Below are 56,927 nucleotides of genomic sequence, written 5' to 3' on the forward strand. Positions count from 1 at the left end.
ACCGCGCGAGCCGCGCCTTCGACGCCCTCGCCGGCCGCCGGCCGGCGCTGCCCTGGACGTTGCTGATCGGCGCCGCCCTGGTCGGCGCCGCGATCGGTTGGGCGGCCGGCACCGCCGCACGGGCCGCCGGCAGCCGTGACCGGGCCCTGGACGACATCGAGTTCGTCGACGTGGACCGGCCCGACTCCCCCGCCGACCCGACCAACCCCGGCAACTGACGGACCCCGCGGTGGGCCCCGCCGGCCAGTGCGGTCGGACGGGGCCCGTCGTGCTGGCCCCGGTCATCCGATGCGGGTGACGTCGGATCACCCGGACCACCACCAGGCTCGTGCCAGCGGACCTGGTTGCCCGCCCGCGCCGCTGCGGGTGTGGGCGGCGCTCCGGTTCCCGCCATCTCTGGTGAGAAGGGAGCGACCGATGGCGAGCATCTCGACGATCAACCGCACCGACCAGGACATCCGGTCCGCGGTGCTGGACGAACTCGACTGGGAGCCCCGGGTCCGGCCGCACGAGATCGGGGTGACCGTCGCCGAGGGCGTGGTGACGCTGACCGGGCGGGTGGACAGCTACGCCAAGAAGTGGGCGGCCGAGCGTGCCGCACACCGGGTCACGCAGGTACGGGCGGTGGCCAACGATCTCGCGGTGCGGCTGGTCACCGGCGCCGAACACACCGATCCGGAGATCGCCGCAGCGGTTCAGCACGCGCTCCAGTGGCAGGCGTTCGTGCCGGTCGACGCCCTCGACGTGACGGTCTCGCAGGGCTGGGTCACCCTGCATGGCGAGGTCGAGTGGGAGTACCAGCGGCGCGCCGCCGAACAGGCGGTTGGCCAGCTGAACGGGGTTCGCGGGGTCAGCAACGGCATGACCGTCCGACCGGCGGTACGCCCGGACGGCGGCGTCCTGGCCAGGCGCATCGTCGACGCGCTGGCCCGCAACCGCGCCACCGACGCGGAACAGGTGACGGTACGCGTACACGGCGACACGGTGCTGCTCGGCGGACTGGTGCACTCGATGCCCGAACGCGCCGAGGTGGAACGGGTGGTCTGGTCCGCCCCCGGCATCCGTGAGGTGCAGAACCACATCGCGGTCGCGCCGGTGCTCCGCTGACCGGCCCGAACCACCCGGGCCGGGTGAGCCACGTTCACCCGGCCCGACCGCAGGCTGGGGGGTATGACCGATCGGCTGACCACGCCCCTACAGGTCACTGCGCGACTCCGCACACCCGTCACGGAACACGACCACGTCCGTGGTCCGCTGGGCGCACCGGTGACGATCGTGGAGTACGGCGACTTCCAGTGCCGCTTCTGTGGCCTCGCCCACGCCAACCTGAAGGAGCTGCTCCGGCAGCGTTCCGACACGGTCCGCCACGTCTACCGCCACTTCCCGATCACCAACATCCACCCGTACGCCGAACGGGCCGCCGAGGCCGCCGAGGCCGCCGGGCGGCGGGGCCGGTTCTGGGAGATGCACGACTGGCTCTACGAGCACCAGGACCAGTTGGACCCGGTGCACCTGACGCTCGGTGTCGAACAGCTCGGCCTGCCCGTCGACGAGATGGAGGCGGAGATCGGACGGCACGCCCACGGCGACCGGATCCGGCACGACTTCGTCGGTGCCATCCGCAGCGGCGTGGACGCGACTCCCACGCTCTTCGTCAACGACGTCCGGCACGACGGCGACTTCGACCTGGCCACCCTCCTCACCGCCGTGGACGCCACCACCACCCCCTGATCCCCGTTGATCATGAAGTTGTTGTCCCGACACGCCAGGTTGAGGGCGCAACAACTTCATGATCGCCGAGATGGTGGGCGTGGGCGTGGCTGGTCGGGTCAGATGAGGCGTAGTTGGCGGGCGCGGCGGACGGCGTCGCGGCGCCGGGTGGCGTCGAGCTTGCGGTAGATGTTGCGGACGTGGGTCTTGACCGTGTTGACGGAGACCGACAGCTCGGCGGCGATCTCCACGTTGGACAGGATGCTCTGCAGATAACGCAGGATCGTCAGCTCCCGCTCGGTGAGCGGTTCGTCCAGCGACGCCGCCGGATCGACGGTGGCCGGGCCACCCGCCGCCGTGGCCGGCGCGTCGACGGCGCGTACCAGGTCACTCACCAGTGACCAGTGCGCGGTGCCGGAGTCGAGGTGGGCGGCGAGCAGTTCCCGCAGCCCCGGCTCGGCCCGGATGAACGGGCGACGGTAGCCCTCCGGTGCCGCCAGGTCGAGGGCCTGCTCCAACGTCCGGCCGGCCCGCCGGTCGTCGCCGGCCTGAAGGGCCAGCACCGTGCCCAGCAGCGCGGCGTCCAGACGTACCGGAAGCGGCCACTCCGCCGCCGACGCGGCGGTCCAGTCCGGCAGCAGGTGCCCGGCGGCGCGCGGATCACCGGCCCGCAGTTCGGCCCGGGCCGCCGCGACGGCCAGGGACACCGCCGCCCCGGTCACCGGCCCGGACGGCCGGTCACCGGCCAGTTCCCTGGCGGTCTGCGCGTCGCCCCGGGCACCGTGCAGGTCCAGTTCGGCGGCACGCAGCCACGACCCCAGCTCACCGTCGCGAGCACCCCACCCGTCACGGGCCTCCACCAGCAACCGGTGGGCGACGGTCAGGTCTCCCTCGTCGTAGCGCAGCTGCGCCCGGCACCAGCCGGCCACCGTCGCGGCCACCGTTTCCCCACCCGCCGACGCGGCCAACCCCAGATGGGCCTCGGCCTCCACCGGCTGGCCCCGGTGCAACGCCACGACCGCCAGCGCCAGGTGGGCGTACCCGCAGTCGACCAGCGCCGCCCAGCCCTGGCAGGGCGGCAGGGCCAGCGCCGCGCGGGCCCTCTCCTCGGCGGCCCGCAGCTCCCCGCGCAGCGCCGCCACCAGGGACCACCGGCTGGCGCAGACCAGTTCGGTACGCGGGCGTCCTGCCTCCCGGGCGGCGCCCAACGCCGCACCGAAGCCGGCCACCGCCCCGACCAGGTCGCCCGCGTCCAGGGCGAGCAGGGCAAGCGCGGTGCCGGCCACCGCGCGCACGTCGGCGTCCTCTCCGGCATGGCCCCGCGTCCCGGCGACACCGCTGCCGGCCCTCGTCGCCGTCGCATCCACCGGAACGGCTGCCCGGCCGCCGCGCAGCGCGGCGACGTCGGCCGGCAGCCCGTCGGCGGTATCGACGTCCTCCGACCCGCCCGCTGGCTGACCGTCGGTGGCGACCCGATCGGCACCCTTCGGTTCGCCCGCCAGGTCACCACCCGTGGCGATCCGATCGGCGTCCTTCGGGTCGCCGGCCGGGTGACCGCCGGTGGCGAGCAGGCGGGTGGCGGCGGCGCGTACGGTCTGCGGATCGCCGGCGAGGCGGGCCAGGCTGAGTTCGACCGCGGCGACCAACCGCCCGAAGCGGGACCTGCGCGGTTGCGGCAGCCGCCGAGCCTGCCCGGTGGCCAGCCGCAGGTACGAAGCGGCCGCCCGGGTGTCGGCGTCGAGGGCCCGTTCGGCGGCGCAGGCGAGGGCGAGTTCGGGGTCGCGGTCGACCGCCTCCGCCGGAGGCGGCGTGGGCACCGGCCCGGCCCCCGGCCGGTCGTACGGCACCAGCTCCGGCCAGCTGCTGACGAACAGGTCGGTGGCGGCCGTCCAGTCACCGGCGGCGAGCGCGTGGCGTAGCGCGTCGCCGGGTCGACCGTTGCCCGCGTACCAGCCGGCCGCTCGCAGGTGCAGTTCGCGCAGCTCGTCGGCGGGCAGCCGGACCAGCTCGCGGTGCAGCAGGTCGGCCAGGAGCGGCTGGCACCGGTACCAGGCCGGTCGACCGCCGTCGTGGTGGAGCAGGCCGCTGTCCTCGGCGAGAACGTTCAGGCGTTCCTCGGCGTCCGGGTCACCGCTGAGCGCGGTGGCGAGACCGGCGCAGACAGCGTCGACGACCGACGCGCGGCGCAGCAGCTCCCGGTCCGCCGGCTCCAGTCCGGCCAGCGGTTCCGCGCGCAGATAGCCGGCGATTTCCGGCTGGTCCGCGCCGAGCTGGCTGATCCAGCGCTCCGGATCGGGCTGGTCGCGCAGGGCGAGGGCGGCGAATCGCAGTAGGGCCGCCCAACCGCCGGTGCGCTGCCGCAGCAGCGCCACTGCGGCGGCCGGCACCGCCACGCCGTGCGCGGTGAGCAGGTCGGCGATCTCGTCGTCGGTGAAGGCCAGGTCGTCCGGGCCGATCTCGGTCAACTCCCCGGCCAGCCGCAACCGGTGCACCGCCAGCGGAGGGGCGGTACGCCCGGCCACCACCAGACGCAGTCGCTGCTCGGTGTGGCGTAGCAGAAATTCCAGCCCGGCCAACGCCGCCGGTTCGGTGATCCGGTGCAGGTCGTCCACGACCAGCACCACCGCCTTCTCCCGGGCGGCCAGGGCGGCGGCGAGGACCTCCAGTTCGTCCGGGCGCGGTGCCCGCTCGGGCAGCGGTGCCTCCGCCGGGTCCGCGACGGTGCGCAACGCGGCGCCGAGGTACGACCAGAGGCGGTCCGGATCGTCACCCATCTCGACCGACACCCAGCCCGGTGTCGGGGCCTGCGGGTCGGCCTCCCGGAGTGCCCGGATCCAGGTGGCGAGCAGGGTGGTCTTGCCCCAGCCCGCGGGTGCCCGGAGCAGGGTGACCGGGCGGGTCACCGCCTCGTCGAGCAACCGGGCCAGCCGGGGCCGCAGGAGCACCGGTTCGGGCGGCACGGCGGGTGCCAGCCGGGACGCCAGCAGGGGCGGGCCGGCCGGCGCACGGACCGCCGCCTCGGCCCGGACGGTGCTGCGCTGATCCGGCATCCGGCCCACCCCCACGGACGCGTGCTTCCTCCCCGGTCCTGCGGCGGGCGGTTACCCGACCCGGGACAGTTCACCCCTTCCGGAGGAACCGGGTTCACCCGGCCGGCGGTGACGATGGCGGCGAGCTGGGCGGAGGCGTCGCGCGTGCTCGATTCGCGGGCGGCGGAACGGCCGGGAGCGGGAGCCGGAGGTACGAGTGGGACGGGTCGGGACAGTTGTCGCGGTGGCCGGCGCTCTGGGGGTCGCGGCGGCACGGGCCGGGCGTACCGCCGTCGCCCGGCGACGTTCCCGCGCCGAGGGACGCCCGGGGCGTTGGCAGGTGGTGACGGTCGACCGGCCGCCGGAGCAGGTGCTTCCCGCCGCCGTCTGGCCGGAGCCGCTGCGCCGGCTCGACGGTGCCGTGGAGGTCGCCGTGGCGCGCGCACCGGGCGGGCGGGGCACCGAACTGGCGGCCCGGCCCCGGCCGCACGCGGCCTGGCCCGGGCTCTTCGCGCACCTGGTGGGCGACGACCCGGACCTGCTGGTGCGACGGACGTTGTGGCAGGTCAAACAGCTCATCGAGGCCGGTGAGGTGCTGCGCGCCGACCGGGCGCCCGAAGAGCGCGGGCCGGTGCCGGTCGATTCCCGACGGCCACCGACGGACGGGCCGCCGCAGTGAGAGCGCTCTGCTGGACCGGCGGTGAGCTGGCCGTACGCCAGGTGCCCGATCCGGAGCTGCGCAACGACCAGGACGTGATCGTCCGGGTGCGGCGCAGTGCCACCTGCGGCGCCGACCTGCCGCTGCTCACCGGGCAGGCACCGGGTCTGGCCAGCGGTGACGTGCTCGGCCACGAGTTCCTCGGTGACGTGGTCGAGGTAGGCGCGGGCGTACGGCGGCACCGGGTCGGCGACCGGGTGGTGGTTTGCGCCTCGGTGGCCTGTGGTGCCTGCTGGTACTGCCGGCGTGGGCAGCCGTCGTGCTGCGACAACGGCAGCGCCGAGCCGGCCGCGAGCGAGGCGGAGTGGGGCCATCCGGTGGCCGGCTGCTTCGGCCAGCCCCGGTCCGCCGGTGGCTTCGCCGGCAGCCACGCCGAGTACGTGCGGGTGCCGTACGCCGACGTGGGGGCGTTCCCGGTGCCGGAGTCCGTCGGTGACGACCGGGCCCTGTTCGCCTCGGATGCCGCACCGGCCGGCTGGCTGGGCGCCGAGGCAGGTGCGGTGCGTCCCGGTGACGTGGTGGCGGTGTGGGGGGCGGGGGCGGTCGGCCAGCTGGCCGCCCGCGCGGCCTGGCTGCTCGGGGCCGAGCGGGTGGTCGTCGTGGACCGGCACCCCGCCCGGCTGCTGATGGCGCGGCAGCACGTCGGCGCCGAGACCATCGATCGACGGGAGACCGACGTCGCGGCGCAACTGCTGGAGTTCAGCGGCGGACGAGGACCGGACGTCTGCGTCGAGGCGGTCGGCGGCCCCGCGGGGGAACACCGCTCACTCGCCGACCGGTTCACCGGCCGCGCCCGGGCACCGGACGCGGTCCGGGAGGCGGTGCACTCCTGCCGCAAGGGTGGCACCGTGTTCGTCCTCAACGGCGGTGCCCGCCACGTCGACGCGTACCCGGTCGGCGTGGTGGTGCACAAGGGACTGACGGTGCGCGGCGGGCGGCAGCACGGCCAGCGTCACATCCCCATGCTGCTGGACCGGATGGCCCGCGACGAGCTGCGTACCGAGCACCTGGCCACCCACCATTTTCCGCTGGAGCGGGCCGTCGAGGGGTACGCGCTGTTCCGGGACCGACCCGAGGAGTGCGTACGCGCGGTCTTCACCCCGCACTGACCGGCACCGGGCGGACCGGCGCCGACGATGGCATGATCGCCGGATGGCTGCCCAACGCTCCTACGACGTGGTCCTCTTCGGGGCGACCGGTTTCACCGGTGGGCTCACCGCGCGCTACCTGGCCCGGCACGCGCCACCGGGGCTGCGCTGGGCGATCGCCGGACGCAACCCCGGCAAGCTGGCCGCTGTCCGTGACCAACTGGTCGCGATCGACCCGTCGCTGACCGGATTGCCGCTGCTCACCGCCGACGTCACCGACCCGGCCTCGCTGCGGGCGGTGGCCACCGACGCCCGGGTGGTGGCCAGCACCGTCGGTCCGTACGTCCACCACGGCGAGCCGCTGGTGGCCGCCTGCGCCGCCGCCGGCACCGACTACCTCGACATCACCGGCGAACCGGAGTTCGTCGACCGGATGTACCTGCGCCACCACGCCGAGGCGGCACGTACCGGCGCGCGGCTGGTGCACACCTGCGGCTTCGACTCGGTCCCGCACGACCTCGGCGTCTGGTTCACGGTCAAACAGCTGCCCTCCGACGTGCCGATCACGGTGGACGGGTACGTGCGGGCGGGTGGGCGCTTCTCCGCCGGCACGTACCACTCGGCGCTGACCGCCTTCTCGCGTACCGCCGAGGCGTCGCGGGCGGCCCGCGAACGCCGCGCCGCCGAGACCCGCCCGGCCGGGCGACGGGTCCGGGCCGTGCCGGGCCGGCTGGCCCGCTCCCGGGACCTGCCCGTCTGGGCGGTGCCGCTGCCGACCATCGACCCGCAGGTGGTCCGCCGCTCGGCGGCGGCCCGTCCCGAGTACGGTCCGGACTTCCGTTACCGGCACTTCGCGGCCGTGCGGCGGCTGCCGACGGTGCTGGCCGCGGGTGCGGGGCTCGGTGCCGTGGTGGGGCTGGTGAAGCTGCCACCGACCCGGCGCTGGCTGCTCGGCCGGCTCGCCTCCGGGCAGGGGCCGAGCGCCGAACAGCGGGCGAAGTCGTGGTTCTCGGTGCGGTTCGTCGGCGTCGGTGGTGGACGTCGGGTGGTGACGGAGGTGGCCGGCGGCGATCCCGGCTATGACGAGACCGCCAAGATGCTCGCCGAGTCGGCGCTCTGCCTGGCGCTGGACGACCTGCCGGCCACCTCGGGTCAGGTCACGCCGGTCACCGCGATGGGCGACACTCTGCTGCACCGTCTCACCGCCGCCGGCATCACCTTCCGGGTCCTGGATGAAGGAAGGGCCCCCTCTTGACGCCTGCGGTAGAACAGGGGGCCCGCTTAACACCGCCGTCACCGCGCCGCGCCTGCCGGGGTTGACCCTCGACCAGGGTGAGGGGGCAGGATCACCGGCGTGGAAAGTGACCTGCGCAGCATCGGCGAGCTGGCCCGCGTCAGCGGGCTGACGGTCAGCGCGCTGCGGTTCTACGACGCCGCCGGAGTGCTTGTCCCGGCCCGGGTCGATCCGGCCACCGGGTACCGCTGGTACGCCGAAAACCAGGTCGCGCCGGCCCGCCTGGTGGCCGGGCTACGCCGGATCGGCCTGCCGGTGGCCGAGATCGCCCGGGCGGTACGGGCGGAACCCGAGGTGGTGCGCCGGCTGCTCGACGCGCACCTGCGGCGGTTGACCGACGGGCTGGCCGAGACCCGCCGCGAGGTCGTCCGGATCCGCGGTCTGCTCGCGGCGGACGAGGTCCCGCCAGCCACCCGGCTCGCCCTGACCGGACACGACCTGGCCGCCGCCGTCGACGCGGTCCGGTTCGCGGTCGGCACCGACCCGGCGCTGCCGGGGCTGGCCGGCGTGCTGCTCGACGTGGCCGACGACGGCGTACGGCTGGTGGCGACCGATCGGCACCGGCTGGCGGTGGCGACGGCCGCTGCGACGGTACGCGGTCCGGCGGTGCGGGCGCTGCTGCCCGTGGCCGCGGTCGACCGGTTGCGCCGGCTGGCCGGTGCCTCGGGGGCCGACGAGGCGCGACTGACCCTGGTCGGTCGGCAGGTCGTCGCCGACGTCGCCGGACGCCGGTTGCGGGCCACGACCCTGCCGTACGACTTCCCGGACTACCGTGCCCTGCTGCCGGCGGTGACCAACGGACCGGTCCGCCGCGTACCGGTGGACGCGCCCCGGCTGGTCAGCGCGCTGCGCTCGGGTGCGCCCACGGTGACCCGGGAACACGCGGGCGTCCCGCTGCCGGTGACCGTGCTGGGGCTGGGCGGTCCGGACGCGCTGCGCCTGCTCGGCCCGGACGAGCTGGTCGGGCCGGCCGACGCAGAGCTGCGGGTCGGCGTCAACGGCGGGTACCTGCTCGACGCGCTGGACGCGGCGGGCGGCCCGCGCCTGGTGCTGGAGATGAACGACCCGGTCACGCCACTGGCCATCCGTCGGCCCGACGATCCGGCCGCGTTCTCCATCCTGATGCCGATCAGACTCTGAGAACGGGTGCGGGAGGCGGGGCGATTCGGGCGCGACGGTAGCATCTGGAGGTTCACCCGAGCCCGGACGGAGGCGTACGGAGCAGCATGCTCGACATGGAGTTGATCCGGAAGGATCGCGACGCGGTGGCGGCCGCGCTGGCGAAGCGGCTCGACGCCGCCGAGGTCGACCGGGCGCTGGAGGAGATTCAGCAGCTCGACCGGGAGCGCCGCCGGCTGATCAGTGAGATCGACGGGGAACGCCAGCGCCGCAAGGCCGAGGCCCGGGCGTACGCGCAGGCGAAGCGGGCCGGTGTCGAGCCGCAGGTCACCGACGAGGCCGGCCGTAAGCAGGTCGCGGAGCTGGAGGCGGAACTCGACGAGGTGCAGGCGCGGCTGCGTACCACCATGAGCGAGCTGCCCAACCTGCCCGCCGACGACGTGGTGCCCGGCGGCAAGGAGGCCAACCGGGTGGTGAAGACCTTCCGGGAGCCGCCGGCCATCGAGAAGGTCCGCGACCATGTCGAGTTGAGCCGGATGCTGGGCCTGGTCGACCATGAGCGCGGCGTCAAGCTCGGCGGCTCAGGTTTCTGGATGTACACCGGCCTGGGCGCCCGGCTGGAGTGGGCGCTCATCAACTGGCTGATCGAGCGGAACATCGAGGCCGGGTACGAGTTCCTCCTTCCGCCGCACCTGCTGCTGGACACCGCCGGTTTCGCCGCCGGCCAGTTCCCCAAGTTCTACGACGACGTCTATCACCTCGACAAGCAGTCCGCACCGCGCGGTCAGTTCCTGCTGCCGACGGCGGAGACGGCGATCCTCGGGGCGTACCAGGACGAGATCCTGGAGACCGCGAAGCTGCCGCTCAAGGTGTTCGCCTACACCCCGTGCTACCGCCGCGAGGCGGCCGGATCGCACTCCGACGAGCGGGGCACCGTCCGGGGACACCAGTTCAACAAGGTGGAGATCTTCCAGTTCACCCTGCCCGAGCAGGCCGACGCCGCGCTGGAGCAGATGGTCAACCACGCAGAGAGCCTGGTCGAGGGGTTGGGCCTGCACTACCAGCGCAGCCTGCTCGCGGCCGGGGACTCCAGCGCGTCGATGCGCAAGACCCTCGACATCGAGGTGTTCATGCCCAGCACCGGCAAGTACAAGGAGGTCTCGTCGGTCTCCTGGGGCGGTGACTACCAGGCCCGGCGGGCGGCGATCCGGTACCGCGAGCCGGGCGGCAAGCAGACCCGCTTCGTGCACACCCTCAACGGCTCGGCCCTGGCCACCAGCCGCCTCCTCCCGGCCATCCTGGAGCAGTTCCAACAGCCCGACGGCTCGGTCCTGGTCCCCGAGGTCCTCCGCGACCGCCTCGGCACCGACCGTCTCACCCCTCGCTGACCGGGCCGCTGGCGTTCCCGGCCGGCGCGCACACCGCCACCCCGCCGGCAGGCGCGGCTAGCCGTCGGCGCTGCGCGCCGGCTCGGTGCGCGCTCGCTCGGTGCGCGCTCGCTCGATGTGCGCCGGCTCGCTGTTAATAAGGGGCCCTTTCTCTACCGCAGGCGTTAATAGGGTGCCCTTCCTTCTCAGCAGGGCGGTGAGGAGGAGGGCGGCGAGCAGGATGGTGAGGGTGGTGGGGCCGGCGGTCGCGACGGCGTCGGCCAGCCAGCGTTGCAGGCCGGCGGCGGTGGTGACCAGCGGGTCGGTGAGGGCGTCCCGGCGGCCGGCGACCAGCCGCGCCTCGTACCAGCCGTACCAGGCGACGTAGCCGCCGGCGAGCAGCAGCACCAGACCGCTGAGCCGGGGTGCCCAGGCACCGGCGCCGCGCAGCCGGGCCACCACCTCGCCGCGCAGCAGCGCCACGCCGAGCGCGGCCACCGCCACCACCAGCCCCATCCCGAGGGCGTACGCGCCGAACAGCGCCAGCCCACGCGCCGTCGAGCCGGCCTGAAGGCTGGTCACCACGGTCGCCAGGAACGGCGCGATGGCGCAGCCCAGCGAGGCCGTCGCGTACGCCATGCCGAACAGCACCATCGACGGAACCGACCGGGTCAGCCGGGGCGCCCGGGCCAGCGGACGCGGGCTCGGCAGCCGCCGACCGGCCAGCAGCCAGCAGCCGAGCAGCACCAGCAGCAGGCCCAGCCCCACGGTGAACCAGGGCAGCCGGGGTCGCAGCCAGCCGGCGACCGGGGCCAGCGCCAGCCCGAAGGCGCCGAACACCAGGACGTACCCGAGGGTGAGCGCACCGGCGGCGGTGAGCGCCCGGCCGACGGCACCGCGGGTGTCGGTGGCCCCGGCCACCAGCAGCGACAGGTACGCCGGCAGCATCGCGAAGCCGCACGGGTTGACCGCGCCGAGCATGCCCGCGGTCAGCGCGAGCAGCAGCGGCGCCTCCATCAGGCGGCCAGGGCGGTGACCCGGCGGGTGAGGTCCTCACCGTCCAGGAAGCCCTGGTGGATCACCCGGCCGTCCCGGTCGATGATGACGAAGGTGCTCTGCTCGACGACCTCGAAGCGCCGCCAGAGCACCCCCTCACGATCCTCGATCTGTGGCACCGGGCCCAACTCGAACTCGGTGACGAAGTCGGTCATCGCCTTGCGCTCACCGAGCCCGGCGACGCCGATGATCGGCACGGTGTCCCGGAACCCGGGGGCGATCTCGGCGACCGTCCACGCCTGGCTGGCGCAGGTGGCGCACCAGGGCGCCCAGAACCAGAGCACCACCGGCCGACCGGCCAGGGTGGCGGCGTCGAAGGCCGCACCGTCCAGGGTCGTACCGGTGAACCGGAGGGTCTCCGGCACCGGGCCGGTCGGCCCGGTCGACGGTGGCGCGGCGTCACCCGTGGACGCCGCCGGTCCGGTGGCCGGCGGGGCCGCCTCGGCGCCCGGACCGGTGCCACAACCGGCGGTGGCCAGCACGGCGGCGAGCAGCGCGGCCACGGTGACCACCCCGGTGGACCGACCCGTCGTTGAAACCGACCCCATCCGCGTCTCCTTCGGTTCGCTCGGCCGCCACCCGGGCAGCCGCGCTGCCACCGGCGGCGGGCTCAGGCCTCTGTCAACCGCAGCGCCAGCGCCGGGCACACCTTGACCGCCTTCACCGCGCCCTCCCGCAACCAGGTCGGCACGGGGGTGGGCGGGAAGGCGGGGTATCCGTTCTGGTCGAGCCGGATGAAGTCCGGCACCACGTGGGCACAGAGACCGTGCCCGTCGCATCGGGACCAGTCCAGGACCAGCTTCTTCGGGTCGGGATCGGGCGCGCCGGGCAGGCCCATCAGCCCCTTGACCCGACGGCCGCAGCCCTCGCCGGTGGTGTGCTTCTTCAGGTCCTCGGCGAAGACCTCCATCGCCGAGAGCGCGAAGCGGGACGTACCGTCGGGGTGGCTGCACGCACCGCGGCCCTTGACGTCGCCGGCGGCGGCCCGGACGACCTCCACCGGCGCGCTGCCGGAGACCGCCAGATCGACGGCGCGGGCCAGGTCGGGCAGTCCCCGCTTGCACGGGCCGCACTGGCCGGCGGACTCGCCGGCCAGGTAGCGCACCACCTGCGCGGCCTCGCCGAGCGGGCAGGTGTCGTTGGCGAGCGGAACGATGATGCCGGCGCCGAGCGTGCCGCCGACCGCCGCGAGCCCCTTGCGGGAGACCTCGGCCTTCTCGGCCGCCTCCCGGGTGATCCACTTGCCGTGGTAGCCGCCCATCAGGATGCCCGGGCCGTCCGGCACCTCGCAGAGTTCGAGGATCTCGGCCAGCGGGGTGCCGGCCGCGCACTCCACCACGGCGTGCCGCTCCGCCGCACCCGTGACGCTGAGCAGCACGGTTCCCGGCTCCTCGTCGGTGCCGAGCGCCGCGTACTCGTACGGGCCGAGCCGGGCGGCGATGGCCAGTTGGGCGTACGTCTCGGCGTTGGAGAGCAGCGTCGGCAGCCCGCCGACCCCGGAGTCGCTGGAGCGCTTCTTGGTGCCGGGCGGGATGTGCGGCAGCCCGTTGATCCCGTTCACCAGCGCGCCACCCTCGCCGCTGATGAAGCGGTGCGGCACCGTCACGACACTGGTCGGTGCCGGCATCCGGCGCTCGTCCAGCGCCTCCATCAGGGAGTCCCGGCCGATCAGGTCGTCGGCCACGCAGAGCACGATCTCCTCGGCGTCCAGCGCGAAGGCGGCCAGGGCGGCGCCGTCGAGAATCAGGTGCGGGGCCCGGGTGAGCAGCACCTTGTCCTTCCAGCTGGCCGGCTCGCCCTCGGTGGCGTTGACCACCACCACTGGCGGCAGATCCTGGCGTTCACAGGACTCCAGCACCGCCCGCAGCTTCCTGGCGAACGGGAAACCAGCACCGCCCTTGCCCTTGAGCTGGACGCCGTCGGCGAGGCGCAGCAACGCGGAGGGCTCCATCGGGCTGATCGGGCCGTGCACCATCTCGTGGGCACGCAGGTCGAGACGTCCGAACTCGGCGAACCCGGCGGTGAGCCGGGGCTCACCGACGGCGGCCACCGGTGGAACGGTGGTACGCATCGTCATTTCGCCTCACCCCGCAGCCCGGCCCAGTAGGCACCGTCCACCGAGTCCGGGTCGGCCTTGCGGCGGCGCCGGCTCTCCGCCGACGAGGCCCGGCGGGCCCGCCGGGAGGCCAGGTCGACCAGGGTGGGGGTGTCGTCGTCGGCCGCGTCGTCCGGGGCGTACCGCGCCGGCGGGCGCCAGTAGTCGGTCTCCGCCTCCGGCACGTCGTCCTCGGCGCTGTGCCGCCCACCGCCGCTGCGGGGCGCGGCGGAGATCGGCGAGCCGGAGATGGGCGCACCGGAGATCGGGCCGGCCGACTCCCACCGACGCGGGCTGTCCCACGGCTCCTCCGGCTCGTCCACCGCGCGCTGCGGCGGTGCGGAGTACCGGCTGGCGGCCTCGGAGCGGCGGGAGCGGCCGTACTCCTCGTCGTCGTCGCGGCGACGGCGACGCGTCGGCTCCTCGTACTCCAGCATGTCCTCGTCGCGACGGGCCGCGCGCCGGCCCACCGGCTCACGCTCCTCGTCGCGCCGCGACCGGCGACGGGTCGGCTCCTCGTCGCGCCGCGACCGACGGGCCACCGGCTCCAGATCCTCCTCGACCCGCGCGGAACGCCGGCCGGTGGTCTCCAGCTCCTCGTCCCGCCGGGACCGCCGGCCGGTCGGCTCGGCATCGCGGCGGCGGCGCGTCACCGGCTCCAGCACCTCGGTTTCGCGGCGCACGACCCGCTCCAACTCCTCCTCGTCACGACGCGAGGCACGCCGGACGACCGGCTCGAACTCCTCGTCGAGGCGGTCCCGGCCGGGCCGCACCGGCTCGCGCAGCGTGCCCGGCTCGGGCACCACCGGCACGGTGAACCGCTCCGGGTCGTTGCGGCGGATGGTGGGGCTGGCCCAGGTGCCGGAGGTGCTGTCGGCCCAACTGGTGTCGCGGCGGACCCGCTTCTCGCGGCCGTCGTCCGCGGCACCCCGGCGGCCGGTCAGCGTGCCGAGCAGGTTCTTGCCGAGGGTCTCCTCGGTGGACTTGCTGCCGGTCATGATCTCGTTCAGGGCGGCGGCCTGCTGCTGCTCGCGACTGCGTCGTTGCAGCGTGACCGAGAGCCGGACCATCAGGGCGACCACGACCAGCAGGACGCACGCGAAGTAGCTCAGTCCCACCCAGGTGGCGGGCGGGCGGCCGGCGAGCAGACCGTGGAAGATGGCGAACGGCCAGGAGACGTACGCCATGGAGTGCAGCGCCCGCCACACCCACTTCGGCCCGACGTCGGCGAACCGGGCCCGGATGATGCCGGTCCAGAGCACGCCCACCATGAGCAGCGCGGCGATGGTGCCGAGCCCGACGTAGAGGCCCCGGCCACCGACGAACGGCACGGCGGCGTCGGTCACCCCCGCCCGGCCGCTGGCGATCTTCGTGATGACGTGGAAGCCCAGGCCGGCCACGCCGAGGACGCCGGTGGCCCGGTGCGCGGACTGCAACAGCACCCGGTGCCGGATGAGCAGCACCAGCCGGTCGGTGGCGAGCAGCCCCATCATCACCGTCAGGCTCAGCGCGACCAGCGCGATCACGCCGGCGAAGAACTCGGTGAAGAAGAAGCCCATCGCGTACATCTTCTGGCCCGCGCCGGTGAGCATGGTCAGCGCCCACAGCGCGGCCAGCCCGGAGGCGGAGAGCGCCAGGATCTGGCCGCGCGACCAGACGCGGATGCCTCGACTGCTGCTGCTGGTACGGACGGCAGGAGTCTTCTCGTTCTGCGTAGCCCGGGCCATCTGCTCCTCGATCGTCTCGCGGCGGCGCACCGCCGGCCGACCCTGTTCCCCACTCCAGTACGCAGCACGGCTCCGGTCGGATCAGTGTCAGAAGAAAAAATCTCGACGAGTTGTCGAACCGTCCCGCCGCCGGGCGCGTGTAACGGCCGCGCCGCCGGCCACCCACGTCGATGCATTGACAGTCATTGAAACGAGCTTGTAACCTTTCGGAAATTTTCAGTCCCGGCTGCAAGATCCGGGCAACCGCCTCACCTCCCCCGTCCCCCGGCACCCCTGGAGCATCCGATGCATCGACGTCGACTCCGCCCGGCGATCGTCGCCCTCGCCCTGATCGTCGGCCTCCTCGCCCCCGGCGTGGTGACCACACCCCCCGCCGCTGCCGCCCCGAGCGGTGGCAAGAAGGTCATCGCCAACCTCTTCGAGTGGAACTGGCCCTCGGTCGCCAGCGAGTGCACCAGCACGCTCGGCCCGAAGGGCTACGGCTACGTCCAGGTCTCCCCACCGCAGGAGCACGTACGCGGCAACCAGTGGTGGGTGGCCTACCAGCCGGTCAGCTACCGGATCGAGTCCCGCAAGGGCACCCGTGCCCAGTTCAAGTCCATGGTCGACACCTGCCGGGCGGCCGGCGTCAAGGTGATCGTCGACGCGGTCGTCAACCACATGTCCGGACAGTCCGGCGGCGGCACCGGCTGGGCCGGCTCCACCTTCCAGCACCACGTCTACCCCGGCATCTACCAGGCGCAGGACTTCCACTACTGCGGTCGCAACGGGAACAACGACATCGTCAACTACAACGACCGGTACGAGGTGCAGAACTGCGAGCTGGTCAACCTGGCCGACCTCAAGACGGGTTCGGACTACGTCCGTTCCCGGCTGGCCGCGTACCTGAACGACCTGCTGTCGCTCGGCGTGGACGGCTTCCGGCTGGACGCCAGCAAGCACATGCCAGCCGCCGACATCGCCAACATCCTCAGTCGACTGAACCGACCGGCGTACATCGTGCAGGAGGTCATCTACGGCGCGGGCGAGCCGATCACGCCGAACGAGTACACCGGCAACGGTGACGTGCACGAGTTCCGCTACGGCAAGGACCTGGCCCGGGTGTTCCGCTCCGAGCGGCTGGCGTACCTGCGCAACTTCGGCGAGGGCTGGGGGCACCTGCCCAGCAACGTGTCATCGGTCTTCGTGGACAACCACGACACGCAGCGCGACGACGGTGGCGTGCTCACCTACCGCGACCGGGGCATCTACGCCCTCGCGAACGCGTTCATGCTGGCCTGGCCGTACGGCTCCCCGACGGTGATGTCGAGCTACACCTTCAGCGCCCGCGACGCGGGCCCGCCCTCCGACGGCAACAACAAGACGCTCAACACCGTCTGCTACTCGGGCTGGGAGTGCGAGCACCGCTGGCCGGTGATCGCGAACATGGTCGGCTTCCGCAACGCCACCGAGGGCGCCGGGGTCAGCAACTGGTACGACAACGGCAACAACCACATCGCCTTCAGCCGGACCGGCCGCGGCTACCTCACCATCAACGACGAGGACTTCGCGATCAACGGCCGCTCCTACTACACCGGCCTGCCGGCCGGCCGCTACTGCGACGTCATCCACGGCACCTTCGCCAACGGCACCTGCTCCGGCCCGGTCATCACGGTCGACGCCAACGGCTGGTTCGCCGCCAACATCCCCGCCCACGACGCCATAGCCCTCCACCTATCCGCCCGCCTCCCCTAACCCCCACCCCACCCCCACCCACCCCCCACCCCACCCCACCCTCGACGCGTTGATCATGAGGTTATTGCCCACTTTCACCCAGGAATACGGGCAATAACCTCATGATCAGCCGGCGGGATGGGTGAGGGGTGGGGGTTGGCCGGGGGGTTTGGGAGTGTTTTGGGAGGTTTGGGGTTAGGGTGGGCGGGTGGGGTTTTTGGGGGGTTTGGGGTTTCGGGGGCGGCGGGGGGTCGCCGTCGGAGCGGGCCTGGCCGTGCTGATGGGTGGGGCGGCGTACACCGGATGGGCGCTGACCCCCGCGCCCGGGCCGGCAACGGTCGCCGAGCCGGCCGGCGTGGCGGTGGCGCCGACCTCGGAGGTACCGCCTCCCGCCGGCACCGAGCGGGTGCTGCCCGCCAGGCCGGCACCGGCCGGGCTGCCGGAGATCGACTACGATCCGGCTCCCGCCGGCTTCCCCGACGACCCGGACACCCTCGACACCACCCCGCTGACCCGGGGCCTGCATCCGACCCGCAAGCTCGCCGCGTACGACGCGCCGGGCGGCCGACCGCTGGCCTTCCTGATGCCGACCATCAGCGGGGTGGAGCTGACCGTGCCGATCGCCGGCCGGGAGTCCGGCTGGACGGCGGTGCTGCTCCCCTCCGCAAACCGCAAGCTCGCCTGGCTGCCACCCGGCGGCTTCCGCACCGTCGCGCTGCGCGACCAGATCGTGGTGGAACGGACACCGTTCCGGCTCACCTGGTACCGCGACGGCACCGCCCAACGGTCCTGGCGGGTCAGCCTCGGTCAACGCGGCCAGGAAACCCCACTCGGCCGGACCTTCGTGCTGGGCCGTACCCCGCCACCGGAGTCCGTGTACGGCGGGGTGGACATCTACGCCCTCGGCTCGATCCCCGACGACCTGGACTCGGTGCCGGCCGGACTGCGCGGCGCACACATCGGCATCCACACCTGGTACCACGACGGCGAGCTGGGCCAGCAGACCACCAACGGCTGCATCCGACTGACCGCCAGCGGCCAGCGCCTGCTACTGGAGAAGGTACGCCCCGGCACCCCGGTGGTCGTCGTCGACGAGTTGCCCACCCCACCACCAACGGCCTGAGTCCGCAGTCGGAGAGCCAGCCGTCCGCCGTACGTCTCGGGTACCGGAAGTCGGAGAAGTCGTGGCCGGTCTTCCTCGCTGCTTCCGTCGCCGCCGGTGCAGCGGGATGGCTGTTGTGGAGCCGGATCGACTCGATCACAACAGGGCTCTAGCCCGGATGCTCTGGCTAGGTGGGACCACCTGCGAGGAGTCGAGTTTGCACCAGAGGAACTCCAAGGTCAGTGCCTCGATGAAGGCCCGCTGCTCGTTGTTGGCTGCCGCCCCGTGCCCGCCCTCGACGTTCTCGTAGTAGAAGACGTCGTGGCCGTGCTCGCGCAGTCGGGCGGTCATCTTGCGGGCGTGCCCCGGATGGACCCGGTCGTCGCGGGTCGAGGTGACGAAGAGGACCGGCGGGTACCGCACCCCGGCACGCACGTTGTGGTACGGCGAGTACTCCCGCAGGAAGGCCCAGTCCTGCGGGTCGTCCGGGTCGCCGTACTCGGCCAGCCAGGAGGCACCGGCCAGCAGCCGATGGTAGCGGCGCATGTCCAGCAACGGGACGTTCGCGACCACGGCACCGAAGAGTTCCGGATAGCGGGTCAGCATCACCCCCATCAGCAGGCCGCCGTTGCTGCCGCCCTCGACGCCCAGCATGGCCGGCGTGGTGATGCCCCGGCTCACCAGATCTTTGGCCACCGCCGCGAAGTCCGCGTACGCCTTCGGTCGGTGCTCGCGCAGCGCGGCACGGTGCCACCGTGGGCCGTACTCGCCACCGCCTCGGATGTTCGCCACCACGTAGGTGCCGCCCCGGGCCAGCCAGCCCCGGCCGATGATCCCGCCGTAGCCGGGAGTCAGCGACACCTCGAAACCGCCGTAGCCGTGCAGCAGCGTGGGCGCGGCGGGCGCGGCCGGATCCCCGACCACGAAGTACGGCACCCGGGTGCCGTCGGCGGAGGTGGCGAAGAACTGGCGTACCGCCAGACCGTCGGCGTCGAAGAACGCCGGTGCCCGCTTCAGCGTCTCGACGCCGCCGCCGATGCGCCCGAGCCGCAGCGTGGCCGGCTGGAGGAAGCCCTCCGAGGCGACCAGGTAGGCGTCGTCGCGGTCCGGGTCCGTCTCGACGAGGCAGCCCTCCTCGTCCGCCGGCACCCCCGGCAGCGGTCCACGCCGCCAGCCGCCCTCGCCGGGGGTGAGCACCTCCAGCCGGCTACGGACATCGGTGAGGGTGGTCAGGATCAGGTGGTTGCGGGTCCAGGCGTACCCGTTGAGCGAGGTCCGGTCGTCCGGCTCGAACAGCACATCGAAGTCCCGGTCCCCGGCCAGGAAGGCGTCGATCGGGATCGCCAGCAGCGCACCCGCCGGGTGGGTGACGCCAGCCACCGGCCACGGCGTACGTGGCCGAACCAGCAACCATTCCCGGTGCACGTCCCAGTTGGCGTCCTCGGGCACCGGGATCCGGATCCGCTCCCCGGCCCCGGCCCCGGCCCCGGCCCCGGTCAGCAGAAAGCTCTCCGAACGGTAGAAGTCGACGCTGCGCGTGACGAAGTCGCGCTCGAACCCGGGCGTCAGGTCACGCCAGCCGTACGCCCCGACGTCCGTGCCGGAGACCTCGTAGACGACGTCGGCCTCGGTCAGCGGCGTGCCCCGTCGCCAGCGCAGCACCAGACGCGGATAGCCGGAGTCGGTCAACGACCCCGGCCCGAGGTCGGTGCCGATCCAGATGTGGTCGGCGTCGATCCAGCAGACGTCGGTCTTGGCTTCCGCGACGGTGAACCCGTCCGCCACGAAAGCCCGGTCAGCCAGGTCGTACTCGCGTACCACCACCGCGTCCGCGCCGCCCCGGGAGAGGCTGACCAGGCAACGCCGGTGCTGCGGCGGCAGCGTCGTCACGCCGCCCCAGACCCAGTTCTCGCCCTCCCGCTCGGCCAGCGCGTCCAGGTCGAGCAGGACGTCCCACTCCGGCGCGGCGCGGCGGTACTGGTCGGGCGTGGTACGCCGCCACAGTCCGCGCGGATGGGCGGCGTCGCGCCAGAGGTCGTAGTAGAAGCCGTCGCCGCGCCAGGCCGGGTACGGAATCCTGTTGTCCGCGTCGAGCACCTGCCGGATCTCGGCCTGCCGGGTGGCGAACCCCGGCCCTCCGGTCAGCGCCGCGACGGCCTCGTCGTTGCGCTCCCGGACCCACCCCGCGGCCTGCGGGCCATCGAGGTCTTCGAGCCAGAGGTACGGGTCTTCGCTGTCATCGGTCGACGTCGCCACCCTCGAACTATGGCCGACGACCGCCGCGATGCCTCAGCCGGCCGCTGTCGACATGGCGACTGACGTCCGGATCACGTCGACCCGGAGCAGCCGACGTTCGACACATGTACATAGATCGACTATTCTCGGTCCCGCGCGGGCACCGATGGGGGACTCGACGCCGAGACGTTACGGTCACGTCAACGGGGGAAGTCATGGATGCCGTACCGCTGCGACAGTCGCCGGATTGCTCAGCCCGAGCGGCACTCTGCCGCCCCTGAGGCCTCCGATCGTCCTTGAATCCGGCGGTCCAGCCTGCTGACGCGCTGATCGCGGAGGCGGTGCAGGCGACGGCGCGCCCCGGCCGGCGGTAGGCGGAACTGAGCGCCGACAGGCCCGCACGTAGAACCTCCTCATGCCCGCAGAAGACGAGCGTCTGTGCACAACCGACGATGAACCCCTCGCGGAAGGCACTCTCGGTGCGCGAACGAAAGATCCCTCTCGACGGCAGTCCGGTTCCCTACCTTTACGGCGTTGACTGCGCCTCTCAACTTGCCGAGGCGTTCTCGGCTCACCTCGGCGCGATGGACTCGCTGCTCCTCGTCGTGGACAGTCGGGTGACGGCGCACGCCGAACCGATCGGGCGGGCGCTGGCCGACCTGGCTGCGGTGACCACTTTCACCGTGGAGGCCAGTGAGAACCACAAGACCTTCTCTCTCGTGGAGCGCATCCTGGAACGCGCCGTCGCGATGGGCGCCACCCGGCGTACGGTCGTGGTCGGCATGGGCGGCGGCATGGTCGGTAACGTCGCCGGTCTCGCGGCGGCGCTGCTCATGCGGGGAATCCGGCTGGTTCACCTACCGACGACCCCGGTGGCGGCCTTCGATTCGGTGCTTTCCGTGAAGCAGGCGGTCAATCTCCGCGGCGGCAAGAACCTCTGCGGCACGTACCATGCGCCCTCGCTCATCGGCTGTGACCTGCGGTGGTTGACCACCGTGCCGCACGACGAGACGCTCACCGGCCTCGCCGAGATGGTCAAGAACATGCTGGCGGTGTTGCCGCGGCAACGCTTGACGCTGGAACGGGCGCTGCACCGGCTGCCCGAAGAGCCGGTGCAGTCGCTGCTCAGCCTGCTCGAACTCGGACTCTCCGCCAAGATTCCGTATCTGGATGAGGACCCTCGGGAGAAGCGGGCGGCGCTGATCTTCGAGTACGGCCACACGATGGGGCACGCGATCGAGTTCGTGTCGGCCGGTGCGGTGAACCACGGCGCGGCGGTCGCCTGGGGCATGCTGGTAGCGGCGGAGGTGAGCCGCGAGCTGGGACATCTCAGCGACCGCGAGGTGGACGACCACTACCGGGCGGTGCGCCTGTTGCGGATGCCGCCGGCGACCACCGGGCCGGGCCGGTTGGGCCACGACCAACTGCGGTCGGTCCTGGCCAGGGACAACAAACGGGGATATCTGCGCTGCCGGCCGGGCGAGGTCCCGATGGTCCTGTTGAAGGCGCTCGGCACGCCGGTCACGGACGGCAACGGCCGACCGCTGACCGCGGTACCGATCGAGCTGATCCTGTCCGCCCTCGACCGGGTCGTCACGCGCGACGAGGCCGCCGAGATGGACCACGCCCGGTTCGACGGGGCGGTGTCGCGGTGACCGGAGTGGCCTTCTTCGACGACTTCACCGACACCGTGCTCGGCCACCACCCGGACTTCATCGTCGGGCTCGCGAACGCAGCAGCCGAGCTCACCGGTGACGCGGAGCCCGTCCAGCTGCACTGTCCGACCGGCTACCTGTCGCAGCATCGCCTTGACGAGCGGGTCGCGCACCACCCGGCAGAAGGCGTCTCGCCCGGCTCCGGGGCCGTCAAGCTGCCGTACTCCCGGCTGGTCACCCCCGACAACCTCGCCGCCGCCTGCCGTAGCGCCGCCGCCCGTGGCGTGACGGTCTTCGTCGACTGCTACTTCGACGAGAACTATCCGGCCTGGCCGGCCCCGGAGATCGGGCTGCGCCAGGTCCTCTCGCTGCACCGTCCCGGCTACTTCACCACCGGGTTGACCGACCGGTTCCCTCCGCAGCGGCCGGTCGCCGACATCATCCGCGACCTGGCACCCTCCGGCCTGTTCGTGGTGCACTCGCCCGCCGCCGAACGGCTGGCGGCGAAGTTCGTCGACTCCCGCAGGCTGCTGCGCACCGGTTGGCCGACCGCGACGCGAGCGGAGGTCGCCAAATGGTTCGGACCGGCATCCGCACCGCCGGACGAGGACCCCTACGTGCTCTCGATCGGCAGCGCCCGTGCGGACAAGGGCATCGATCTGCTGATGTCGGCGCTTCCCGAGGGTCAGCGACTTCGCATCGTGGGTCAGCAGTACGAGGAGACGGTGGCGCGGATACACGCTCGTCACCCGCGGCACCGGGTGGAGTGGGAGACCGGCTGGATTCCGCGCGAGAGACTGAACCAGGTGATCGCCGACGCCGCCCTGACGGTCTTCCCGTACCAGCCGGAGTTCAGCGACTACGGCGGCGCGTCGGGTGCCCTCGCCCAGGCGCTCGTCATGGGCAAGCCGGTGATCGTTTCTGAGGTGCTGGCTGAGCAGGTGCCGGTCTCGCCGGCATGCCGGATCGTCCCCGTCGGGGACGCCGACGCGCTACGGCACGCCATCGAGGACTCGCTGCGCCGCCTGCCGGAACTCCGCGCGGCGGCCGCCGCGCTGCGTGGGCATGTCGAGCGGCACCACACCTACGAGGCGCACGTCGAGCAGATCCTGGAGCGGTGCGCCTGATGCCGGACGCCGCGCCCGTCGCTGCGGCCTGGTCCCGAACCACCGCGGTCTCCGGACTCGCCGCGCTCACCGTCGCCACGTTCTGCTTCGTGGTCTCGGAGAACCTGCCGGCGGGGCTGCTCACCCTGATGGCCACCGATCTGGACACGTCGCTGTCCGCGATCGGCCTGCTGGTCACGGGGTACGGGCTGACCGTCGCAGCGGTCGCGGTGCCACTGACCCGGGCCGCGCGACGGGTTCCCCGGCGCCGCCTGCTCTCCATCCTGCTGGCGGTGTTCGTGCTGGCGAGCCTGACCGCCGCCCTCGCCCCGGGCATGGAACTGCTGCTGGTCAGCCGGATAGCCAGCGCGCTGGCACACGCGGTCTTCTGGTCGGTGGCGGTGGTCACCGCCGCCGGGCTCTTCCCGCCCCGGGTGCGAGGGCGGGTGGTCTCGGTGGTGTTCGGAGCCAGTTCGGTCGCGACCGTGCTCGGTGTGCCCGCCGGTGCCTGGCTCGGCGAGTGGGCCGGATGGCGCGCCGCGTTCCTGACGTTGACCGGTCTCGGCCTGGTCGCGCTGGTCACCGTCGCCATGCTGCTACCGGCGACCGCGCCCGAGGAGGGACACGCGGCACGGGCGGCAACCCCGGACGCCCGCAGGTACGCCGTCCTGCTGGCCGCCACCGCGTTGGCGGTCGCGGGCCTGTCGGTCGCGACCACCTACACGGTGCCGTTCCTGCTTGAGGTGAGCGAGTTCTCCGGTAGCGCGATCGGTCCGCTGCTGTTCGTCCGAGGCGTGGCCGGTGTGGTCGCGGTGGCCTGTTGCGGGGCCCTGCTGCAACGCTGGCCGGGCCCCGCACTCGTGGTTCCGACCGCCCTGCTGGCGCTGTCGCTGTTCGGGTTCCACGTGCTCGGCAGCTATCCACCGGCCGTGATCGGGTTGTTGGCGCTCTCCGGCGCGAGCATGTTCGTGATGATCGCTGCGCTCGCGAATCGCGTGCTGGACGTGGCACCGGGGCGCACCGACATCGCGTCCGCCGGGCTGAGCGCCGTCTTCAACGCCAGCGTCGCGGTGGGAGCGCTGGTCGGTGCGGTGCTGCTTCCCGCGCTCGGGGTGCGCAGCACCGTCCTGGCGGCAGCGGCGCTCGTGGCGGCGGCCGTCGCGGTGTTGTCGCGGGAGCCGGGGATCATGACCGGGGTCGACGCTCCCGGCAACCCGCGAACCGATCACCAGGTGGCCGAGGGACGATCCTGAGAACAGTCGCGCACCGACCTACCGACGCGGTGCGCCTCGGCGAGGATCTGCGAGCCGTACCGGTCCCACATGCCGTGCAGCCTCGGCGTGATGACCACCAGGTCGACCGACTGGTCCCGGATCGGGGTACGCAGGCCCAACGCGTGATGAGTCTGGTGCGGCCGGTCGCGGGCCGCCTCTGCCAGCACCTCCGCATCGAAGTCGACCAGGGTGCCGGTCGGTAGTGACGCCGGCACCGTGGCTCCGCAGCCGAACACGGCGACGCTCGACCCGGTCGGCATCTCGCGGACGGCCGCGTCGACGACGCCGTCGACGCGTAGGCCACGGGACTGCTGCTGCCAGTCGACCAGGCTCTGGTAACGCCGATGCAGATCCAGCGAGTCCTCCTCGACCAGCCAGTCCCCCGTGGCGAACCAGGCCCAGTTCAGCTCCAGGGCCGGCTCCGGGAACTTGCCGAGCATCCGCAGCGCGTTCCGGGTGACGCTGGCCGAGTTGGCGGCCGGATTGCGCGGATGCGGGTACTCGATGGCCCACGCCTCGCGGCCGACCACGAAGCGCGTCCCGTGCTTGTACAACCGCAGCCCGAGGTCGAGATCCTCCACTCCCCAGCCTCGATAGCCCTCGTCGAAACCCCCGACGTGCCAGAAGTCGTCGGCGCGTACCGACATGTTCATGCTCCAGAACATGATCCACGGCAGCGCCAGCGCGTTCGCATCGAAGTCGACCATGGCGAACTGACGATGTCGGGTGTCCAGGAAGCTCGGATCGTCGCCGTACCGCGCCCGCACCTTCTCCGGCGTCAGGGCCGCCACCGCATCCGCCAGCCCGGGAGTCGGGTCGAATGGGCGGTAGCCGTAGGTGTAGCCGATCACGGCACGCGACGCGGAGCCAGCGTCCTCGTGCAGACCGTGGTGCCCCCGGACGAAGTCGGGGCCCGCCACCGTGCCGGCGTCGAGGAACACGAGGATGGGGGCGGTCGCCAGGCGGGCTCCCGCGTTGCGGGCCTCGGCGGCGCGGGCGCCCTGATCCTCCTGGTAGTGGTAGCGCAGGTTGAGCCGGGTCGCGAAGGCGCGGACCACCTCGGCGGTTCCGTCCGACGAGCCGTCGTCGGCGACGACGACCTCGAAGTCGTCGATCGGCGTACGTTGCCCGGCGAGCGAGGACAAGCTACGCGCCAGCTCGGAGGCGCGGTTGTAGGTGGGAATCACCACCGAGACGAGCGGGCTCATTCGCCTGCGTTCCCCACGGAACCGCCGACCCGAACGGCGGAGCGCGCCTCGAAGGCCTGCCGGACGAGATCGCTCGCCGTCGCCGTCGCCACGGAGGCCGCGGGGCCGAACTCGGCAGCTCCCCCGGTCGAGTACGACCGGCTGAACGACTCGACCATCGCCTGGTACATGTTCATGCCGGGAAACTCGACGCGTTCCGGCTCGCCCCGGTGCCGGGTCAGCGTTGCCCGGCAGTGCCGCATGCCCGGGTTGTACGCGTCTTCGAGCCGCACCACCCCTTCGGTGCCGGCGATCTCCAACGGGGCCTGCAACCACGGCAGCCCGAAGGTCGCATCCATGACACCGAGGCGGTCACCGGGAAACGTCAGCACGGCCGCGCAGGTGTGGTCGATTCCGCCCGCCTGGAACGCGATCGCCTCCGCCGACGTCGGTGCCGCATCGAACAGCAGGCACATCGCGTCGAGGGGATAGCAGCCAACGTCGAGCAGGGCGCCACCGCCGAGATCACGTTCCAGGCGGATGTTCGGCGGCGGCCCGATGAGGAACCCGATGGAACCGCGGATGGACCGCACCTCGCCCACCGCGCCGCCCTTCAGCAGGTCACGTAGCCAGCGGAACTGCGCGTGATATCGATACATGAAGGCCTCGGTCAGCAACACGCCGCACTGCTCAGCGGCGCGTACAACCCGTCTCGTGTCGTGGAGAGTCAGCGTCATCGGCTTCTCACACAACACCGCCTTTCCGGCCTCGGCGCACCGGATCGCCCACTCCGCATGCATGGAGTTGGGCAATGCCAGATAGACACAATCGACCTCCGGATCGGCCAGCAGATCGGCGTACGAACCGTAATTCCGGAGGATTCCGAATTGGCGCGCCACCGCCGCAGCCCGATTTTCCGTCCGACTCGCCACGGCCACGACCGCGCACCCGCTTGTCTGCTGGATCGCGGGAATCACGTGCTCGACCGCGATCGCGGCGGTGCTCATCACACCCCATCGGACACTCATCGAACGACCGGACCCTGCGACCTGGGGCCGGGGCGACATGAATCGGTCAACGGCCTTTTTGGATCGGCCACCGACGACGACCAGAAAGCGCCAGCGCCGAATTCCCTCGCTGTCAAGATGGCAAATCCCCCGTGTACGAACCAACACCGACCAAAACCCAGCAGAATGTTACGAGGAGGTCTCGATAATCGCAAGGGGCGCATCGAGATACGTGGAAGTACGGCACACCGGGCCGCATTGATGCGGGCGCGCGTCGCGTCACCGTCCGTGCCGGCGGGTCCGACCGTCGGGCACCTGATCGCCAACGGGTTTCTCATCGTTTACGGAACGTGGTCGCGGGACCGCGCGCCACGGCCGGAGGAAGTCGACTCGGCCGGGCGAGCGGCCCGCTCCGACGCTCAGCGTCAACCGGTGACCCTCGGCCCTGGTATGGAAACGGGCTACCGGGGTATGACCGACACATGAGGGCGAGTTTCCGGCTCGGCCGGATCGTGGGCGTACCCGTCGGGGTCAACTGGAGTGTCCTGGTCATCTTCGCGCTGATCTGGTGGGGGCTGTCGGCCAACCTGTTCCCCGCGTCGTACCCGGACCGGTCCGTGGTCGCGTACCTGCTGGCCGGGCTGACCGCCGCGGTGGTCTTCTTCCTCGGCCTGCTCGCCCACGAGGTGTCCCACGCCGTGGTGGCCAAACGCAACGGCCTGGGCGTGCAGGGAATCACCCTGTGGCTCTTCGGTGGGGTCGCCGAACTGCGCGGCGAGGCCCGCTCCCCCGGTGCCGAGCTGCGCATCTCCGGCGTCGGGCCGCTGGTCAGCCTGATCATCGGCGTCTTCTTCGGTGCGGTCGCGATGCTGCTCTCCCTCGCCGGGGTGCAGGGGTTGCTGCTGGGCGTGATGGCCTGGCTCGCCGGCATCAACCTGCTGCTCGCCGTGTTCAACATCCTGCCGGCGGCACCGCTGGACGGCGGACGGCTGCTGCGGGCGGCGGTGTGGAAGGCCACCGGCGACCGGACCCGCGCCACGGTGGTGGCGGCCCGGGCCGGGTGGATCCTCGGCCTGGCGCTGATCGGCTTCGGGCTGTGGCGGTTCCTCACCGGCGCCGGCGTCGGCGGGCTGTGGCTGGCGCTGATCGGCTGGTTCCTGATCGGCGCGGCCACCATGGAGGAACGGCAGGCCCGGGTGGGTGACGCGCTGCGCGGCCTCCGGGTCGCCGACGTGATGACCCCGCAGCCGCAGACCGCCTCGGGCGAGATGACGGTGGCCGACTTCGTGGACAACTACCTCTTCGCGTACCGGCACACGGCGCTGCCGCTGATCGAGGACGGCCGGCCCGTCGGCCTGGTCACCCTCGACCGGGTCCGCGGCGTGCCGTCCGACCAGCGGGGCAGCACCACCCTGGAGGCGGTGGCCTGCCGCGCCGACGACCTGGTGCTCGCCTCACCGGACGAGCCGCTCACCGATCTGCTGCCCCGGCTCAGCGACTGCGCCGACGGGCGGGCGCTGGTGGTCACCGAGGGACGCCTCGTCGGCATCGTCTCCCCCAGCGACATCAGCCGTGCCGTCCAGCGGGGCAGCATGCGCGACCAGCTCACCACCGGCCGCTGACGCCGGGTGCCTCAGTCGAGATGGTCGGCCGGCGCGGTCTGGAGCAGCCAGGCCAACGGCATACGGGCCTGCTCGACGTACCGCCCCTCGCCGCCGAGTTCGTGCAACGTGACCGTCTGCGCACCGTCCCGGTCCACGACCCAGTACCGGGGAATTCCCGCCGAGGCGTACTCGCGGACCTTCGTCACCGAGTCCATCGCCTCGGAACCGGGCGACACGATCTCGATCACGAGCGCGACGTCCGCCACCGTCGCCCACACCCCACGCCGTGGCGGCTTACGCCAGACGCTGAGGTCCGGAATCCTGCCACCGTTTCCGTCCGGTCCGGGGATGCGTACGCCGACGGCCTGAAGCACCTGTTCCGCCGGCCAGCCCGCCATGATCAGCCAAGCGAACAGGCGACTCGCGATCATCGCGTGCTCCGAGTCGGGCGGCGGCATGACCGACAGGACCCCCTCGGGGCTGGTCTCGTAGCGATGACCGTTCACGTCGGCGGCGTTCATCGCCGCCACGTCGTCGAGCGTCACGACGGCGGGCATGTGCATGCCGACGGCCTCAGCGCTCATAGCCCCCATCCTAGTTCGGTGCGTAGAAACGTTCACCGGGCCGCGCCGGGCCGGTGCGGGGCGTGGGCGGGTCAGCGGGGGAAGAGGCGGTCGAGTTCGGCGGTGCGGAAACTGCCGTGCGGGTCGAGGCGGCGCAGCAGGGCCGCGAAGTCGGCCCAGCGGGGGTAGGTGGCGGCGATCGCCTCGGTGGGCATCGTGAAGACCTTGCCCCAGTGTGGACGCGGGGCGAAGGGGGCCAGCGCCCGCTCGACCTCGGCGACGACCGGCAGCACCGCCGTCGCGTCGGCCACCCAGGTGAAGTGCACCGCGAGGCTGTCCCGGCCGTACTGCGGGCTGAGCCACAGCTCGTCGGCGGCGACGGTACGCAGCTCGCTGATCTGCGTGACCGGGGCGATCAGGTGCGCCACCTCGTCCAGCGCGGCGAGAGCCTCGCCGGCCGCCGCCCGGGGCAGGTGGTACTCGGACTGCAACTCGTCGCCGTTGCTCGGCGTGAAACCGAGCCGGAAGTGCGGCAGCCGCTCGTGCCAGGGGCCGGGCGCGCCGAGCTGCTCGGTGCAGTTGACCACCGCCATGCCGGGCACCGGATGACACGGGCGGTCGGCCGCGGTGGTGCCGAGCCAGTCCGCCGGTGGCGGGGGCTGGTCCGCGAGCTGCTTACGCCAGACCTGGGTGCCGCGGGTGGAGCGCCAGTCGGTGAAGACACTGACGCTGTACGCCGAGGCGAATGCGCGGTCCAACGCCTCCCGGGGCAGGTCGAGGCGGACGTACTGGCGCACCTCGAAGGTGGGCACCACGTCCAGGGTGAGACGGGTGACCACGCCGAGCGCGCCGAGGGAGACCACCATGCCGGCGAAGTCGGGGTCGGTGCGGTCCACGGTGAGCAGGTCACCGGCGGCGGTGACCAGTTCCAGCCCGGCGACGGCGGTGGCCAGGTTGCCGACGGCCTCGCCGGAGCCGTGCGTCCCGGTGGCGACCGCGCCGGCCACCGAGATGTGCGGCAGGGAGGCGAGGTTGGCCAGCGCGTACCCCCGCTCGTGCAGCCAGGTGGCCAGGTCGCCGTAGCGCAGCGCGGCCGGCACGTGCACCACCCGCCGCTGCTCGTCGAGTCGCACCCCGACCGGCAGTCCGGCGAGCGTGACCAGGTCGCCGGTGGTGTCGCCGAGCCGGTTGAACGAGTGCCCGCTGCCCACCGCCCGGATCCGGTCGCTGCCGGCGACCAGCTGACGCAGCTCGTCCGTCGAGGACGGCCGGTGGTGGGCCCGGGCCGCGTACTCGACGTTGCCGGCCCAGTTGCGGTGCGTCGACACAGCGACCCCCTCTCCCCGCCGGCGGTTACCGCCGGCTCCGTCGGGGAACCCTACGCCGATGAGCAGCTACCGTGATCCCGCCCCTCGCGGCGACGTGTACCCCTCCGAGGAGGAGATCGACCCGGCCGGCAGTGGCGTGGAGCCGGCCAGCGGCCCCGCCGGCGCCTCGGCCGGCTGGGCCGAGGCCGGTCCGTGGGCGAGCCAGCCGGACCCGCAGCCCAGCCCCGCCCCGGAACCGGTGCCGGCGCCACCGCCCACCCCCGGCCCGCCGCCTCGGGTCGAGGGCGGTGCCCGGTCGATCGTGACCCGGCACATGGACGGTTCCGTCCAGGTGGTCACGGACTTCGACGGCGACGGTGTGGCCGACGTGGTGCAGTTCGATCTCGACGGCGACGGGCTGCCGGACGTCACCTACATCGACCGCGACCGGGACGGCCGGTTGGACACCGTGCTGCGCGACGAGCACCGGGTCTGACCGGCCGGCCGCATCGCGTCGGCTCAGAGCCGCACCACATCTGCCGGAGTCAGAGCTGCCGCATCACCTCGGCGGCGACCAGGTCCAGGTGGTCCAGGTCGGCCAGGTCGAGCACCTGGAGGTAGAGGCGCTGGCTGCCGATCTCCGCGTACTGTCCGATCTTGTCGACCACCTCGGCGGGGGTGCCGGCCAGCCCGTTGGCACGCAGTTCGTCCGGCTCCCGGCCGATCGCGTCCGCCCGTCGCCGGACCTCGGCGTCGTCCCGCCCGCAGCAGAGCACCAGCGCGTTGGACCAGGTCAACTCCTCCGGGTCGCGACCGATGCCGAGGCAGGCGGCGCGGACCCGCTCGAACTGGGCGACCGTCTCGTCGATCGAGACGAACGGCAGGTTGAACTCGTCGGCGTAGCGGGCGGCGAGCTGCGGCGTACGTTTCGCACCCTTGCCACCGAGCAGGATCGGTGGGTGCGGGCGCTGAACCGGCTTGGGCAGCGCGGGCGAGTCGGCGACCTGGTAGTGGCGGCCGGTGAAGTCGAACGTCTCGCCCGACGGGGTGCGCCACAAACCGGTGATCACCGCCAGTTGCTCATCCAGCCGGTCGAACCGCTCCCCCAGCGGCGGGAAGGGAATCCCGTACGCGTGGTGTTCGGCGTCGTACCAGCCGGTGCCGATGCCCAGCTCGACCCGTCCGCCGCTCATCTGGTCGACCTGGGCGACGGTGATGGCGAGGGGGCCGGGCAGCCGGAACGTCGCGGCGCTCATCAGCGTGCCGAGCCGGATGCTCCGAGTGTCGCGGGCCAGCCCCGCCAGGGTGGTCCAGGCGTCGGTGGGGCCGGGCTCGCCGCTGGCCGAACCCATCTTGAGGTAGTGGTCCGAGCGGAAGAAGGCGCCGAAGCCGGTCTCCTCGGTACGGCGGGCCACGGCGAGCAGGTCGTCGTAGCTGGCGCCCTGCTGGGGTTCGGTGAAGATCCGCAGTTCCATGGGTCGAGCATAGAAAGCCGCCGACCGCAGCGCTCGGCGACGCTCAGCCGACCACTCCGGGAATGAGATCCGGAGATTCGTTGACGCTGACCGACACCTGGCGCTGAATCCCGCACCATGCGGCCCCTCCCGACCTCGGTCGGGAGGGGCCGCCCCCGTTCTACCGCCGCCGCGCTGTCCGTGGCCGGCGTCCGTCCCCCTCTCGGACGCCGGTTGCCGGCGGCACCCGGGCACCGGGCAGAACGAAGGTCACGGGGTCGCGCGACGAATGATCAGGTAGCTGGCCGCCGCGAGCAGCAGCGTCAGCAGCGCCGGCCAACCCACCAGCAGGGCGGCTCCGGACTGGTCGGCGAACCAGCCGCCGATCGCCGGCCACCAGCCGCGCCAGGTGGCGAGGACGACGAGTCCCCCGATCCCGACGAGCGCCACGGTGCTCAGGGTGAGCAGTCCGTTCACACCCCACCGCTTGAAGATCAGCGCGATCGTGATGGCGAGGAACCCGAGCAGCAGGAACGGCAGCGCGAAGCCGAGCAGCCGCAGCAGCGGGTTCTCCACCAGGAGGAAGGGCAGGCCGAAGAAGGTCAGGCCGATGCCCCAGCCGTCGGTGGCCTCCTCGACGGCGGCCAGCAGGTAGAGCACCGCCGCGTAGCTGATCGCCTGGCCGGCGAACTGGAGCAGGTTGCCGAGGTAGAAGGTGCGGCGCGAGATGCCGAGCCCGATGGCGAACGGGAAGTCCTGGGTGATGCTGTTGGTGCAGGCGACGAACATCACCACGTAGATGCTCATCAGGCCACCGGTGGTCGGGGTGCGATCGATGTCGCCCATCGAGGCGAAGAGCGCCAGGTTGATCAGGAAGCTCAGGGCGAGAATGCCCCAGGGCCAGCCGACCACGCTGGGCCAGGCGACGAACTGCAACCGGGCGACGGTCAGGGCGCGGTTCATCGGAGAGCCTCCTTGCCGGCCGCGGCGGCCGCACCGGTGCCGGCCGCGTGCCCGTTGTTCGAGGTGGTCAGGCGTACGACGATGTCCTGAAGCGAGGAGGCTTCGAGGCCGAGCCCCAGGGCTCGGGCGCGGTCGTGCGCCGCCGGGCCGAAGTCACCGCGTACGGTGGCCCGGGCCGTCCCGCCGAGCAGCACCCGGTGCAGTTCGGTGCCGGTACTGGCGAACCGGTCCACCGCGGTGACCGGACCGGAGACGGTGACCACCTGGCCGCGCAGGGCCTCCGCCTCGACGTCGAGCAGGAGCCGGCCCCGGTCGATCAGCAGCACGTGCTCGATCAGGTCGCTGACCTCGTCGATGAGGTGCGTCGACAGCACGATGGTGCGTGGTCGTTCGGTGTAGTCGGCCAGCAGGTGGTCGTAGAAGAGCTGCCGGGCCACGGCGTCCAGGCCGAGATAGGGCTCGTCGAAGAAGGTCAGCGGAGCCCGCGAGGCGAGCCCGACGACGATGCCCAGCGCGGAGAGCATGCCCCGGGAGAGCTTGCGGACGTTGCGTCCGAGCGGCAGTTGGAACACGTCGACCAGCCGCTGGGCGAACTCCTCGTCCCAGCCCGGGTGGACCAGGCCGGCCGCCCGTAGCACGTGTGCCACCCGTAGGTTCGGCGGGTAGGTCTGGCTCTCCTTGATGAAGGAGGTTCGGGAGAGCACGCGTTCGTTCTCGTACGGGTGCTGCCCGAAGACGGCGATCTCCCCGCTGGTGGCGAAGCTCTGCGCGGTGAGGATCTGCATCAGGGTGGTCTTGCCGGCCCCGTTGCGTCCCAGCAGGCCGTAGATCCGGTTCTCGGTGAGCGAGAAGCTGACCCCGTCCAGGGCGGTGACTCCTCGGTACCGCTTTGTCAGGTCGGTGACGGTGACCACCGGGCTCATCGACGCTCCTCCCAGGTGTCGATCATGTTCTTGAGTTCGGCCGGCTCGATGCCGAGCTTGCGCGCCTCGGTGAGCAGCGGCGTGACGTACTGCCGGGCGAACTCGTCGCGGCGCCGGCCGCGGAGCTTCGCTCGGGCGCCGGGAGAGACGAACATGCCGATTCCTCGCTTCTTGTAGAGGGTTCCGTCGTCGACCAGCTTGTTGACCCCTTTGGCGGCGGTCGCGGGGTTGATCCGGTGGAAGGCTGCCAGCTCGTTCGTCGAGGGCACCTGGGCCTCCTCGGCCAGCGTCCCGTCCAGGATCGAGTTCTCCAGCAGCTCCGCGATCTGGAGAAAGATCGGCCGGCCTTCCTCCATCACGTCGGCCATCCCCAGTCGCCATCCTGGTTCGCTGGTTCATTACTCATGTAACTAACCATGCAACCATGGTGATGTCGTTGTCAAGGCCGAGCACACACGCCGGCCCGACCTTGACGGGTCGGGCCGGGCCGGGCCGGGCGGAGGGGGATCAGCCGTACGGAGGCCGGGCGTACGCGGCCCGCAGCGCGGCCAGCCCGGTCGACTTCGGGCTGAGCGTGCCCCAGCCGGAGTTGAAGTAGTTGGTGCGGGCGATCAAGGGGCCGCGCTCGGCGTTGAGCCGGGCGATGGCCGGCGGCACGGTAGCGATCCAGGCCGCCTGGTCAGGGATCTCGGCGACCCGCACGCCCCACTCAGCGATGAGCACCGGACGGGACAGCGCCACCGGGCCGAGGTCGGCCACCGCCCAGTCCTTGGTGCGGCGGAAGCGCTCCAGCGCCGTGTGGCTGGGACTGGTCGCGTAGACGTTCCACTGGAGATAGTCCAGGCGTGCCATCAGCGCCTCCGGGTGGGTGCGCTGGAAGCAGGCCCGGTCGAAGCCGCCGAGCCCGACCGAGAAGGTGCTGCCCTGCGGCAGGCCCTTGGCCCGGAACCAGTTGACGATGTACGTCATCGCCTGCACCGCCCGGGCGTCCGACTCGGCCCAGGTGTACGCCTTGCCGGCCTCCGTGGTGCCGAACTCATGATCGGTGTCCAGTTCGGAGGCGAGCTGGATGTTCACCCCGAACCTCATCGTCCGGTACTGCGACAGCGCCCGGGCGAACAAGCCGTCGCACTGCCCGGCGATGACCTGGCCGTAGCCGTACGCCTTCGGCCAGACCGTGCCGGGTCGCTGCTGGATGGTCATCGCCGGCGCCGGCACGGTGTACGTCACCCCGTCCACGCTGAAGGTCTGCGGGCCGGCGTCGGCCGTACCGTAGTGCTTCAGTTCGAGCACCATGTTGACCTCGACCCCGGCCCGACCGAGCGTGACCAGCCACGGCCGGTTGTAGCCGGGAAAGATGTACGCGTCGGCGAAGCTGCGGTACTGGGTCAGCGACCGGAAGTTGCCGCCGGCCATGTCGGCGGTCGGATCCGCGCCGCCGGACAGGTAGTACCCGCCCAGCACCGGCGGCAGCACCGTGTAGGCGACGCTGGCGGTGGCGGTCCGGCTGGTGGAGTCCCGCACCGTGACGGTCACCCGGGGCATCACGCCACCGCCCGGAACACGGCCACCGCGCCGGTGTCGGAGACCCGGGACCAGGTGCGCCCCGAGTCGTCGGTGACGGTCAGGGTGAGGGGGTCGATCACGGCCGTCACCGTGACCGGGGCGCTGCGGTTGCCCTGGGCGTCGGTGACCACGACCGTCACCGTCATCCGCTGGTTGTCGGCGTCGCTGTAGGTGACGGTCAACAGCATCTGCTCGCCGGGCGAGTAGGTGGTGGAGTTCAAGGAGGCGGTAGCGGTGGGAGCGGCCATGGCAGCTCCTTCCTGGCTCGGTCCGCCGCCACCAGCGGGGCTACGCCGCTGGTGCGGCGGTCTGCTACGGCGGGCCGGAGCCGGGCGGCGCGACGGCGCGCCCCGGCGGGATCCGTGCTGGCGGCCGGCGGGGACGTCGCGTCCCGTCCCGGCCGGAGGGTCGGATGTGGCCCGCCATCCGCGGCCTCTCTACCTGCTACAACAGTGCGTCGGGGCAGGGTCCGCCGTCCTGTCCGTTTTCAGACACATTGACCACGATGGAGGCGACCCGTGAAGTACCTGATGTTGATCTACGGCAACGACGAGATCTGGGGCGGCCTGCCGGAGGCCGACCTGGCCACGCTGATCGGCAAGGTCGACGCGTTCAACGAGGCGCTACGCGCCTCCGGCGAGCTGGTCGACGTGCAGGGGCTGGTGTCGCGTCCTCGGGCGGTGCGGATCGCCGGCGACACTCCGGTCGTGACGGACGGACCGTACCTGGAGGCCAAGGAGTACGTCGGCTCGTACTTCGTGGTCGACGTGGACAGCGAACAGCGGGCGCTGGAGATCGCCCGCGGTTACCCGGGCCTGCGGTTCGGCACCGCCTCCGGCGGCATCGAGATCTGGCCGCTGATGGCCGGCGACGGGGTGGACCGCTGAGCCTCGACCAGGACACCGTCGAGCTGCTACGCGGACTCGCGCCGCGGCTGCTGGCCACGCTGGTACGCCGGTACGGGGACTTCGGCCGGGCCGAGGACGCCGTGCAGGAGGCGCTGGTGGCCGCCGTCGAGAGGTGGCCGCGCGACGGCGTCCCGGAGCATCCCGCGAGCTGGCTGCACACCGTAGCCGCCCGCCGCTACGTCGACCAGGTGCGGGTCGACGCGGCCCAGGCCCGCCGGGAGCGTACGGTGCTCGACGCCACCCCACGAGACGCGCTGGTCGCCCCGCCGCCGGACGTCGAGGCGCCCCGCGAGGACCTGCTGGAGCTGTTCCTGCTCTGCTGCCACCCGGCGTTGCCCGCGCCCGCACAGCTGGCGCTGACCCTGCGCGCGGTGGGTGGGCTCACCACCGCGGAGGTCGCCGCCGCCTTCCTGGTGTCGGAGCGCACGATGGGGCAGCGCATCTCGCGGGCCAAGCTGCGGCTACGTCAGGCGGGCGCCCGGTTCGCGCCGCCGTCCGAAGCGGAACTGGAGACGCGGCTCGCGGTCGTACGCCAGGTGCTGTACCTGATGTTCAACGAGGGATACAGCGCCAGCAGCGGAAAGCAGCTGCACCGCGCCGAGCTGACCGAGCAGGCGCTGCGGCTGGCCCGCCGGCTGCACGACCAGCTGCCCGGCGACGGCGAGACCGCCGGCCTGCTCGCGCTGATGCTGCTCACCGAGGCGCGGGCGGCGGCCCGGGTCGGCGCGGACGGCGAGCTGGTGCCGCTGGCCGAGCAGGACCGTGGACGGTGGGACCGGACGGCGATCGCCGAGGGGTGCGCACTTGTCGAGCGGAGCCTGTCCGCCGCACCGCCGGGGCCATACCAGATCCAGGCCGCCATCGCGGCGGTGCACGCCGAGGCACCGAGCACCGAGGCCACCGACTGGCCACAGGTACTCGCCCTGTACGAGCTGTTGGAGCACCTGGCACCCAACCCGGTCACCACGCTCAACCGGGCGGTGGCGGTGGGCCTGGTCCACGGACCCACCGCCGGCCTGGCGCTGCTGTCCGAGCTGGAGTCGGGACTGCTGGCCGGACACCACCGACTGCACGCCGTCCGCGCCCACCTGCTGGAGCTGGCCGACGAACCGGCCGCCGCCGCGGCGGCCTGGCGGGAGGCGGCCCAGCGTGCCGGCAACGATCCCGAACGGCGACACCTGCTACGCCGGGCCGCCGCCGCGAGCGACAAACCACTGTGACGCGGGTCACCGTCAAGCCCGGTAGAAGCGGCCGGGCCGGCTCCGATCCACCGGTGAGCCGGCACCCACGGCGGGTGCGGCAGGATCCGGGAGGATTGGACATGACGAAGGTGACCGCCCAACTGTCGGTGTCGCTGGACGGCTGCTACGCGGGGCCACGGCACGACGGCGACGGCGACTGGCTGCGGTCGGCGGAGAGCCACGGCTTCTTCCGGGTGACCCGGTGGGCCACCGAGGCGATGGCGTGGCGCGAGCGACAGGGCTTCGCCGGCGGTCGGCACGATGCCGACTCCGAGATCATCGCCGAATCGTTCGCCGCGGCCGGCGCGTACGTGATGGGTCGCCGGATGGCCGACGGCGGCGAGGTGCCGTGGGGCGACGAACCCCCGTTCCGCGCACCCGTCTTCGTGGTGACCCACCGGCCCCGCCCGACGCTGCACCGCAAGGGCGGCACCAGCTTCACCTACGTCACCGACGGGCTGGCCAGCGCGGTGGCACAGGCCCGGGCGGCGGCCGGTGGCAAGAACGTCGCGGTGGCCGGCGGCGGCAGCCTGGTCCGGCAGGTGCTGCGAGCGGGCCTGCTCGACGAGTTGGAGCTGCACGTGGCACCGGTGGTCCTCGGCGCCGGAATGCGGCTCTTCGATGACCTGGGCCTCGACGATTTCGAGGCGATCGAGCTGACCGCCGAGCGGGTGGTCCCCGGCCCGCAGGTGACCCATGTCCGGTACGTGGTACGCGGCCGCGCCCCGCTGGTCCTCGACGACCGCGGCAGCGGTGCCGGCATGCCGTAGGGCCTGAGGCGGGCCGACCGAGCGACACGACCGGCTCTAGAGTGACGCCAAACATGTCGATCTAGGAGGACGCGGTGTCCGAGCCGCCACCCGCCGAGGGTTCCCCGGGCACCGGGGAACCCGGCGCGCTTCCCGTCGCCACCGGTCCCGAAGCTGCCACGCCGCCGCCTGCGGAGCCGCCGCGCCTGCTGGTCATGTCACCTACCGACGGGGTGGCGCCCATCGTCTGGCCCGGGCCGGCCGACCGGCCGGCCTGGGCGATACCGGTCACCGTTCCGCCCGGCACGCAGGGCTACGCCATCTTCCTGCCGCTGGTACCGGAGGGCGTGGTTCCGGCAGCGACCGGGCAGCCGGAGCCCGACGCTCCCCGAGCGGCGGAACTCACGCCACCGGCGCAACGCGGGGTCGGGCAGCCGGTTCGGTTGGCCGCCACCGGTGCGACGCCGGCGACGGCGGGTGTCGTCACCGTCGGGGTCGCCGGCCCGTCCGCGCCCGGAACCGGGCCGGACCGGGCACCGGCGGACAACGTCCCGCCCGCCGGGCCCACCGACGGGGAGATCGCGGACACTGCGGCGGGTACCGCCTCGGGTCGCCCCACGGCGCCACCCGCCAGCACAGCAGCAGGCACGGAACCGGCAGCCACGACGGCGGCGGCCGGCCCCACCGGGGGCCGGCCGCCGGTCGGTGCCCGGACCGGGCCGGTGACCGACGTCGGTCCACGAGTTGCCCAGCCGGCGACTCTCGGCTACCCGCCGCCCAATTCGCCGTACGCGTTCCGGCCGTTGCCGCCGCGCACGTCGTTCTTCGACCGGGTGTGGCCCGGCCCTGCGCCCACCCGGAACCGGGCCACACCACTGGCCGTCCTGGCCGGGGCGCTCGGCGTGGCCACGTTCGTGCCGTTGGGTCGCACCGGTCTCGGCTGGTTCCTCGGCTGGCTGGTCCTCACCGTCGGCGTCGCCGTCGCGGTGCGGCGGCACATCGCCGAGCTGCCCCGAGCCGAGCGATGGACGCGGGCCGGTTGGGCCGGGGCCGCCCTGGCGCTGCTCGCGGTCCTCGGGTTCCGCAACGCCTGGTGGCTGGTGACCTTCTGCGTGTTGGGCGCGCTGGCCTGCGCGGCGCTGGCGATCGTCGGCGGGCGACGTATCCGGTCGATCCTGTTCAGCCTGGTGGCCGCCCCGATCGCGGCGGTACGCGGCGTGCCGTGGGTGCGTACCCACGTCCGGGCGCCCGGCGACCCTGGCGCCGCGCGTCGGGTCGTCGGTTCGGTCGCCGCGACCGTGGCGGTCCTGATCGTCTTCGGGGCGCTGCTCTCCTCCGCCGATGCCGCCTTCTCCCAGGCGCTGGGCGTGCTCATTCCGGAGATCAGCGTCAGCGGGGTGTTGCGGTGGCTGTTCCTGGCCGCCGCCGGTGCCCTGATCGCGGTGGCCGCCGTCTACACGATCGCCGCCCCACCGGAGCTGTCCTCGGTGGACCGTCCGACCGCACGCAGCGTCGGGCTGGGCGAGTGGGCGCCGCCGATCGCCACCCTGACCGCGCTGTTCGGCGGCTTCGTCGCCGTGCAGTTCACCGTGCTGTTCGGCGGTCAACGGCACGTGCTGGACACCACCGGGCTCAGCTACGCCGAGTACGCCCGCAGCGGCTTCTGGCAACTGGTCGTGGTGACCATGCTGGCCCTGGCCGTGCTCGGCGGGGCGACCCGGTGGGCTCGTCGGGACCGGCCGCTGGACCGCGTGCTGCTGAGGGTCCTGCTGGGGCTGCTCAGCGCGCTGAGCGTGGTCATCGTGGTGTCGGCGCTGTCCCGGATGTACACCTACCAGAAGGTCTACAGCTTCACCGGTGAGCGGATCTTCGTGATGGCCTTCGAACTGCTCCTCGGTGCGGTCTTCCTGATGATCCTGGTGGCCGGCGTCCACTGGCGCGGCGGTTGGGTCCCGCGCCTGACCGCCGCTCTCGCGGTGGTGATGCTGCTGAGCCTGGCGGTGCTGAACCCGGAGGACTACGCGGCCCGCCGCAACGTCGCCCGGTACGAGGAGACTGGCCGGATCGACGCCTGGTACCTGCGGGCGCTCTCCGCGGACGCCACGCCCGCCCTGTCCACCCTGCCCGATCCGGTCCGCCGGTGCACGCTCAGTTGGATCGCCGACGATCTGGCCGAGCCGGACCCGTGGCACACCTGGAACCTGGGTCGACAGCGGGCCCGGGCGGTGCTCGACCGGCTGGGGCCCGACGCCATCGGCAACCAGAGCGACTGCCGCCGCGCCGACCAGTTCGACCTGCCGAAGAACCGAGCTCCACGCTGACCGCGCCGGCCCGCCCCGATTCCCGCGCGTCCGGGCGGCCGAGCGGGTCGGGGCCTAGAGTGCGGCCAGGAAGGCGCGGACCTGCTGCCACCCGTCCACCCTGGCGGCGGCGTCAGCGGCACGGGTACCGCCGTGCGTCTGCTCCTCGGTGCGCCCCTGGTGCACCGTCTTCGCTGCGAGGTACGGCACGGTGCCCACGCCGTGGCCGGCCTCCGGGTAGTACAGCGCGCGGTGCGGCGGACCGCCGAGGGTCAGCATCAGCTCGGCGGTGTGCGTCGCCGCTTCCCAGATCTGGTCGTCCTCTCCGGCGATGGCCAGTACCGGCCCGTCGACCCGGTCGAGCGGTATCCGGCCGCTGGCGACGGGTCGGCCGCCGTAGGTCCAGGCGGGCGCTCCCGTGTACGGGTGACCGGAATGGACGATGTTGCTCGGAGCGTAGGCCACCACGGCGCGCACCAGGTCGGGGCGCAGTTGGGCCAGCAGCAGCGCGGCCTCGGTGCCGCGCGAGTAGCTCATCACCGCCACCTCCCCGTCCGAGTACGGGGCGAGCAGTTCGGCGGCGGTGGCGAAGTATTCCAGCGGGATGTTGTGCAGGCTCTCCGGCAGACCCGACGCGCCGAAGTAGCCCACGCACAGCACCGGGTGCCCACGGGAGGCGAGCAGCGCCGCCTCGTACAGCCCGCCGACACCGCCCTCCGAGCCACCGAACCAGAGCACGCCACGGCGTCGAGGCATCTCCGGCGGCGGGAGCACGAGCAGCCCGCGCACCCCGTCGACCGTCGGCGTCAGCTCGGTGAACGAAACCTCGCCGGCCGCCCAGTCCCGCCGTACGGTGACGCTGGCCGGCTCGCGCCCACCGCCAGCGGCCGACAGCCGGACCGTGAAGTCGCCCTGGACGTGCGGCCAGACCGGCGCGAAGTAGGAGGAGTCGCCGTCCAGCGGGTCCATCGACCAGAACAGGCCCATCGGGTCGACGCCCGAGTAGGAGCCGTCGACCGGGGCATCCCGGGACACGTCCACGACACCGTTCGCGTCGGCAACGAACGTCGCCTCCGCGCGCCACCACTGCCCCGTGTAGTCCTGGGCCTCGGCGGAGACGACCACCCGCTCCCGCGCGGCCAGGCCGCCCACGCGTACCCGGACCGGCTCGTCGGCGAGTGTGACGACCGGCGCCACGTCCAGACTCAGGCGGGCCGCGCCGCCCCTGCCCCGGTCACCGACAAGGACGGTCGCCACCAGCAGTCCCACCCCGACGAGGGGCAGGATCCTGGACGTCCTCCACCAGCCAGGCATGGACAACACCGTATCGACGAGTGTCCACCCACGGCGTACGCCGGCCGGGCCCGACCGGCGGACCGCCCCGGCGGTCAGCCCGTCACCCGGTCTCCTCGTCGGTGAGGATCGCCTGGAGGCGGGCCCGGCACTCGGCGACGAACTCCGGATAGCTGTCCCGGTAGTACGAGATGCCGCTGGCCGCCACGGCGATGGCCCAGGCGCGGGCGCGCGCCCAGGTCTGACCGTCGATGTCGAGGCTGTTCCGGTAGGCGTGGCGGGCCTCGGGCGGCAGGTCCCACACCGGGGCGTGTTCGGCGTCGGGCAGGCCGATCGACAGTCCGCCGAAGTCGATGACCGCGTGCAGCCTGCCGTGTCGAACCAGGAGGTTGGTGGGCCTGAGGTCGCCGTGCAGCCACACGTACGGCCCGGACGGTTCGGGCAGGGTGAGCGCCGTGCGCCACAGCCGTGCCACGGTCTCGACGTCGAGGTCCGCGCCGACGATGGTCCGACAGTCGGCCAGGGCGCTGCCGACCCAGCCGGCGCAGTCCCGCAGGGCTCCCCCGCGGTACCAGCTCAGGCTCCCGGTGCGGGTCGCCCCCATGAGGTCCAGGCCGTGCAGCTCCCGGACCACGGCGGCCACGTCGGCTCCGAAGGCCACCCAGTCCATCACGGTGTCCGGCCCGGGTTCGTCACCGTCGATCCACCGGTAGACCGACCAGGCGAGCGGGAAGGTCTCGGTGGGTACGCCGGTGTGCAACAGCTCGGGGATGCGGAAGGCGAGCAGCGGCGCCAGTCGCGGGAGCCAGTGCTGTTCCTTGCGCAGCGACCGCGCCTTGTCGGCGGTACGCGGCAGCCGCACGAGCAGGTCGGCACCGAGCCGGTACATGGTGTTGTCGGTGCCCGCGCCCGCCCGGGACAGCGACAGATGCGCCCACTGTGGGCACTGATCCGCCACCAACGACCTGACGACCCCCTCGTCGAGGGGGATCTCACCCTGATGCAGCGTCACACCGCGATCCTGTCGCCGCGCCCGGCGGGAGAGCCACCCAATTCCGCGTCCCGGCGGTGCCGGCGGTCACGGGGGCGAGCGACCCCCGTCTCGACGAGTCTCGGCAGGGCGACCGCGCTGGTACCGAGCACCCGTCCCACCGGTTGTAGGCAAGCCGACTGTGACCTTGCGCGGCGACCGGAACAGTAGCCACAAGCATCGACTACCGCCGATTGGAGTGGACCATGCCCCTCCGTCCCCGTCTCCGTCATCTCTCCGCCGCCCTGTGGCGCGCCCTGGCCGTGGTGCTGGCCGCCGCACTGATCATGCCGGGGGTACCGGCCACGGCCGCCACCGCCGACCGCTTCGGGTTCGCGTACGTCGACGATCCGACGGTGCCGATCTGGACGCCGTTGCCCGCGGCCTACCAGTACGGCAGCTGGGCACCGGGCCCGGTGGCCACCGGCGGCAAGGTCGCGCCCGGTCGGTTCCTGGTGAGGTTCCCGGACATCGGCCTGGGCGCCCGTGGCAACGCGCACGTCACCGCCGTGGCCAGGGACGGCCGCTTCTGCGAGCTCGTGCGCTGGAACAGCTCCGGGGTGGACGAGATCGTCGATGTGCAGTGTTTCCGCCCCGGGGGCGCCCCGGCCGACACCCCGTTCACGGTGCTCTGGACGGTCAGCTCCGGCGTCCTGCCGGCGGGCGTCGGTGCGTACGCCTCGGCGCAGGTGTTGTCCAACGTCCTCGCCCAGTCGTACAACTCGACCGGTGCGCCCGTCACCGTCGCCAACGTCGCGGTGGGCATCTACGACGTGCGCTTCCCGGCGGTCGGCGCGCCACCCGGCGTGCAGTCCGGCAACGTGCAGGTGACCGCCCAGCAGCCGAACGCGCAACCGCGCCGTTGCAAGATCCTCCGCTGGGGCACCGCCGGCCCCGACGTGGTGGTCTACGTCGCCTGCCACGATCCGGTCACCGGCGCGTTGCTGAACAGCGACTTCACCGTCTCGTTCCATCGGGAGCGCTCGGTCTACGCGTCGTTCGGCCCGCCGAAGCACTTCGGGTACCTCGCGACGCCCTTCATCGGCCCGACCAACTACTCCTACCCGCTCGGCTTCGGCGCCAACAGCTTCGCTCCCCTGGGCGTCGGCACCTACGCGGTCAAGTTCCCGGCCCTGCATGAGAAGAGCACCACCGCGCAGGTGACCGCGATCGGGGACGGCCCCTCGTACTGCACCATCCAGACGCTGTGGCCACAGTTCGGCAGTGACGCGGTGTTGCCGGTCTCCTGCTTCAGCAACGTCGGGCGTCCGCAGGACGTCGAGTTCAGCGCGACCTTCTCGTCGAGCGCCTGAGCCCGGCCGGTCCCCGCCCAGGCATCCCCGGGCGGGGACCGACGTCGGGTACGGCACCTGGCCGGCGACCTCGGCTCAGCCGGCGACCGGCCGCTCGCCGGGCAGGTCGCCGGCCGCGGCCCGGAGCGCGGCGACGCTCGCGGCGACCGCGGGCTGGCCACCGGCACCCAGGCGGTAGGCGATCCGCGTCCGCCGCCGGATGGTGAGGGGCACGAGGTGCACGCCGGTGGGCGGCTGCCCGACGGCCAGTTGCGGTACCAGCCCGACGCCCTGACCGGCGGCGACCAGGGCGAGCACGGCGGTGAAGTCGTCCGCGTGGTGCCGCACGGTCGGGCGGAACCCGGCCAGCTCACAGGCGTGCAGGGTCACCGAGTGACAGAGCGTGCCCGGGCTGCCCACGATCCAGTCCGCGTCGCGTACCGCGCGGATCGGGTCGCCGGTCGGGTCCTGCTCCGCCCCGACCGCCAGGTACACGGTCTCGTCGAGCAGCGGCGTCGAGTCCAGCGCCGGGTCCGGCGCGACGGGCACGATGTCGTAGTCGTGCACGAGGGCCACGTCGAGGCGGCGGTCGCGCAGCGCGTGGGGCACGGCGACCGGGTCCAGCTCGGTCACCATGAGGTCGAGCGTGGGGTGGTCGCGGCCGAGCGCGACCAGGGCGGGCAGCAGCAGCGTACGCACGGCACTGGGGTACGCGCCGATGCGTACCGTGCCGGAGAGCCCGCCCCGCGCGGCGGCGAGGGTCGCGTCGGCCGCCTCCAGCGCGGCGAGGACGACCTCGGCGTGCCGGACCAGCGCCTCCCCGGTGGGGGTGAGGGTGACCCGCCGGCCGCGGCGCTCCAGGAGCGCGACGCCGGCCTCCCGTTGCAGCGCGGCGAGCTGCTGGGAGACGGCGGAGGGCGTGTAGGTGTGCGCGTCCGCCACGGCGGCGATGGTGCCGAGGTGGGAAAGATCCCGCAACAGGCGCAGACGGCGGACGTCAAGCATCAGTTGAGCTTACGCATTCATTGAGTAATCGGAACTGGTGCTTCACGTTCTGCTGCCGGAGGCTGGGCACATGACACCTGCCGGCCTTTACGTACCGATGATCACGCCGTTCGACGAGGACGGGGACGTGGCCCTCGACACGCTGACCACCCTCGCCCACGAGATGCTGGCGGCCGGCGCGGACGGCCTGGTCGCCCTCGGCACCACCGCCGAGCCGCACGCCCTCAGCGCCGCCGAGCAGCGGGCGGTCGTCGACGCGATCGCCGCGGCCTGCCGGGCACACCGCGCCGGCCTCCTGGTCGGTGCGCACACCACGGAGGAGTTGCGAGCCCTCGCCGAACGACCCGAGGTCACGGCGGCACTCTGCCTGGTCCCGCCGTTCCTGCGCCCCGGTGAGGAGGCGGTGCTCGCGCACTACGCCCGGTTGGCCGGGAGTTCCCCGGTGCCGCTGGTCGCCTATCACGTCCCGTACCGCACCGGACAGCACCTCGGTGCCGACACCCTGCGTCGCCTCGCGGAGCTGCCCGGCGTGGTGGGCGTCAAGCACGCGACCGGCGGCATCGACGCCGACACGATCACCCTCCTCGCCGATCCGCCGCCCGGCTTCGCCGTGCTCTGCGGCGAGGACGCGTACGTCTCGCCACTGCTCGCCCTCGGCGCGCACGGCGGCATCCTCGCCTCCGCGCACCTCGCCACCGCCGACTACGTCGCCCTGGTCGCGGCCTGGCAGGCCAGCGATGTCGCCCGGGCCCGGCCGCTCGGCCACCGTCTCGCCGCGCTGTCGGCCGCGCTGTTCGCCGAGCCCAACCCCGCCGTCACCAAGGCGGTGCTGCACGCCCAGGGACGCATCCCGACGCCGAACGTCCGGCCTCCGCTGCTGCCCGCCACGCCGGCGGCCACCGCCCGGGCCCTGTCCCTGGTGACGGAGGTGGCGGGAGTGCCGGCCTGACCGGACCCGGACCATCCGTGGAGATCCGCGGAAGATTTTCCGCCGACATGTCGAGAAGCCGGGTCGGGCTCCGTCCCCGCTGCGAACACGGCCACAATGGGCCGTACCCGACGAGGAGCACTGATGGCCAAGTACCTGCTGCTGAAGCACTACCGCGGCGGTCCCACACCGCTGAACGACGTGCCGATGGACCAGTGGACGCCCGAGGAGATCACGGCGCACGTGCAGTACATGCGGGACTTCGCCGCGCGGCTCGAGGACACCGGCGAGTTCGTGGACGCCCAGGCTCTCTCTCCGGAGGGCACCTTCGTCCGTTACGACGGCGAGGGGCGACCGCCGGTCACCGACGGCCCGTTCGCGGAGACCAAGGACCTGATCGCCGGCTGGATGGTGATCGACGTCGAGACCTACGAGCGGGCGCTCGAACTGGCCGGCGAGCTGTCCGCGGCGCCGGGTACCGGCGGCAAGCCGCTGCATGAGTGGCTCGAGGTACGCCCGTTCCTGACCGAGCCCCCGACAATCACGGAGTGACGCCCGGTGGAGGAGGCCGTGCTGCGGACCCTTACTCCCGCCGTGATCGGGATCCTCGTCCGCCGCGGAGCTGACTTCGCGGCGGCCGAGGATGCCGTGCAGGACGCGCTGGTGGAAGCCGTACGGGTGTGGCCGGCCGATCCGCCGCGCGACCCCAAGGGCTGGCTGGTCGCCGTCGCCTGGCGGAAGTTCGTCGACGCGACCCGCGCCGACACCTCCCGGCGGCGACGCGAGGCGTTGGTGGAGGTCGAGCCCCCGCCCGGCCCGGCCGAGACGGTGGACGACACGCTTGCGCTGTACTTCCTCTGCGCGCATCCGTCGCTGACCCCGGCCTCGGCGGTCGCGTTGACGCTGCGGGCGATCGGTGGTTTGACCACCCGGCAGATCGCCCAGGCCTACCTCGTACCGGAGACGACCATGGCCCAACGGATCAGCCGGGCCAAGCGAACCGTCTCGACGGTCCGGTTCACCCAGCCCGGCGACGTCGCCACCGTGCTGCGCGTGCTCTACCTGGTCTTCAACGAGGGCTACTCCGGCGACGTCGACCTCGCCGCGGAGGCGATCCGGCTCACCCGCCAGTTGGCGGCCAGGATCAGGCACGAGGAGGTGGCGGGGCTGCTCGCGCTCATGCTGCTGCACCATGCCCGACGTCCGGCCCGGACCGACGCCGACGGCCGCCTGGTGCCGCTGGCCGAGCAGGACCGCAGCCGGTGGCACACCGGCCTCATCGCCGAGGGCGTGTACGTGCTCCAGAGCGCCCTGACCCACGACCGCCTCGGCGAGTTCCAGGCGCAGGCCGCCATCGCCGCGCTGCACGCCGACGCCCGCACCGCCGAGGAGACCGACTGGGTGCAGATCGTCGGATGGTACGACGAACTGGTGCGCCTCACCGACAGCCCGGTGGCCCGCCTCAACCGGGCCGTCGCGGTCGGCGAGGCCGACGGACCCCGGGCCGGGCTGGCCGCACTGGCAGGGCTCGATCCCACCCTGCCCCGGTACGCCGCTGTCGCCGCGTACCTGCACGAACGCGACGGTGACCCGGCCACCGCGGCGCGACTCTACGCCGAGGCCGCCCGGTTGGCACCCAGCCTCCCCGAATGCGAACACCTCACGCGACAGGCCGCCCGACTCAACGCGTCGCTGCGCGGCCGGCCGATCGCCTGATTGCGGCCGCCCGCCGGTGTCCGCATGCTCATGCCAGGTAGGGCGGGTGGAGGTCCCGTGTTCTGCGGGACGGGATTCGGGGAGTCCAGAGGTGCGGACCGCATTCATCCTGAGCGCCGTCGGAGGGCTGCTCTGCCTACTGACGATCGTGATGATCGGCTGGGCCGCGGCCGTCTACAACCGCCTGATCCGCCAGCGCAACCAGGTGCAGGCATCGTGGGCGCAGATCGACGTCCAGCTCAAGCGCCGGTACGACCTGATTCCCAACCTGGTCGAGACGGTCAAGGGCTACGCGGCGCACGAGCGCGGCACCCTGGAGGCGGTGGTGGCCGCCCGTACCGGCGCGATCGCCGCCGCCGCGACACCCGGGGGTGTCAGCCGCGCGGATGCCGAGAACGTCCTGACCCGGGCGCTCGGCCGGCTCTTCGCACTCGCCGAGGCGTACCCGGATCTGAAGGCCAACCAGGACTTCGTGGCCCTGCAGACAGAGCTGGCGAGAACCGAGGACAAGATCGCCTACGCCCGGCAGTTCTACAACAGCGCCGTCCTGACGTTCAACACCAGCGCGCAGTCCGTCCCGACCAACCTCATCGCCGGGTTGGGCGGCTTCCGGGCGATGGACTACTTCGAGGCCCTCGACGGGGAGCGCGCCGCCGTCCAGGTGCGCTACTGACGGGGTGGGCCCGTGGACTCCCGGCTGCTTCTCGACCTCGCGGTGAGCATCGTCGCGCTCGCCGGCTGGTTCGCCGCCTACGGCCTTGTCAGACTGATCACCCGACCGGCCGGCCCGGCGCCCGGACCGGCCACGATGGAACTCGGACCCGAACCGCCCGCCCTGGTCAGTCTGCTGGTCAACCGATGGTCGGTGACCGAGGACGCGGCCGAGTCGACGCTGCTCGACCTTGCCGCCCGTGGTCACCTCGAGGTGCGTCAGCCGGCTGACGATCCGATGCAGACCACGCTGCACCTGCCGACGGCACCACCCGACGACAGCGTGCTGCGGCCGTACGAACGCCGAGTGCTCGACCGCGTACGCGGACTCGCGATGAACGGCGTGGTGCCGCTGACCGCGCTGACCTTCCGGAACCGCGCGCAGGCGAAAGCGTGGAACAAGCGGCTGCGGGCGGAGGTGGTGGCGGACGCCCGGACGGCTGGGCTGTCCCGGCGGCGCTTCGGCTCCACCGTGACCAGCCTGTTGACCGCCGCCGCAGTGGTCGTCGGAGTGGTTGTCGGCATCGCGGTCTGGCACTACAGCATCTGGAACCAGACGGAGGAGAACCTCGCCATCGAGGCGGGAACCGCCACGTTCGCCGCGCTCACCGCCATCGCCGGGCTGTCACCCGGCGAACGAGACACTCTCCACGGCCGGGAGGTTGCGGCACGCTGGCTCGGTGTCCGGAACTGGCTGCGTGGGCACGAGCAGTTCCACGAACTGCCGCCGGCGTCGGTGGCGATCTGGGACCGCTACCTCGGGTACGGCGCCGCCCTCGGCGCCACCCGCCTGACCAGCGCCGTCCTCGACCTCGGTATGGGCGACCGGAGACTGGTCTGGTCCTCGTTCGGCGGCACGTGGCGTCGGGTGCGGGTCCGGTACCCACGTCTCGGGGCCCGCTACGGCCAGACCCTGCCGAGGCTGCTGCTGCGCGCGGCGATCAGCATGGTGGTCGGTGGCTTCCTGCTGAAGGTCTTCAGCCCTGTCTTCGACCTCGTGCCGGACTCAGTCGACCGAGCGGACCGGATCTTCACATTCGCCGCCGACGGAATCGTCGTCGCGGGCCTGTTGCTGCTGGTGTCCGGCGGCTACGCCCTGGTACGCGGTGTCGCGGACGTGGTCACGGAACGGACCATCACCGGCGAGGTGATGTGGCTGGAGGTGTGGCGCACGACGGGGCAGGGTGAGGATCGGCCGGCCCGGCCCTGGTTGCACTACCTGGCGGTGGACGACGGTACCGGCGATCGGACCACCGCCTGGGGGCTACCGAGCCAGTGGGCCGGCGACTGCCACGACGGGGACGTCGTGACGATCAGGGTGAGGCCGTGGACCCGGCGCCTGGTCGGCCTGTCGGTCGTCGGCCACGGCCGCGCCCGACGGTTGGTCGAGCCGGCCCTGCCGGAGCAGGCCCCGCCGCCGGACGGCCTTGGGCGGGCCGGGCCCACGCGGGCGGTGATCGAGCCGGTGGAGCTGTTCACCGTGGACGATGTCGGACAGGCTCTCGGGCTGCCGGTACGAGCCGCCGAACGGCTCGACCTGCCAGGTCCGCTGGGTGGCGTCCAGTTCCGCGCGGCCGGCGACGGCCGGCCCGTCCTGGTGGCCCAGACGCTCAGTGGAACGGCCGCGCGGTGGATCTGGCGGCTCAACTCCCGGGGGCGGGAACTGCCCGGCATCGGCGACGCGGCGTACGCGTCCGGCGACCGGGCCGTACTGCGGGTCGGGGACACCATCGTGCTGGTGATGGTGCTCGGCGACGCCCGTGGCCAGGCCACCCGCCTGCCGTGGTTGCTGGCCCGGTGCACCGCCCGGATGTCCACCGGACCCGACGGCCGATGATCCGGCGCCTCGACCGTTCTCCGGTTCGCGGGCGTGCCCGGGCGAGGTGACCGGCTCAGGGCAACGGAACGACGTACGAGTCGACGCGGGCGATGAGCCCGTCGCGGAAGGTGAACAGGTCGTTGAAGGCGAACCGGAACGGCCCGTGGTCGACGCTGGCTCCACGACCCTCGCCGGTGGCGACCACGACCCGGCCGTCCTCGTGAATGCGCTGGACGTCGAGTTCGGGGCTGCCGATGAACGCCGGGTTCTCGATCTCGCCGTCGAACTCGGCCTTGCCGTGGGTGGTCCGGTGGCCATGGATCACCCACTCGACGTCGTCGGTGAGGGTGGCGAGGATGCGCGGATGGTCGCTCGTCCGAAATCCGTCGAAGTACTCCGCGACGAGGCTGCGCTGGGTCTGCTGGGTCATGATGTGCTCCGTTCCGGTGTGACGTCGGGGTGCCGCAGGTGCGCGGCGAGCGCGTCCAGGATCGACGCGAGCCCGTCGGCCGCCTGGGCTGTCCGCAGTTCAGGGGGTAGCCGACGCTGGTGCACCGTGAGATCCGTGCCGCCGTCGGCAGGGCGGACGCTGACGGTGGTGCGTAGCCCGGTGAGAGGTTCGTCGAACACGAGCTCGCGCGGTGCCGCGACGCTCACGTAGACGAACCGGAGCCGGCGGATGGTGCCGTCCGGGGCCTGTGTGTCGAGCGCGAACTCTCCGCCGGGACGCAGGTCGACGATCACGGACGCGGGCGGCACGACGGCGTGTGCCCCTCCCCAGAACGCCGCGATGCCCGTGGGCGAGGTGAAGGCGGCCCAGACTCGTTCGGGCTCGGCGGGAAGGTGGCGTCGGGCGATCAGTTCGTCGCCGTGAAGCTGCGACCTGGCGGTCAACGGGCCGTCTCCGTGTCGGTGAGGTGCTGCTCGAGCGCGTCGAGCCGGTCTTCCCAGACGGCGCGTTGCTCGTCGATCCACGTGCCGAGCAACGACAACTGATCGACCCTCAGCCGGCAGGGTCGCTTCGTGCCGTCGCGCCGCTGCTCGATGAGGCCGCACCGGCGCAGGACCCCGACGTGGTGCGAGATCGCCTGCGGGGTCAGGTCGAACGGTTCAGCGAGCTCTCCCACCGTGGCGTCACCACGGGCGAGGCGGGTCACCAGCGCCCGACGGACGGGATCAGCGAGGGCAGCGAAGGCCGAGTCGAGTTCGGCACCAGACGCCACGAGTGAGGCGGGCATACGCCACGCTAACACAAACATCTGCTTGTGCAAGCGTTCTTTTGATGATGCTTCGGCGCTGTCCTAACCTGACGTCCATGCGGAGCACCAGGGGATCAGGCGACCTGATCGGGGCAGCTAGGATTCGTCGGTCACGTCGTGGCGCAGAGCGTCTTCGGTGACGAGGGACGGTCCTGGATCCAGGAGCGGGCCTGCGCCACCAGCGGCTGCACCGGACCGGCCATGGCGACGACCGGCTGGCGAGGGTGGACAGGGCACCTCTCGACCCGCCCGACGCCGTCGCCGGACCAGTTCTTCAACGTCGGCCAGCAACGACCTGCCGGATGCCGCCTGAGCTGGAGTCACGATGCCCTTCACCCTGAGCCACCCCGCCGTGGTCCTGCCACTGAGCCGTGGACCGCTCGCCAAGCGTTGTCGGTCGGCGTCGTCGTCAGCAGATGGCCTTGGCTGATCGGCCGCCCCGGGGGAACGGACCAGGTCAACCGCTGCTCAACGACTCGAATCGATCGGCTCGCCCGAGACGACGGCGTATGCGAGGACGATCAGGAACATGACTCCCATCGCAGCGAAGACCACGCCGATCCCACGCGCCAGCAGAACGAAGCGTGCCACGCGTTGGTCGTAGCTCGGCACTGGTAGCCAGCGCCATGGCGGCACCCGCCGTAGCACGCTCGTGGTGGCCATCGATCGCCGTACGTGCCACCCGGTCACCCCGCGGAAGTTGGTCGCGAGGGCAATACCTACGAGGCTCTGTGCCAGGCACATGGCGACAACGGCGAGGATCCGCCACGTCTCCATCCGGCCTCCCACCGTGATGCGGTCACGAGATCATAGCGGCGGGCCGGATTGGATGATCGCATCGCGCATCGCCCTCGGCGGTCAGATCGCTGCGGACGCGCAACCAGGACTCGAGAGCGGATCTCCGAGGGACGGGGTTCGGGGCGGAGCGCAGAGGCCTGTCCGGGGCACAATTGGGCCGTGGAACGTCACGGGTTCGGTGCCGCGGTGAGCCAGTCGCGGGAGAGCACAGCGCCTGCGGCTGTCGGGCTACCGGTCGGACGTTGCCGGTCCAGGGGTTGCGGCGGGAGGAGCTCGGCGCTCGCCGACCGGTAGCCACCCCAACGGTTCGATCGATCGGCAGCATGAGCCGATGTGGGGCAGCTATCTGATCTGTCGCCGTTCCCTGTCGCTCTCGGGGACCAGCCCGGTTGCCAGCAGATGTGCGCTCGTGGAGATCACCGCCGGCTCGCTGGTATAGACCCTGGCAAGGTCCAGCGCGCCCGTAAAGACAACTTCGGCCAAGGGCCCGTCCGCGGCGGCCTCGGCTGCCGTCCAGGCTGGCCCTTCGAGTCCATGCACCACGACGTCGGTCAGCCCGCTGGCCCGGCACTCGTCGATGAGTTCCTCGGCCCGATGGAAGTAGGCAGGGGTGAAGTTGCTGGATGGATCGTTCACACCATCAGTGAGCAACGCCTGAGCTTCCCGGATCGACCCCTCCGTCAGTCGCCCGGTGGCTGCGAAGTCGAGTGGTCCGGCGAATCGGGAGATCGCGGCAGCGACGACGCGGCCGCCTGGACGCGTGACCCGGGCAGCCTCACGCAGGGCGGCCATCCGGTCCGCACGGTGCACCAGGTGGTAGAGGGGCCCGAGAAGCAACGTGGCGTCGTAGTGATCGTCGTCCTCGGGCAGCGCCCGGGCATCAGCCACCACGGCGTCCACCGGAGGCTGCCCGCTGGCGGCCTGAGCCACGTGACTCGGCACCAGGTCCACGAGTCGGACCTGGTGGCCCTCAGCGACAAGCGCCCGAGAGTACTCGCCGGTCCCGCCGCCGACGTCCAACACCCGGGCCGGCGGGCAGGGCAGCAGATCCCGCAGGAGTTCCATCGTGCGGGTACGCTCCAGCCTCGCCTGCGGCCGGGCATCCAGCCGAGCGGCCTCGCGGTACCGGGACGTGTAGTACTCGACGATGTCACTCGATTGCTGATCCACGCTGGAATCATGACGACCGAGGACGTCGATCGCCACCCCATTCACGCCCAACACGCACGCTCATCGGCTATGAGCGGACGCGCCCATTGTCGGTGTCGTCGGTGCAGAGGCGGCGCTCAGTGCCATCACGAGCCTTCGAGATGAGCGTAAGCCGTGATCGCCCCCAGAGATCACGTGATCAATTCACTACCTACAGTGATTTCCTGTTCTGCAAACGGATGTCGGCCCCCGCCAACAAGCTTCTTGCTCAGAGTGCCGCGAGCATGACTTTGCGGTATATCACCGGGTCAAGCTCCTGATCACTGATCTTCCCGAAGATTGTCGACAGAGAGGCATCTACATTCGCCCCTCGCCACGGATAGTAATTGGCGAACTTGGGGTGACGAGGGGAAAACGATGATCGAGACGCTGGCGGTGCCGCTCTCCGATTACGGAGTGTTGGCCTTGGCTCTAGCCCTTGCCGGACCGACGGCGGGGCTTGTACGGGCTTACCTTGCATACCGAACGCGCCTGCATGAGGAACGTGAGGCATCAACACGTACAGCCACCCGGATGATCGGACTGCTCAAGCTGGCAGAGGCGGACCACCACGTCGTACGGCTCGTGGAGCGCGATCGTGACGGGCGCCGCGAGGTGGAACTGGGCGGCCGGAACGTGTTGGGTTGCGACGGCCACCGGGAGGCGGCGTGATCGGGGTGGAGGGCACCGCCGCCCTGGTGCCGGAGCCGGCGACCAGTGAAGCGGCGCGGAAGGCCGAGCAACTGCGCCTCAAGGCCGTGCACGACCAGGAGTTCGCCGTTTTCGCCGAAGACACCTACCACACGGTGGAGCGGATTCTCCGGGCGGGATGCTCGGACCGAGAGGTGGTTCAGGACGCGCTCAACGAGGCATACCTGCACGGACGCGTCCAGTGGCCGAAGATTCGTGATTACACCGAGCCCATCGGTTGGGTGATCATCACGGCTCGGAACAAGATTCGCAAAGAGCGTCAACGGCGTCAGCGCGAAGCCGCGGTAGCGCCAGAAGACCTCCCGCCGGCGCCGCGCACAGACATAGCGGACGCATGGGAGGCGCAGGAGACGCTGCGGAACTGGTTGCACCAGCTCCCGTCGCGACAGGCCGAGGTGTTCCAGATGGCCCGCGAGGGCTTCTCCAATCAGGAGATCGCCCACTTCCTCGGACTGGCCGAGAACAGCGTCCGCTCCTACAAACTCGCCGCGAAACGGCGGTTGCGTGAACTCGCCGAGGCAGCCGGCTACACGGACGCGGAAAGGCGCCGGCGTCAGGGAGGCACCCGTGGACCTCGATGAAATCCTGCGGTTGGCCGAGACCAGTCAGCCCAGTCCTCTGGAACTCGCCCGCGCGCGCCGCGTAGCTCGGGCGGCGCAGAGCCAGTACGACCTCTCCGTCGCCGATGGATACGAGATCATCACCGACACCGATCTCATCGACCCGCTGAGTACGAAGGTCGACGAGGCGACCAGAATCGCGCGCGCCGCGCAGTTGGCGAAGCTCGGCACGATCACCTGGAGGACCGGTAGAGGCGGGACCGACGGTTCCGGGCGTCTCTTCTGGTCGGACGAGATGGCGATGATCTTCGGACATGCGCCCGGGACGCTGCGTCTCACCCCCGAGAAACTCGCTGACCTCGTCCATCCGGAGGACGTCCAGATGGTGCGCAGACTTGTCCGGTCGGCATGGGAACAGCGCCACCCCGAAGAGATCAGCTTCCGGGTGATCCAGCCGGGCGGCAGCATCCGCCACGTCCACTGCCACGTCGAGATACTCACCACCGGCGGCAGGCCGACGGGCATCATCGCGACCGGAGAAGATGCCACGGCGCTCGAACTCGCTCGGCAGGAGCGCAACCGGCTCGCTATCCGCGGTCGGATGCTCTGCGCCGACCTCAACGCACTGGACATCGTCACAGGGCTGCCGACCCGCAGCTACCTTACCGACGAGGTCGATCGAGCACGCCGTACCACCGGCGGCGCACTCATCGTCGTGGCGACCGAACCCACCACTCGACTGCCCGACGCGCTCACCGACGAAAATCACGACCATCTGACGGCGGCGGTCGCCCGTCGCCTGCGGGCGACCGTTGGCGCCGAGGTGACCTGCGGGCTGGTCGGCTCCGGCCTCTGGGGCGTCCTCCTCAGCCCCTCCGGAGAGTCCGCGGAAGCTCCCGAGGCCCTGGCGGCCCAGATCGTTGACACCTTCCGAAGCCACCTGTTCAACGTGCAGCAGAAGACGTTGCGCCTCAACACGTGGGCCGGTCTGGTCCACTTCGGCAGCGGCGTCCTCACCACCGGGTTCGACCTGCTCCTCGACGGCGAGCAGGCGGCCCGCGACGCACGTCGTCGTGGCATCCCGCTGAACGTTCTCGATCAGCCTTTGGCGGACAACGATCGGCTGGACCAGTGCCGCCATCGGGTACGACAGGCAGTCTCGGCCAACAGGTTCACCCTCTACGCCCAGCCCATCGTCGACCTTCACCTCAACGAGGTCACGCGCCACGAGATCCTTCTGCGAATCCGTAGCGACACGGGTGACTCCGTCGCACCGTGGGCCTTCCTGGATATGGCCGAGCGCGTCGGCGAGATCCTCACGGTGGACAAGTGGGTCATCGACCACGCCCTGGAACTCATCGCCCGGAGCGCTCAGACCTCTCATTACCAGGTCAATATCTCTGGCAAGTCCCTCGCCGACCCCGGCCTGCTCACGTACGTGACCGAGGCGATCCGCCGGCACGGAGTGAGCCCAGCATGTCTGACCTTCGAGATCACCGAGACCGCTCTCATCGAGAACCGCAACGAAGCTCTGGCCTTCGCCAGGGGGATCAGGCAGATCGGCTGCCACCTCGCGCTGGACGACTTCGGTACCGGATATGGCGCCCTCGCCCACCTGAAATACCTGCCAGTGGACCTGGTGAAGATCGACGGTCTGTTCATCGTCGATCTCTGCCGGTCGCCGGCGGACCAGGCCGTCGTGTCGAAGCTCGTCGAGTTGTGCCACGCGCTCGGCATCCGTGTCGCTGCCGAATACGTCCAGGACGAGGAGACGTTGGAACTTCTCAAGGGCTTTGGCGTCGACTTCGCCCAGGGCTACAAGACCGGCAGACCTGGACCGATGGCGGTGAGCGCCGAGCAGGAGGCGAACACGATCGAACTCGAGCTGTGGCCTTCGTCGCAGCAAACCGCCATCAGCTGAGGACAGCCAGGAGTCAAGCGTGGTCAACGGAATCGAGCGGGCCGCTCGCTTCCGCATGGTCTTGAAGGTTCCCCCAGGTGAGATCAGTGGCACCGATCGTGGACCCGGACGCAGCGGTGACCGCGTCGTGTCCCCCGTGCGAGCTACCCGCAAGTGTCCACCCTGTGGTGACGATTTCGGGTCGTCGGATCCATAGCGTTCGTGGTTGTCGCGGCAACCCGGGTCCGCGGGGTCTCACAGAGGAGCCCTCATGCGACTGTTGAAGCAGCTCATTGAAGGGAACCAGAACTCTGGCGGCCCTACATCTGGTCTCGGCGCAGCTGCAGGGCGGGGTGGCGTGGCGGTAGGAATCCGAGGGTTCGGTAGAGACGTTCGCCGCCCGGTGTGGCGTTGAGGTCGACCACACTGACCGTGGTGTCGTCCGCGAACCAACGGAGGAGCGCGTTCAGGCACTCTCGGGCGTGGCCACGTCCGCGGGCGTGGGGCTCGGTGCTGACATTGAAGACATGACCGCGCAGGCCTTCTGGATTGCCGGGCCCTGGCGCATGCCGATCGCACAGGCCGGAGGCGTTGCTGACGATGCCGTGTTCGGGGTCTTCGATCACGAATGCGGCGAACGTCTGCGGGTCGCTCAGC

General features: G+C 71.9%; 54 protein-coding genes (2 of these 54 cut by a window edge). 29 read left to right on the top strand and 25 right to left on the bottom strand.

Features of this window, described 5'->3' with window-relative positions:
• The 3 genes from SM447_RS24450 to SM447_RS24460 form a co-directional block, all read left to right on the top strand.
• A protein-coding gene (locus SM447_RS24450; RefSeq protein ID WP_474575199.1) for a hypothetical protein crosses the window boundary here: on the top strand, positions 1-218 show its 3' portion. It extends 196 nt beyond the left edge of the window; the window shows 218 of its 414 coding nt (coding positions 197-414); the start codon falls outside the window, past its left edge; the stop codon is at positions 216-218.
• A 199-nt stretch (positions 219-417) separates the two neighbouring features.
• Entirely contained in the window at positions 418-1,107 is a 690-nt protein-coding gene (locus SM447_RS24455) for a BON domain-containing protein (protein WP_474575200.1), read from the top strand.
• Positions 1,108-1,182: 75 nt separating this feature from the next.
• A complete protein-coding gene (locus tag SM447_RS24460; RefSeq protein WP_474575295.1) occupies positions 1,183-1,731 on the top strand; it encodes a DsbA family protein in 549 nt (182 codons plus the stop codon).
• Positions 1,732-1,829: 98 nt separating this feature from the next.
• Here SM447_RS24460 and SM447_RS24465 read toward each other — a convergent pair whose 3' ends face one another.
• Positions 1,830-4,760, bottom strand: coding sequence for a LuxR C-terminal-related transcriptional regulator (locus SM447_RS24465; protein ID WP_474575201.1), 2,931 nt, complete (start codon positions 4,758-4,760; stop codon positions 1,830-1,832).
• A 223-nt stretch (positions 4,761-4,983) separates the two neighbouring features.
• On the opposite strand from SM447_RS24465, the gene SM447_RS24470 reads away from it, so the two are divergent.
• From SM447_RS24470 to serS, 5 genes are all read left to right on the top strand, one after another.
• On the top strand, positions 4,984-5,418 hold the full coding sequence (locus SM447_RS24470) for a hypothetical protein (RefSeq protein ID WP_474575202.1): 435 nt from the start codon (positions 4,984-4,986) through the stop codon (positions 5,416-5,418).
• Positions 5,415-6,566 carry an alcohol dehydrogenase catalytic domain-containing protein gene (locus SM447_RS24475; protein WP_474575203.1) on the top strand — a complete coding sequence of 384 codons (1,152 nt, stop codon included), beginning with the start codon at positions 5,415-5,417 and terminating at the stop codon, positions 6,564-6,566. Before SM447_RS24470 ends, SM447_RS24475 begins: the two co-directional genes overlap by 4 nt.
• Positions 6,567-6,609: 43 nt before the next feature.
• Positions 6,610-7,800 carry a saccharopine dehydrogenase family protein gene (locus SM447_RS24480; RefSeq protein WP_474575204.1) on the top strand — a complete coding sequence of 397 codons (1,191 nt, stop codon included), beginning with the start codon at positions 6,610-6,612 and terminating at the stop codon, positions 7,798-7,800.
• A 99-nt stretch (positions 7,801-7,899) separates the two neighbouring features.
• Entirely contained in the window at positions 7,900-8,979 is a 1,080-nt protein-coding gene (locus tag SM447_RS24485; protein ID WP_474575205.1) for a DNA polymerase III subunit beta family protein, read from the top strand.
• Between the two features lie 86 nt (positions 8,980-9,065).
• Positions 9,066-10,346, top strand: coding sequence for a serine--tRNA ligase (gene serS / locus SM447_RS24490; protein ID WP_474575206.1), 1,281 nt, complete (start codon positions 9,066-9,068; stop codon positions 10,344-10,346).
• Between the two features lie 57 nt (positions 10,347-10,403).
• Here serS and SM447_RS24495 read toward each other — a convergent pair whose 3' ends face one another.
• The 4 genes from SM447_RS24495 to SM447_RS24510 form a co-directional block, all read right to left on the bottom strand.
• Positions 10,404-11,342, bottom strand: coding sequence for a cytochrome c biogenesis CcdA family protein (locus SM447_RS24495; RefSeq protein ID WP_474575207.1), 939 nt, complete (start codon positions 11,340-11,342; stop codon positions 10,404-10,406).
• A complete protein-coding gene (locus tag SM447_RS24500; protein WP_474575208.1) occupies positions 11,342-11,929 on the bottom strand; it encodes a TlpA family protein disulfide reductase in 588 nt (195 codons plus the stop codon). The genes SM447_RS24495 and SM447_RS24500 overlap by 1 nt, the downstream gene beginning before the upstream one ends.
• A 62-nt stretch (positions 11,930-11,991) precedes the next feature.
• Complete coding sequence (locus SM447_RS24505) at positions 11,992-13,458, bottom strand: NADH-ubiquinone oxidoreductase-F iron-sulfur binding region domain-containing protein (RefSeq protein WP_474575209.1); 1,467 nt, start codon at positions 13,456-13,458, stop codon at positions 11,992-11,994.
• Positions 13,455-15,233, bottom strand: coding sequence for a ferric reductase-like transmembrane domain-containing protein (locus SM447_RS24510; RefSeq protein WP_474575210.1), 1,779 nt, complete (start codon positions 15,231-15,233; stop codon positions 13,455-13,457). Before SM447_RS24510 ends, SM447_RS24505 begins: the two co-directional genes overlap by 4 nt.
• 255 nt (positions 15,234-15,488) lie before the next feature.
• Between SM447_RS24510 and SM447_RS24515 the strand changes: the two genes are divergently transcribed.
• Both SM447_RS24515 and SM447_RS24520 read left to right on the top strand, forming a co-directional pair.
• Positions 15,489-16,937: an alpha-amylase gene (locus SM447_RS24515; RefSeq protein WP_474575211.1), complete on the top strand. Its 1,449-nt coding sequence runs from the start codon at positions 15,489-15,491 to the stop codon at positions 16,935-16,937.
• A 259-nt stretch (positions 16,938-17,196) separates the two neighbouring features.
• Positions 17,197-18,039 carry a L,D-transpeptidase gene (locus SM447_RS24520; RefSeq protein WP_474575296.1) on the top strand — a complete coding sequence of 281 codons (843 nt, stop codon included), beginning with the start codon at positions 17,197-17,199 and terminating at the stop codon, positions 18,037-18,039.
• A 135-nt stretch (positions 18,040-18,174) separates the two neighbouring features.
• Here SM447_RS24520 and SM447_RS24525 read toward each other — a convergent pair whose 3' ends face one another.
• Positions 18,175-20,274 carry a prolyl oligopeptidase family serine peptidase gene (locus SM447_RS24525; protein WP_474575212.1) on the bottom strand — a complete coding sequence of 700 codons (2,100 nt, stop codon included), beginning with the start codon at positions 20,272-20,274 and terminating at the stop codon, positions 18,175-18,177.
• A gap of 563 nt (positions 20,275-20,837) precedes the next feature.
• Here SM447_RS24525 and SM447_RS24530 point away from each other — a divergent pair.
• Genes SM447_RS24530 through SM447_RS24540 form a run of 3 tightly spaced genes read left to right on the top strand, consistent with a single transcriptional unit; the run spans position 20,838 to position 24,267 of the window.
• On the top strand, positions 20,838-21,908 hold the full coding sequence (locus tag SM447_RS24530; RefSeq protein ID WP_474575213.1) for a 3-dehydroquinate synthase family protein: 1,071 nt from the start codon (positions 20,838-20,840) through the stop codon (positions 21,906-21,908).
• On the top strand, positions 21,905-23,035 hold the full coding sequence (locus SM447_RS24535) for a glycosyltransferase family 4 protein (RefSeq protein ID WP_474575214.1): 1,131 nt from the start codon (positions 21,905-21,907) through the stop codon (positions 23,033-23,035). The genes SM447_RS24530 and SM447_RS24535 overlap by 4 nt, the downstream gene beginning before the upstream one ends.
• On the top strand, positions 23,035-24,267 hold the full coding sequence (locus SM447_RS24540; RefSeq protein WP_474575297.1) for an MFS transporter: 1,233 nt from the start codon (positions 23,035-23,037) through the stop codon (positions 24,265-24,267). The genes SM447_RS24535 and SM447_RS24540 overlap by 1 nt, the downstream gene beginning before the upstream one ends.
• Here SM447_RS24540 and SM447_RS24545 read toward each other — a convergent pair.
• Positions 24,240-25,496, bottom strand: coding sequence for a glycosyltransferase (locus SM447_RS24545; RefSeq protein WP_474575215.1), 1,257 nt, complete (start codon positions 25,494-25,496; stop codon positions 24,240-24,242). The genes SM447_RS24540 and SM447_RS24545 overlap by 28 nt on opposite strands.
• Positions 25,493-26,482, bottom strand: a complete 990-nt coding sequence (locus SM447_RS24550; RefSeq protein WP_474575216.1) for a Gfo/Idh/MocA family protein — start codon at positions 26,480-26,482, stop codon at positions 25,493-25,495. The genes SM447_RS24545 and SM447_RS24550 overlap by 4 nt, the downstream gene beginning before the upstream one ends.
• A 482-nt stretch (positions 26,483-26,964) precedes the next feature.
• Here SM447_RS24550 and SM447_RS24555 point away from each other — a divergent pair, with 482 nt between their 5' ends.
• Entirely contained in the window at positions 26,965-28,104 is a 1,140-nt protein-coding gene (locus SM447_RS24555; RefSeq protein WP_474575217.1) for a site-2 protease family protein, read from the top strand.
• Between the two features lie 11 nt (positions 28,105-28,115).
• Here SM447_RS24555 and SM447_RS24560 read toward each other — a convergent pair whose 3' ends face one another.
• Positions 28,116-28,670, bottom strand: coding sequence for a Uma2 family endonuclease (locus tag SM447_RS24560; protein ID WP_474575218.1), 555 nt, complete (start codon positions 28,668-28,670; stop codon positions 28,116-28,118).
• Between the two features lie 71 nt (positions 28,671-28,741).
• A complete protein-coding gene (locus SM447_RS24565) occupies positions 28,742-29,977 on the bottom strand; it encodes a D-arabinono-1,4-lactone oxidase (RefSeq protein WP_474575219.1) in 1,236 nt (411 codons plus the stop codon).
• A 58-nt stretch (positions 29,978-30,035) separates the two neighbouring features.
• Between SM447_RS24565 and SM447_RS24570 the strand changes: the two genes are divergently transcribed.
• Positions 30,036-30,452, top strand: a complete 417-nt coding sequence (locus tag SM447_RS24570; RefSeq protein WP_474575220.1) for a hypothetical protein — start codon at positions 30,036-30,038, stop codon at positions 30,450-30,452.
• 49 nt (positions 30,453-30,501) lie between these two features.
• On the opposite strand, the gene SM447_RS24575 is transcribed toward SM447_RS24570, so the two are convergent.
• From SM447_RS24575 to SM447_RS24600, 6 genes are all read right to left on the bottom strand, one after another.
• Complete coding sequence (locus SM447_RS24575; protein ID WP_474575221.1) at positions 30,502-31,431, bottom strand: LLM class F420-dependent oxidoreductase; 930 nt, start codon at positions 31,429-31,431, stop codon at positions 30,502-30,504.
• A gap of 249 nt (positions 31,432-31,680) precedes the next feature.
• A complete protein-coding gene (locus SM447_RS24580; protein WP_474575222.1) occupies positions 31,681-32,373 on the bottom strand; it encodes an ABC transporter permease in 693 nt (230 codons plus the stop codon).
• A complete protein-coding gene (locus tag SM447_RS24585; RefSeq protein ID WP_474575223.1) occupies positions 32,370-33,296 on the bottom strand; it encodes an ABC transporter ATP-binding protein in 927 nt (308 codons plus the stop codon). The genes SM447_RS24580 and SM447_RS24585 overlap by 4 nt, the downstream gene beginning before the upstream one ends.
• Positions 33,293-33,664, bottom strand: a complete 372-nt coding sequence (locus SM447_RS24590) for a GntR family transcriptional regulator (RefSeq protein ID WP_474575224.1) — start codon at positions 33,662-33,664, stop codon at positions 33,293-33,295. The genes SM447_RS24585 and SM447_RS24590 overlap by 4 nt, the downstream gene beginning before the upstream one ends.
• Before the next feature lie 139 nt (positions 33,665-33,803).
• Complete coding sequence (locus tag SM447_RS24595; protein ID WP_474575225.1) at positions 33,804-34,841, bottom strand: hypothetical protein; 1,038 nt, start codon at positions 34,839-34,841, stop codon at positions 33,804-33,806.
• Positions 34,841-35,110: a hypothetical protein gene (locus tag SM447_RS24600; RefSeq protein ID WP_474575226.1), complete on the bottom strand. Its 270-nt coding sequence runs from the start codon at positions 35,108-35,110 to the stop codon at positions 34,841-34,843. Before SM447_RS24600 ends, SM447_RS24595 begins: the two co-directional genes overlap by 1 nt.
• Positions 35,111-35,380: 270 nt before the next feature.
• Between SM447_RS24600 and SM447_RS24605 the strand changes: the two genes are divergently transcribed.
• The 4 genes from SM447_RS24605 to SM447_RS24620 all read left to right on the top strand — a co-directional run bounded on the left by SM447_RS24605 (position 35,381) and on the right by SM447_RS24620 (position 40,081).
• Positions 35,381-35,749, top strand: coding sequence for a YciI family protein (locus SM447_RS24605; protein ID WP_474575298.1), 369 nt, complete (start codon positions 35,381-35,383; stop codon positions 35,747-35,749).
• Positions 35,746-36,990 carry an RNA polymerase sigma factor gene (locus SM447_RS24610; protein WP_474575299.1) on the top strand — a complete coding sequence of 415 codons (1,245 nt, stop codon included), beginning with the start codon at positions 35,746-35,748 and terminating at the stop codon, positions 36,988-36,990. Before SM447_RS24605 ends, SM447_RS24610 begins: the two co-directional genes overlap by 4 nt.
• 101 nt (positions 36,991-37,091) lie before the next feature.
• A complete protein-coding gene (locus tag SM447_RS24615) occupies positions 37,092-37,781 on the top strand; it encodes a dihydrofolate reductase family protein (protein ID WP_474575227.1) in 690 nt (229 codons plus the stop codon).
• 74 nt (positions 37,782-37,855) lie between these two features.
• A complete protein-coding gene (locus tag SM447_RS24620; protein ID WP_474575228.1) occupies positions 37,856-40,081 on the top strand; it encodes a DUF4153 domain-containing protein in 2,226 nt (741 codons plus the stop codon).
• Between the two features lie 54 nt (positions 40,082-40,135).
• Here the strand turns inward: SM447_RS24620 and SM447_RS24625 are convergent, their stop codons facing one another.
• Both SM447_RS24625 and SM447_RS24630 read right to left on the bottom strand, forming a co-directional pair.
• Entirely contained in the window at positions 40,136-41,374 is a 1,239-nt protein-coding gene (locus SM447_RS24625) for an acyl-CoA thioesterase/BAAT N-terminal domain-containing protein (RefSeq protein ID WP_474575229.1), read from the bottom strand.
• A gap of 82 nt (positions 41,375-41,456) precedes the next feature.
• Positions 41,457-42,365 (bottom strand): aminoglycoside phosphotransferase family protein, encoded by a 909-nt coding sequence (locus SM447_RS24630; RefSeq protein WP_474575230.1) that lies wholly within the window; start codon positions 42,363-42,365, stop codon positions 41,457-41,459.
• A 224-nt stretch (positions 42,366-42,589) separates the two neighbouring features.
• Here SM447_RS24630 and SM447_RS24635 point away from each other — a divergent pair, with 224 nt between their 5' ends.
• Positions 42,590-43,696, top strand: coding sequence for a hypothetical protein (locus SM447_RS24635; protein ID WP_474575231.1), 1,107 nt, complete (start codon positions 42,590-42,592; stop codon positions 43,694-43,696).
• A 75-nt stretch (positions 43,697-43,771) separates the two neighbouring features.
• Here SM447_RS24635 and SM447_RS24640 read toward each other — a convergent pair whose 3' ends face one another.
• Positions 43,772-44,680 (bottom strand): LysR family transcriptional regulator, encoded by a 909-nt coding sequence (locus tag SM447_RS24640; protein WP_474575232.1) that lies wholly within the window; start codon positions 44,678-44,680, stop codon positions 43,772-43,774.
• 70 nt (positions 44,681-44,750) lie between these two features.
• On the opposite strand from SM447_RS24640, the gene SM447_RS24645 reads away from it, so the two are divergent.
• The 5 genes from SM447_RS24645 (at position 44,751) to SM447_RS24665 (ending at position 49,872) form a co-directional block, all read left to right on the top strand.
• Positions 44,751-45,629 carry a dihydrodipicolinate synthase family protein gene (locus SM447_RS24645; RefSeq protein ID WP_474575233.1) on the top strand — a complete coding sequence of 293 codons (879 nt, stop codon included), beginning with the start codon at positions 44,751-44,753 and terminating at the stop codon, positions 45,627-45,629.
• A 123-nt stretch (positions 45,630-45,752) separates the two neighbouring features.
• Positions 45,753-46,160: a YciI family protein gene (locus SM447_RS24650; protein WP_474575234.1), complete on the top strand. Its 408-nt coding sequence runs from the start codon at positions 45,753-45,755 to the stop codon at positions 46,158-46,160.
• Between the two features lie 6 nt (positions 46,161-46,166).
• Complete coding sequence (locus SM447_RS24655; RefSeq protein WP_474575235.1) at positions 46,167-47,324, top strand: RNA polymerase sigma factor; 1,158 nt, start codon at positions 46,167-46,169, stop codon at positions 47,322-47,324.
• A 91-nt stretch (positions 47,325-47,415) separates the two neighbouring features.
• Positions 47,416-47,997, top strand: a complete 582-nt coding sequence (locus tag SM447_RS24660; protein WP_474575236.1) for a LemA family protein — start codon at positions 47,416-47,418, stop codon at positions 47,995-47,997.
• A gap of 12 nt (positions 47,998-48,009) precedes the next feature.
• Positions 48,010-49,872: a DUF2207 family protein gene (locus SM447_RS24665; RefSeq protein ID WP_474575237.1), complete on the top strand. Its 1,863-nt coding sequence runs from the start codon at positions 48,010-48,012 to the stop codon at positions 49,870-49,872.
• 55 nt (positions 49,873-49,927) lie between these two features.
• Here SM447_RS24665 and SM447_RS24670 read toward each other — a convergent pair whose 3' ends face one another.
• Genes SM447_RS24670 through SM447_RS24680 form a run of 3 tightly spaced genes read right to left on the bottom strand, consistent with a single transcriptional unit; the run spans position 49,928 to position 51,092 of the window.
• Positions 49,928-50,284 carry a nuclear transport factor 2 family protein gene (locus SM447_RS24670; RefSeq protein WP_474575238.1) on the bottom strand — a complete coding sequence of 119 codons (357 nt, stop codon included), beginning with the start codon at positions 50,282-50,284 and terminating at the stop codon, positions 49,928-49,930.
• A complete protein-coding gene (locus SM447_RS24675; protein ID WP_474575239.1) occupies positions 50,281-50,748 on the bottom strand; it encodes an SRPBCC family protein in 468 nt (155 codons plus the stop codon). Before SM447_RS24675 ends, SM447_RS24670 begins: the two co-directional genes overlap by 4 nt.
• Entirely contained in the window at positions 50,745-51,092 is a 348-nt protein-coding gene (locus tag SM447_RS24680; RefSeq protein ID WP_474575240.1) for an ArsR/SmtB family transcription factor, read from the bottom strand. Before SM447_RS24680 ends, SM447_RS24675 begins: the two co-directional genes overlap by 4 nt.
• A 346-nt stretch (positions 51,093-51,438) precedes the next feature.
• Between SM447_RS24680 and SM447_RS24685 the strand changes: the two genes are divergently transcribed.
• A complete protein-coding gene (locus tag SM447_RS24685) occupies positions 51,439-51,543 on the top strand; it encodes a DUF4184 family protein (RefSeq protein WP_474575241.1) in 105 nt (34 codons plus the stop codon).
• A gap of 38 nt (positions 51,544-51,581) precedes the next feature.
• Here the strand turns inward: SM447_RS24685 and SM447_RS24690 are convergent, their stop codons facing one another.
• Together SM447_RS24690 and SM447_RS24695 are read right to left on the bottom strand one after the other, a co-directional pair.
• The gene (locus SM447_RS24690; RefSeq protein ID WP_474575242.1) at positions 51,582-51,890 is read right to left on the bottom strand and encodes a hypothetical protein; all 309 of its coding nucleotides are present in this window, start codon (positions 51,888-51,890) and stop codon (positions 51,582-51,584) included.
• A gap of 363 nt (positions 51,891-52,253) precedes the next feature.
• Entirely contained in the window at positions 52,254-53,081 is an 828-nt protein-coding gene (locus SM447_RS24695) for a methyltransferase domain-containing protein (protein WP_474575243.1), read from the bottom strand.
• 396 nt (positions 53,082-53,477) lie between these two features.
• Here SM447_RS24695 and SM447_RS24700 point away from each other — a divergent pair, with 396 nt between their 5' ends.
• From SM447_RS24700 to SM447_RS24710, 3 genes are read left to right on the top strand one after another with little or no spacing between them, the layout of a single operon-like run.
• Positions 53,478-53,771: a hypothetical protein gene (locus SM447_RS24700; protein WP_474575244.1), complete on the top strand. Its 294-nt coding sequence runs from the start codon at positions 53,478-53,480 to the stop codon at positions 53,769-53,771.
• Positions 53,768-54,391, top strand: a complete 624-nt coding sequence (locus SM447_RS24705; RefSeq protein WP_474575245.1) for an RNA polymerase sigma factor — start codon at positions 53,768-53,770, stop codon at positions 54,389-54,391. The genes SM447_RS24700 and SM447_RS24705 overlap by 4 nt, the downstream gene beginning before the upstream one ends.
• Positions 54,378-56,291 (top strand): EAL domain-containing protein, encoded by a 1,914-nt coding sequence (locus tag SM447_RS24710; protein ID WP_474575246.1) that lies wholly within the window; start codon positions 54,378-54,380, stop codon positions 56,289-56,291. The genes SM447_RS24705 and SM447_RS24710 overlap by 14 nt, the downstream gene beginning before the upstream one ends.
• A gap of 299 nt (positions 56,292-56,590) precedes the next feature.
• Here SM447_RS24710 and SM447_RS24715 read toward each other — a convergent pair whose 3' ends face one another.
• A protein-coding gene (locus SM447_RS24715) for a GNAT family N-acetyltransferase (protein WP_474575247.1) crosses the window boundary here: on the bottom strand, positions 56,591-56,927 show its 3' portion. 80 nt of this gene lie beyond the right edge of the window; the window shows 337 of its 417 coding nt (coding positions 81-417); its start codon lies off the right edge, out of view — the gene reads right to left on this strand; its stop codon occupies positions 56,591-56,593.

The organism is Micromonospora aridisoli, from assembly GCF_056150025.1.

Coding starts and splice junctions, on each gene's coding strand:
- SM447_RS24455 (WP_474575200.1), top strand. CDS start 418: ATGGCGAGCATCTCGACGATCAACCGCACCGACCAGGACATCCGGTCC.
- SM447_RS24465 (WP_474575201.1), bottom strand. CDS start 4,760: ATGCCGGATCAGCGCAGCACCGTCCGGGCCGAGGCGGCGGTCCGTGCG.
- SM447_RS24480 (WP_474575204.1), top strand. CDS start 6,610: ATGGCTGCCCAACGCTCCTACGACGTGGTCCTCTTCGGGGCGACCGGT.
- serS (WP_474575206.1), top strand. CDS start 9,066: ATGCTCGACATGGAGTTGATCCGGAAGGATCGCGACGCGGTGGCGGCC.
- SM447_RS24495 (WP_474575207.1), bottom strand. CDS start 11,342: ATGGAGGCGCCGCTGCTGCTCGCGCTGACCGCGGGCATGCTCGGCGCG.
- SM447_RS24500 (WP_474575208.1), bottom strand. CDS start 11,929: ATGGGGTCGGTTTCAACGACGGGTCGGTCCACCGGGGTGGTCACCGTG.
- SM447_RS24505 (WP_474575209.1), bottom strand. CDS start 13,458: ATGACGATGCGTACCACCGTTCCACCGGTGGCCGCCGTCGGTGAGCCC.
- SM447_RS24515 (WP_474575211.1), top strand. CDS start 15,489: ATGCATCGACGTCGACTCCGCCCGGCGATCGTCGCCCTCGCCCTGATC.
- SM447_RS24520 (WP_474575296.1), top strand. CDS start 17,197: ATGGGTGGGGCGGCGTACACCGGATGGGCGCTGACCCCCGCGCCCGGG.
- SM447_RS24530 (WP_474575213.1), top strand. CDS start 20,838: ATGGACTCGCTGCTCCTCGTCGTGGACAGTCGGGTGACGGCGCACGCC.
- SM447_RS24540 (WP_474575297.1), top strand. CDS start 23,035: ATGCCGGACGCCGCGCCCGTCGCTGCGGCCTGGTCCCGAACCACCGCG.
- SM447_RS24545 (WP_474575215.1), bottom strand. CDS start 25,496: ATGAGCCCGCTCGTCTCGGTGGTGATTCCCACCTACAACCGCGCCTCC.
- SM447_RS24550 (WP_474575216.1), bottom strand. CDS start 26,482: ATGAGCACCGCCGCGATCGCGGTCGAGCACGTGATTCCCGCGATCCAG.
- SM447_RS24555 (WP_474575217.1), top strand. CDS start 26,965: ATGAGGGCGAGTTTCCGGCTCGGCCGGATCGTGGGCGTACCCGTCGGG.
- SM447_RS24560 (WP_474575218.1), bottom strand. CDS start 28,670: ATGAGCGCTGAGGCCGTCGGCATGCACATGCCCGCCGTCGTGACGCTC.
- SM447_RS24570 (WP_474575220.1), top strand. CDS start 30,036: ATGAGCAGCTACCGTGATCCCGCCCCTCGCGGCGACGTGTACCCCTCC.
- SM447_RS24575 (WP_474575221.1), bottom strand. CDS start 31,431: ATGGAACTGCGGATCTTCACCGAACCCCAGCAGGGCGCCAGCTACGAC.
- SM447_RS24580 (WP_474575222.1), bottom strand. CDS start 32,373: ATGAACCGCGCCCTGACCGTCGCCCGGTTGCAGTTCGTCGCCTGGCCC.
- SM447_RS24585 (WP_474575223.1), bottom strand. CDS start 33,296: ATGAGCCCGGTGGTCACCGTCACCGACCTGACAAAGCGGTACCGAGGA.
- SM447_RS24590 (WP_474575224.1), bottom strand. CDS start 33,664: ATGGCCGACGTGATGGAGGAAGGCCGGCCGATCTTTCTCCAGATCGCG.
- SM447_RS24595 (WP_474575225.1), bottom strand. CDS start 34,841: ATGCCCCGGGTGACCGTCACGGTGCGGGACTCCACCAGCCGGACCGCC.
- SM447_RS24600 (WP_474575226.1), bottom strand. CDS start 35,110: ATGGCCGCTCCCACCGCTACCGCCTCCTTGAACTCCACCACCTACTCG.
- SM447_RS24615 (WP_474575227.1), top strand. CDS start 37,092: ATGACGAAGGTGACCGCCCAACTGTCGGTGTCGCTGGACGGCTGCTAC.
- SM447_RS24625 (WP_474575229.1), bottom strand. CDS start 41,374: ATGCCTGGCTGGTGGAGGACGTCCAGGATCCTGCCCCTCGTCGGGGTG.
- SM447_RS24635 (WP_474575231.1), top strand. CDS start 42,590: ATGCCCCTCCGTCCCCGTCTCCGTCATCTCTCCGCCGCCCTGTGGCGC.
- SM447_RS24640 (WP_474575232.1), bottom strand. CDS start 44,680: ATGCTTGACGTCCGCCGTCTGCGCCTGTTGCGGGATCTTTCCCACCTC.
- SM447_RS24645 (WP_474575233.1), top strand. CDS start 44,751: ATGACACCTGCCGGCCTTTACGTACCGATGATCACGCCGTTCGACGAG.
- SM447_RS24650 (WP_474575234.1), top strand. CDS start 45,753: ATGGCCAAGTACCTGCTGCTGAAGCACTACCGCGGCGGTCCCACACCG.
- SM447_RS24670 (WP_474575238.1), bottom strand. CDS start 50,284: ATGACCCAGCAGACCCAGCGCAGCCTCGTCGCGGAGTACTTCGACGGA.
- SM447_RS24680 (WP_474575240.1), bottom strand. CDS start 51,092: ATGCCCGCCTCACTCGTGGCGTCTGGTGCCGAACTCGACTCGGCCTTC.
- SM447_RS24685 (WP_474575241.1), top strand. CDS start 51,439: ATGCCCTTCACCCTGAGCCACCCCGCCGTGGTCCTGCCACTGAGCCGT.
- SM447_RS24690 (WP_474575242.1), bottom strand. CDS start 51,890: ATGGAGACGTGGCGGATCCTCGCCGTTGTCGCCATGTGCCTGGCACAG.
- SM447_RS24700 (WP_474575244.1), top strand. CDS start 53,478: ATGATCGAGACGCTGGCGGTGCCGCTCTCCGATTACGGAGTGTTGGCC.